This is a genomic window from Bradyrhizobium sp. AZCC 1721, assembly GCF_036924715.1.
Lineage (GTDB): Bacteria > Pseudomonadota > Alphaproteobacteria > Rhizobiales > Xanthobacteraceae > Bradyrhizobium.
On the sequence record NZ_JAZHSB010000001.1, the window covers coordinates 5,280,086 to 5,337,756 of the forward strand.

The following is a 57,671-nucleotide window of genomic DNA, read 5'->3' on the forward strand; positions in this document are numbered from 1 at the left end:
CGAACGAGGCGAGCCCGCCGACCGACATCAGGAAATGCAGGCTGGCGGCGAAGATGACGAAGATCGCGATTTCCGATCCGACGGTGAGCGCGTAGTTGCCGGCAAACAACGGCATCATGGCCGCAAAGACCAGCGCACCCAGTGACATCAACCGTTCACCCGAGGTGAGCGGCCGCCACGGCGTGACGGTCAGGCCCGGCGTGCGGCGTGCGGCAGCTTCCGGCTTGCCGAACAGGCCCCATGGTCGCACGATCAGCACCACTGCCATCACCAGGAACACCAGGATGATGGATATCTTCGGGAAGATGAGAATACCGAAGGCGTTGAGTTCGGACACCAGCACGGCAGCCACAAAGGCACCGATGATGCTGCCGAGCCCGCCGATCACCACGACCACGAACACTTCGACGATGATGCGCAGGTCCAGCGCGTGATGCACCGCATCGCGCGGAATCTGCAGCGCGCCGCCGAGGGCGGCCAAAAAGACGCCGAGCGCGAACACGCTGGTGAACAGCCATTTCTGATTGACGCCCAGCGCCGCCACCATGTCGCGGTCCTGCGTCGCCGCGCGCACCAAGACGCCCCAGCGCGTGCGCTGGAACAGAAGCCAGAGTACGCCGAGCACGATCGGGCTGAGCGCGATCAGGAACAGGTCGTAGCTCGGAATGTTCTGGCCGAAAAAATCGACCGCGCCCTTGAAGCCGGGTGCGCGACGGCCGAGCAGATCGTCCGGGCCCCAGATCATCACGACGATGTCCTGAACCATCAAGGTGAGGCCGAATGTCGCCAGCAACTGGAATAGCTCCGGCGCATGATAGATCCGCCGCAGCAGCACCATCTCGACCAGGACGCCGATGATGGCAACGATCAGCGCTGCAACGACGATGCCGCCCCAGAAGCCGAGCGCGCCGGAGAACCGCTCCGTCAGCGTGAACGCGACGTAGGCGCCGAGCATGTAGAACGCGCCATGGGCAAAGTTCACGATCCGCGTCACGCCGAAGATGATCGACAGTCCCGATGCGACCAGAAACAGCGACGCCGCGCTGGCGAGACCGGTCAGGAACTGAACGAAGTAGAAGGCCATTGGCGGTCCGGGTTAGGGCAATCGTCAGAGCGGGGGCCTTCATCCTTCGAGACGGCGCTTCGCGCCTCCTCAGGATGAGGTCATAGATCGAGAGGTCCTCTTAGACCCTCATGGTGAGGAGCGCGGCATCGCCGCGCGTCTCGAACCATGAAGGCCCCGACCTCAGCCAAGGCTCAATCCTTCGGACGCAGCTTTTCCACTTCCGCGTCGCTCGGCAGATAGTCCGCGCCCTTGCGATAGACCGAGTTCACCATCACGCCCTTGCCATCCTTCAGCGCGGTCTTGCCGACATAGGCCCCTAACGTCGACTGGTGATCGATCTTGCGGAAAGTGATCTCGCCAAACGGCGACGGCATCGACAGGCCTTCGGTCGCCGCAATCAGCTTCTCCGGATCGGTCGAGTTGGCTTTCGCAAGGATCGCGGCGGCCGCCTTGATGGTCTGGTAGCCGACGATCGAGCCGAGCCGCGGATAGTCCTTGTACTTGGCCTGATAGGCCTTCAGGAACTTGTCATGGTCCGGCGTCTTGATGTCGTACCAGGGATAGCCGGAGACGATCCAGCCCTCCGGCGTCTCATCCTTCAGGGGATCGAGATATTCCGGCTCGCCGGTGAGGAACGAGACCACCGAACGTCCCTTGAACAGGCCGCGGGTATTGCCCTCACGCACGAGCTTCACCAGGTCGGCACCGAAGGTGACGTTGAGGATCGCCTCCGGATTGGCCGCAGCCACCGCCTGCACCACCGGACCTGCATCGATCTTGCCCTGCGGCGGCCACTGCTCGTCGACCCACTGAATGTCCGGACGCTTCTCCGACATCAGCTTCTTGAACACCGCAACCGCCGACTGGCCGTATTCATAGTTCGGCGCAATCGTCGCCCAGCGCTTGGCCGGCAGCTTGGCGGCTTCTTCCACCAGCATCGCGGCCTGCATGTAGTTGGAGGGACGCAGGCGGAACGTGTAGCGGTTGCCCTTCGACCAGGTGATGGCGTCGGTCAAGGGTTCTGCCGCGAGGAAGAACACCTTCTTCTGGTTGGCGAAGTCGGAGACGGCGAGACCGATATTGGACAGGAACGTGCCGGCCAGCATCGCGACGTTCTCGCTCGACACCAGCTCGTTGGCGGCGGTCTGCGCATCCGCCGGCTTGCCGCCGTCGTCCTTGGAAATGACGACCAGCTTCTTGCCATTGATGCCGCCCGCGGCATTGATCTCTTCGACCGCGAGCTGCCAGCCCTTGCGGTAGGGCTCGGTGAAGGCCGGCAACAGTGAATAGCTGTTGATCTCGCCGATCTTGATTTCCTTGATTTCGCTCTGCGCCATGGCGCTGCCAGTCATGCCGGCGACCGCGATCGCCAATCCCGCTCCCAGCAAATGTCTCCGTCGCATCCCTACCTCCAATGTTGGTGTCATTATCTCAAGCCGTCTTCATCTCAAGCCGTCTTCGCCTTTGACTTCCGCAATCGTCAGCCCGCCGACGCGCGGCAATGGCCTGCCGCTGTCGGTGACCGCGACCGCCACCATGATCTCGTTGGCGCGGGGTGCGTCATTGATCTGCACTTCCATGCCGTCGAAATGGCTGCGCACGAAAGCAGCGTCCTTGTGACCGAGCGGAATGTCCAGCGTTGTGCCCGGGCCGCTGCGCTTTTTCGACGATGGAATCAGCGCCGCGCCCTTGCCCAATACTTTCCGCACCGGTGCGCCCATCTTGGGATGCAAGATCGCTGCCGCATGCTCTAGCTCGCCGTTTTCGCCCACGGCGGCCGCCTTGCCGTAGCTGTGAGCCTTGGCGCCCTCGATGCCGAGCGCGGCGACCGCTCTCTTCGAGAGCAATTCGCCAAGCTCCTCGCCGATTTCGATCAAGGGCGAAAGGTCTTCGACATACCGGCCTGCAAACGGATTCTCGATCACAGCGATCGCCGCGGCCCGCCGCGTCGGCGGTGCAATCTTCTGTCCCATCTCAAGATGGGTTTCCTCGACCACCATGACGATCTTGCGAATGATCGCGCTCATCTTACTCGCCTCGCTCCCGATCAAACATGCGCTGTTCTTTCTAGTGCGTTTCCATGCAACGTTGGCAAGGCACCCGCCCTGATCCCTGTTGCACCCACCACGGCCGTCTCGCCTAGTAGACGCAAGGCCGCACCTTCGATCAATCCCGCCGCAAGCAATTGTTGTGCCCGGCTTACCCCTACCCTTAGCGCATCATCGATCTCGCTTTCCCGGAGCGCGCCGACGTCGCGGGTGACGAGGCGCGCGCCGAGGTCGCTGTCGGGCTCCAATTCATTGGCCGGACAGCGGATGATGGCGGGATGACCGGGCAGGTCGACGGCGTTGGCAATGATGGTCGCCGCCGCATCGGCTTGCGATGCCGTTCGAGCCAGCACAGTAACGGCATCGGCAATCCCGAGCGAGAAACTGCGGCCATGCCGTCCACTGGTCGCGATGCCGCGTGCCGGATCATCGACTTCGATATTGATGGTTTGCATCACGCCGTGATGGTCCGGTCGGTCCATCAGCCCGACGGTGAACTGCTCGCCATAGGTCAAATGCAATGCGATGTCGCCGCCATTGTTGACGTAGGCACGATCGAGCCGCGCCGTGCCCAGCATCGCACCAAGAATCTCTTCCGCGACGCTACCCGCCACCGCCGCCATCGGCGTGATGAAGTGCTCGCCCGCAAACGGCGCGACCGCCGCATGCATGCGACGCGCAACGACACCGTTCAGCGCGCTTCGCGCCGGATCGGCGGCTTTTCGAAGTTCGATCAACTCCTCGCAGAGTTCATCGAGCAGGCCGGTGAAGCGCTGCGCGGCGGCCTCATAAGCGGCGCGCATGTTGCCCTCGCTTCCCTTCGCCTCGATGATCAGGTCGATCGGACCGTCCTGCAAATGCAGCCGCTTGCCATCAGGAAGGAGCGCGATTTGCGGGAGCCGTTTCATGCGCGCCGTCCCGGCATATTGGGCATCGGGCGGAACCCGCTGTTCTCCCGCAACGATGCCAGCGGGCGCACATGATCCATGTGACCGCCCAGCGCCGCGTAATCGGACAGCTTCAGCGTGAACTCGATCGGCGCGACCAGCGCCGGCGTCGGCACATAGCCGAACGCGCCGGCCGGCATTTGCGTGACATCGACCATGAAAGTGATGCCGCCGCCCGGCCAGACATAGACCGGCGCGCCGCCGCTGGTGACCCGCGTCAGCGCGTCCTTGACCGACCGCGTCAGCCGCACCGGATTGTCGGTGACGCCGGCGCGCAACGAACCGCCGGCACCGCCCATGAACAGCACCGTGCACAAGGCCGGTTCGCAATTTTCCTGGATGCGCTCGACCGAGAACTGGAGGTCGGGCGGCATCTGCTTTTCGATCGGCCGCAACGCCTCGTCGAGTTGGTAATAGGCGGCGTGCTCGCCGGTGGTCGAAACCATCAGCATGGTGAGCCCAGGCCGCGCCTCCTTCGGATTGAACGGTCCCAGCACTGACAGCGGATCGGAAATGTTGGTGCCGCCCCACCCCGTTCCGGGTTCGGCGACCTGGAAGTAACGGCCGGGCGTCGAGCGCCGGCCCTTCATCTTGATCCCGGTATCGGGAATATCGAGCAACTTGCCGGCCTGGTGTTCACTGAGGACGCCGGTGATGTGGTCGTCCACGACCACGACCTCATCGACCTTGCCGTGCCATTGCTTGGCGAACATGCCGATGGTCGCCGAGCCGCAGCCGACCCGCATGCGCTCTTCGGCAACACCATTGACGATCGGCGGCTGGCCGGCCTGCACCACCACCGTGGCGCCACCGTCGATCGTCAGTTCCACCGGCTTGCAATTGGAAAGGTCCATCAGCGCGTCGCAGGTAACGCGGCCCTCCTTCTTGGAACCGCCGGTCAGATGATGCACGCCGCCGAGCGAAAGCATCTGCGAGCCATATTCGCTGGTCGTCACATGGCCGATCGCCTCGCCTTCCGCGCGGACGGTCGCCGTCTCGGGACCGAGATATCGGTCGGTGTCGATCTTCACCTTGACGCCGCAGTAGCTGAAAATGCCTTCGGTCACGACCGTGACCATGTCGATGCCGTCGATTTCCGATGACACGATGAAGGGCGCCGGCTTGTAATCGGGATAGGTAGTGCCCGCTCCGATCGCGGTGACGAACACGTTGGGCTCGTGGACGAGTTTGCCGTCCCAGTCGCCACCGGCCTGAAACGGCACCAGCCGTCCACCGTGCGACACCGTTCGTTCCAGCACGATATGCGGATCGACGCGCACCAACTCGCCGTTATTGTTGGCATAGCGATCGCACGCGCCCGCCGCGCCTGGCTTGATGTAGCACATCACCGGACAGGCATCGCAGCGGATCTTGTCGCCAGTGGCAACGGTCTCGTCAGTCATGAACAAGCCTGCAGTCGGGAAGGCGCCGATCATAGCCGCTTATTCGCGGTTCCGACCATTTGTTCGTATACGAATGATGTTGCGCGCGGACTGGAACACTGTCAAGCCGCTCCCGCTGCGAAACGCCCCGCTTGCCGCATAATACCTCATTTGCCTCGCCGCCCTGTTCATAAAGCGAGCAGCGCGCTGCAGCGCGGGATCGCGCGGCTTGCACGTTTGTACACAAACGGTATCTTTCGCGAAGCATCCAGTGCGGGTTTTGCAGCGCAACGAGGACTTCGGGAGAGCATGATGCGCCTGACCGTCAACGGCAAGGTTCACGACGTTGACGCCGCGCTCGACACTGCATTGCTTTACGTGCTCCGCAACGACCTCGAACTGAACGGACCGAAATACGGCTGCGGGCTCGGCGAATGCGGCGCCTGCGCCGTACTGATCGACGGCGTCGCCGCGCGTTCCTGCGTGATCCCGATCGAGGGCTGCGCCGGGCGCGACATCGTGACGCTCGAAGGCCTCGGCACGCGCGAGCATCCCGATCCCGTGCAGCAAGCGTTTATCAGCGAACAGGCGGCGCAGTGCGGCTATTGCCTCAACGGCATGATCATCACCACCAAGGCGCTGTTGCTGCGCTCCCCTCACCCATCGGAAGACGACGTACTGGAAGCACTGCGCCATCATCTGTGCCGCTGCGGCGCGCATGTCGAAATCATGCGCGCTGCAATGCGCGCCACAGGCCGTCTCGTTGAGGCGCAGGCGCGATGACCGTCCCTGACGTGGCCGAGAATCGCAAGCGGTTGCAAGGCACGCTGTCCGTCGTGCGTCCGGCATCGCCGGTCGAGGCCGTCAAGTTCGAGACGTTCATCAAGATCACGGCAGATGGATCGGTCACCGCCTATAATGGCCACGTCGATCTCGGCACCGGCATCCGCACCGCGCTCGGGCAGATCGTTGCCGAAGAGCTCGACGTATCGTTTGCCCGCGTTGTGGTCGTGCTCGGCGACACGGCCCTCGTTCCCAATCAGGGCGCGACGATTGCGAGCGAAACAATTCAGATTACGGCCGTACCGCTGCGCAAGGCTGCCGCGCAGGCGCGGCAGTTTCTGGTCGCGCGCGCCGCCGAGCGGCTGGAGCTTTCGGCCGAGGACCTCGTCATTGAAGACGGCCTCGTCCGCGGCAAGGACAATCGCAGCGTCAGCTATGGCGAATTGATTGCGGGCGAGACCATTCGCCTTGAACTCGCCGACGACGTTCCAGTTAAGTCCGTCGACACCTACAACATCGTTGGTCGATCGTTGCCGCGCGTCGATCTTCCGGCGAAGGCGACCGGTGAACTGGTCTATGTGCACGACATGCGCGTGCCCGGCATGCTGCATGGCCGCGTCGTTCGTCCGCCCTATGCCGGCGTCGACGTCGGCGACTTCATCGGCAACAGCCTGATCGCGGTCGACGAGGATTCCGTGCGCGACATCCCTGGACTTGTCGCGGTCGTTCGCATCGGCGACTTCGTCGGCGTCGTCGCAGAGCGCGAGGAGAATGCGATCAAGGCGGCGGCGCAGCTCAAGGTGAGCTGGAAGCCGGTGCCGACGTTGCCCGACCTCAAGGACATTGAAACGGCGTTGCGAGCCAATCCATCGACGCCACGAACGCTGATCGACAAGGGTGATGTCGATGCGGCGATTGCCGGCGCCGCCAAGCCGATGCCGCGAACCTACATCTGGCCCTATCAGATGCACGCCTCGATCGGCCCGTCCTGCGCGGTTGCGGATTATCAGGAGGATGTGACGCGGGTCTGGTCCGGCACGCAGAACCCGCACCATCTGCGCACTGATCTGGCGCGGCTGATCCACCGGCGCGAAGCCGAGATCGAGGTGATCCGGCTGGAGGCTGCCGGCTGCTATGGCCGCAACTGCGCCGATGATGTTTCCGCCGACGCGGTGCTGCTGTCGCGCGCCGTCGGCCGGCCCGTCCGCGTGCAATTGACGCGCGAACAGGAGCACGCCTGGGAGCCGAAGGGCACCGCGCAATTGATGGATGTCAACGGCGGATTGAACGCCGATGGCAGCATTGCCGGCTATGATTTTGCGACGCGCTATCCATCGAACGGCGCACCGACGCTGGCCCTGCTGCTGACCGGCGCCGTCCCACATACGCCGGTGGTACTCGAGATGGGCGATCGCACCGCGATCCCGCCCTACGACTACGAGAATCTGCGCGTGGTAGCGAATGATATGCCGCCGATCGTGCGCGCCGCCTGGCTGCGCGGCGTCTCGGCGCTGCCGAACACCTTTGCGCATGAATCCTGGATCGACGAATGCGCCAGCGAGGCGGGTGTCGATCCGATCGAGTACCGTCTGCGCTATTTGAAGGATCCACGCGCGATCGATCTCGTCAACGCGGTGGCCGAACGCGCCGGCTGGAAACCGCGGCCGGTACGCAAGGAGAAGCAGGCCGAGGACGATATCGTGCGTGGGCGAGGTTTTGCCTATGCGCTCTATGTGCACAGCAAGTTTCCCGGCTATGGCGCAGCGTGGTCGGCGTGGATCGCCGACGTCGCGGTGAACAAGGCGACCGGCGATGTCAGCGTGACGCGGGTGGTGGCGGGCCAGGACTCCGGCCTGATGGTCAATCCGGACGGCGTGCGCCACCAGATCCACGGCAACGTCATCCAGTCGACCAGCCGTGCGCTGATGGAGGAAGTGTCGTTCGATCGTAGCTCCGTGACGGCGCGCGAATGGGGCGCCTACCCTATCATCAAGTTTCCCGAGGTGCCTGAGATCGACGTGCTGATGCTGCCGCGGCAGGATCAGCCGCCGCTCGGTGTCGGCGAGTCCGCCTCCGTCCCCAGCGCAGCCGCCATCGCCAATGCGATCTATGATGCGACCGGCGTGCGCTTTCGCGAGTTGCCATTCACGCCGGAACGCATCTTGCGGGGGCTGCGCGGCGAGGAGCCGGCGGCACCAGGGGCGTTGCCTGCGCCTGCATCCGCACCACAGCCTGATCTCAACCGATGGCCCAGTCCGTTCGCCGGACGACGCGGCGTGCTTGCGACTGCCGCAGCGCTGTGCGCGGCTGCAGTCGGCATCGGCGCCGCAGTGTTGCCGTGGCGAGCGATCGCGCCAATCGCGCGGCCCGATGCCTCGGTCTATTCGGCCGCGACCATCGCCCGCGGCGAGCAACTTGCCGCGCTCGGCGATTGTGCGGTGTGCCACACCGCTGCGAACGGCGTGCTCAACGCCGGCGGCCGGCCGCTGCCGACGCCGTTCGGCACGATCTATTCGACCAACATCACACCCGATGTCGGAACCGGCATCGGCGCCTGGTCCTATCCCGCCTTCGAGCGCGCAATGCGCGAGGGCATCCATCGAGATGGACGGCATCTCTATCCCGCGTTTCCCTATCCGCATTTCGCCAGGACCACTGACGCCGACATGCAGGCGCTCTACGCCTATCTGATGGCGCAGTCGCCGGTGCGAGCGGAGAGGCCGGCCAACGCGCTGGCATTCCCGTTCAACCTGCGCCGGCTGATGGCCGGATGGAATGCGCTGTTCCACACACCCGCCGTGTTCCAGCCCGATCCCGCAAAATCCGAGATATGGAATCGCGGCGCTTATCTCGTCGAGGGCCTCGGCCATTGCGGCGCCTGCCATTCGCCGCGCAACGCGCTCGGCGCGGAGAAGGCGAATGCCTATCTCGCCGGCGGATTTGCGGAGGGTTGGGAAGCACCGGCGCTGACCTCGTTGTCGCAAGCGCCGATCCCGTGGAACGAGGATGAGCTGTACGCATATTTGCGAACTGGCGAGTCGCGCCTTCACGGCGTCGCCGCGGGGCCAATGGCGCCGGTGGTGAGGGAACTCGCGGCGTTGCCTGATGCCGACATCCGCGCCATGGCGGTCTATCTCGCCTCGTTCAACGAGACCGCGATCGATCGCCCGGCGCAGCAAGCGCTTGCCGTCAGGCTCGAAGCCTCGACGGGCACGCGAACGCTTGCAGCCGCCAGCGTCGGCGCGCGTCTCTATCAGGGCGCCTGTGCCGTCTGCCATGAGGTCGGCGGCGCACCGCTGTTCGGCAGTCGGCCATCGCTGGCGCTCAACAGCAATCTGCACAGCACCGTGCCCGACAATCTGATCCAGGTCATCCTGCACGGCATCGCAAAGCCGGCCGTGACCGACCTCGGCTACATGCCGGCGTTCAAGGACAGCCTGAGCGACGGCCAAATCGCCGAACTGGTCGCTTATCTGAGGCAACAATTTGCCCCCGATAAGCCGGTCTGGAAGGATATTCCTGCTGCGATCGGCCGTATCCGGCAGGAATAGCGCGCTGAGCTGCCATGCCGCCGGCAAAACCCACTGGTTGGGCAGCCCGCGGCACGGTAAAGTTCCGCCATGGCAGTTACCGATATTGCATCCCGGACCTATAACCACGGCTGGCGGCTCGACCCGATCGTGCGCAGCCTGCTCGATACCGATTTTTACAAGCTTTTGATGCTGCAGATGATCCGGGAATTTTACCCGGAGCAGCGCGTAACCTTTTCGGTCATCAACCGCACCCGGCAGGTTCGCCTCGCCGAGATCATCGATGAGGGCGAACTGCGCGCACAGCTCGACCACGCGCGCACCATCCGCTTCACCAAGAAGGAGCTGATCTGGCTCGCCGGTAATACGTTCTACGGCAAGACCCAGATGTTCTCGCCGGACTTCATCCACTGGCTCGCCAACTTCCGCCTGCCCGAATACGAGCTGAATAAGGTCGACGGCCAGTACGAGTTGCACTTCCACGGGCCATGGACCCACACCACGATGTGGGAAATCCCGGCGCTCGCGATCATGAACGAGCTGCGCTCGCGGCAGTCGACCAAGGGTCAGGGACGCTTCGTGCTCGACGTGCTCTATGCCCGCGCCAAGGCCAAGCTGTGGTCCAAGGTCGAGCGCCTGCGCAAGCTCGAGGGCCTCCGGCTGTCGGACTTCGGCACGCGCCGGCGCCATGGCCATCTGTGGCAGCGCTGGTGCGTCGAGGCCGTCAAGGAGGGGCTCGGCCCCTCTTTCACCGGCACCTCCAACGTGCTGCTGGCGATGGACAACGATCTCGAAGCGATCGGCACCAATGCGCATGAATTGCCGATGGTCGCGGCCGCGCTCGCCAATTCCGACGAGGAGCTGCGCTGGGCGCCCTATCGCATCCTCGACCAGTGGCGACACACCTACGGCGGCAATCTCTTGATCGCCCTGCCCGATGCATTCGGCACCAAGACATTCCTGCGCGATGCACCGGACTGGGTCGCCGACTGGACCGGCTTCCGTCCCGACAGCGCGCCGCCGATCACGGCCGGCGAGGACATCATCAAGTGGTGGAAGCAGAAGGGCCGCGAGCCCAAGGAGAAGCTGCTGGTGTTCTCCGACGGCATGGATGTCGATTCGATCGAGGAGACCTATCGTCACTTCGCCGGACGCGTCCGCATCTCGTTCGGCTGGGGCACCAACCTCACCAATGATTTCGTCGGCTGCGCGCCGGACGGATCGGCCGATCTCGATCCGATCTCGCTAGTCTGCAAGGTGACGTCGGTCGATGGGCGGCCGGCGGTCAAGCTGTCGGATAATCCCGAGAAGGCCACCGGCACGCCGTCCGAGATCGAACGTTATTTGCGCGTGTTCGGCAATGCCGGACGCGTCCGCACCGCCGTGCACGTCTGAGCCATCACATACTTTCCCGCCACCACTTGATCTGACGAGCCCCGCATGCCCGCACCCAAGCCGCCTGCTTTCGAAACCCTGAGCCTGCATGCCGGCCAGCGCCCGGATCCCGCGACCGGCGCCCGCGCCGTTCCGATTTACCAGACCACCTCCTACGTATTCCAGGACTCCGACCACGCCGCGGCGCTGTTCAACCTGGAGCGCGCCGGACACATCTACACCCGTATCTCCAATCCCACGACCGCCGTTCTTGAGGAGCGGCTGGCGGCGCTGGAGGCCGGCGTCGGCGCAATCTGCACGGCAAGCGGCATGGCCGCGATGCATCTGGCGATCGCGACGATCCTCAACGCCGGCGACCACATCGTCGCCTCCTCCTCGCTCTATGGCGGCACCATCAATTTGCTGGCGCACACGCTGCCGCGCTTCGGCATCACGACGACGTTCGTCAAACCGCGCGCGCTCGATGAATTCCGCGCCGCGATCAAGCCGAATACGCGGCTGGTGATCGGCGAGACCATCGGCAATCCCGGAATGGAAGTGCTGGATATCCCGGCGGTCGCCCAGATCGCGCATGACGCCAAGATTCCGCTGCTGATCGACAACACCTTTGCGACGCCGTTCCTCAGCCGCCCGATCGAGCTCGGCGCCGACATCGTGATGAACTCCGCGACCAAATGGATCGGCGGCCACGGCATCGCCATTGGCGGCGTCATCGTCGATGGCGGCCGGTTCGACTGGCACGCGTCGGGCAAATTCCCGCAGCTCACCGAGCCCTATGCCGGCTATCACGGCATCGTTTTCGACGAACAGTTCGGCCAGGCTGCCTTCATCATGCGCGCCCGCACCGAGGGCCTGCGCGACTTCGGCGCCTGCCTGTCGCCGACCAACGCGTTTCAACTGCTGCAGGGCGTCGAGACGCTCGGCGTGCGGATGGAGCGCCACATGAGCAACACGCTTGCGGTGCTCGAAGCGCTGAGCGCCAACAAGGCGGTCGAGTGGGTGCTGCATCCGGCGCTGGAAAATCATCCCGACCATCAGCTCGCGAAGCGGCTGTTGCCGCGCGGCGCCGGATCGATCATCTCTTTCGGCATCAAGGGTGGCCGCGCGGCGGGCAAAAAATTCATCGAGTCGCTCAGGATGATCAGCCATCTCGCCAATGTCGGCGACGCCAAGACGCTGGTCATTCACCCCGCCAGCACCACGCATCAGCAGATGGATGCAGCGCAGTTGAAGGCCGCCGGGGTCGGCGAGGAGCTGGTGCGGCTGTCGATCGGAATTGAGGCCGTTTCCGACATCATCGATGATCTCGGCCAGGCGCTTCGCGCATCGCAGAAGGTTTGACCCATGCAGCTTTCCGTCAACGGTGCTGATGTCTTCGTCGCGACCGGCGGCCGTCCGTTCGATCCGTCGCTGCCCGCGGTGGTGATGCTGCACGGCGCGGGGTTCGATCATTCGACCTGGGCGCTGCACAGCCGCTGGTTCGCCCATCACGGCTACGCCGTGCTGGCGCCCGATTTGCCCGGCCATGGCCGTTCGGGAGGCAGCCCGCTGCCGACTATCGCCGATATGGCCGACTGGACTGCCGCGCTGCTCGACGCTGCGGGTGCGCCGAAGGCGAAGCTCATCGGCCATTCGATGGGCTCGCTGATCGCACTGGAGACGTCCGCGCGTCATCCCGACAAGGTGTCCGGCCTCAGCCTGATCGGCACCGCTGCTGCGATGACGGTAGGCCCCGATCTGCTCAAGGCCGCCGAGGTCAACAACCCTGATGCCATCGACATGGTCTCGATCTGGGGCCTCGGCTTCAAGGCCGAGCTCGGCGGCAGTCTTGCGCCGGGACTGTGGATGCATCAGGGCGCGCAGCGCGTGCTGCAGCAGACGCGACCGGGCGTGCTCTACAGCGATCTCAATGCCTGCAACTCCTATCAGAACGCACTCGCGGCAGCCGCGCAGGTGAAGGTGCCCGTCACCTTCATTCTCGGCGAGCGCGACATGATGACGCCAGCCAAGGGCGGCAAGGCGCTGGCGGCGGCGACGCCGAATGCGCGGATCGTCATCGTTCCCGGCGCCGGCCACATGATCATGGCCGAAGCGCCCGACGAGTTGCTGGCGGCGTTGCGGCAGTAGCAGCGAACTCCGTTTCTTCCCTCCCTTGTGGGAGAGGGTGAGCAGCATCACTGCCGCGCCACCTGTTTGCGCTCCACCGGGTGGATGTCGATCGCCCGCAATCTTCCCATGCGCAATACATCCATCACGAGCGTCCGCCCGATACGGTCGCGATCGAGGGCGCGGATCAGATCGTCGACGCCGTTGATCTCGACGCCGTCGAGCTTGATCACGACATCGCCCGGCAACAGTCCCGCCTTCGCGGCCGGGCTGTCCGGCTCGATCCGCGCCAGCAGCGCCCCCATCTTGTTGTCGACGCCGGCGACCACGGCATGCCGCCGCGGGATCGGCGCGGTCTGGCCTGCAACGCCGATATAGGCGCGGCGGACATAGCCGTGGCGGATGATCTCGGACAGCACGAACTGCGCCGTGTTGCTGGCGACCGCAAAGCAGATGCCCTGCGCGCCGTTGATGATCGCGGTGTTGATGCCGATCACTTCTGCCGCCGACGACACCAGCGGCCCGCCGGAATTGCCGGGATTCAGCGCAGCATCGGTCTGGATCACGTCCTCGATGGTCCGGCCGCTCACCGAACGGATCGAGCGGCCGAGCGCCGACACCACGCCGGCGGTTACCGTCGATTCGAAGCCGAGCGGATTGCCGATCGCGACCACGAGTTGGCCGCGACGCAGGCTCTTGGAATTGCCGAGCGAGGCATAACGCAGATCGCGCGCGCCGTCGGCCCGCAGCAAGGCCAAATCAGTGTCTGGATCGACGCCGAGCACGTGAGCGTCGGTGACGAATCCTTCGGTGTCGCGCAGCCTGATCTCCTTCGATGATCCGACCACATGGCTGTTGGTCAGCACGAGACCGTCGGGCGAGATGACGATACCGGAGCCAAGTCCGCCGCGCTCACGCACGCTGCGCACCTTCGGCCCGGTTTCGACGCGCACGACTGCGGGACCGACCCGCTCGGTCACATCGATCACGGCATTGGAATAGGCATCGAGCAAAACCCGGTCATTGTCACGGGCAGGCTCGGCGGTTCGCGACGACAGTCCGTCATCGGTGATATCTGAGGTAAAATCCAACATGGCGAGATTCCTTCGGCCTCATCAGATGGTGGCCGGGAACCGCCTGCGCAAGGTGCCCGCGCATGCAGCGCAGGGCAGGCCTGCTAGGGCGCCCTTCTGAGCTTCGCCGGTCGCGCCTTGACGGGGTCTAGCAGCGACCAGTCCCCCTCTTCCAGCACGTGGCCCTTCGGGAATGGCGCGCGAAGCTCCAGCCCGAGCGAGCGCAGCACGCGATCGTCGCGGTAGTAGCATTGCAGGACGACGCGGACGAGCGTAGCCGCCGCAACGCCGCCGGTGGCGCGGAACTCCGTCGCGATCGCATCGCGCCGCGCTGCTTCAAGCTCAGCCAGCGGCTTGCCGGCCAGACGCGCCAGATGGTCGAGCGCGGCACGCACCATCGCAGTATCGCGGCCGAGCGTCGCCAGCATGTCGGCCTGGATTGCGGGATCGTCGGCGCCGGGCACCTTGTACTCGTCGCTGGCGGGAATGATCATCGCAGCAATAGTGCGGAGATCGTCGCGTTGGGCTTTGGTCAGTTCATTGGCTGCGGACATCGCGGTCTCAATCGAAGAGGTTGGCAAGGCGTTGCTTCATCTGATCGGCAACGTAGAGCGCGATCGCCTGGATGGTCGAGGTCGGGTTCACGCCGCCTGACGTGACGAACACGCTGCCGTCGACGATGAAGAGGTTTTTCACGTCGTGCGACCGCCCCCATTCGTTGACCACCGAGCGCGCAGGATCGGTGCCCATCCGCGCGGTACCGAGCAGATGCCAGCCGCCCCAGGGAATCGGGTTGTTGATGCAGATGTCGGTGGCGCCGGCGGTTTCGAGAATTTCCCGGCCGCGCGCCAATCCATGCTCCATCATTTTCCGGCTGTTTTCGCTGATCGTGTAGTCGATCTTCGGCGCGGGAATCCCATGGCTGTCCTTCAGCACGGGATCGAGCGTGACGCGGTTGTGCTCCTCGGGCAGATCCTCGCAGATCGCAGATACCGCGAGCCGATGGCCGTTGAGCTTGCGGAACACGCGGTGATGGTCCGCGCCCCATGGCAAGATGCCCTTCTGTTCGCTCGCGACGGCTTCGAACACCGGCCCCGCGCCGCGGCCGAACTGGATGCCGTAGCCGCGCACGAAGCCGCGCGAGAGATCGGTGTCGTAAAACTCCTTGCTCCAGAGGCAAGTCGGCGGCGCGCGGTTGGAATCGGTCGGCTCCTTCACAAAACCGTAGATTTGCGCATAGGGATGGAACATCAGGTTTTTGCCGACCAGGCCGGATGAATTGGCCAGGCCATTCGGGAAGCGGCCGGAGACCGAATTCAAGAGCAGCCGCGGCGTGCCGACGCCGTTGCAGGCGATGATGACGACTTCGGCCGGCTGGAATTGCTCGACGTCATCCCTGTCGTAATAGACGACGCCCGAGGCCATGCCATGCTCGTTGGTCAGAATCTCGCGCACGCGGCAATGGGTCTTGAGCTCGACGCCGGCGCGGATCGCCTGCGGCCAATAGGTGATGTCGGTCGAGGCCTTGGCGCCTTGCGCGCAGGCCGGCGTGCAATGGCCGAGATTGATACAGCGCGCCCGGCCCTCGTAATCCGTCGTCGCGACCGTGGTGTCCGACGGCCACCAATGCCACCCGAGCTTGTTCATGGCCTTGCCGATCAGCGGGCCGGAAAGTCCGAGCGGCTGCGGCGGCATAGGCGGATGCGTCAGCGGCGACAACGGATCGCCCGACAAACCCGAGACCCCCATCATGCGGTCGTTCTCTTCGAAGAACGGTACCAGCGTGTCGTAGTCGATCGGCCAGTCGTCGGCGACGCCGTCGAGCGTTTTCGCCTTGAAATCGGACGGATGCAGCCGCGGCCAATGCGCGGTGTACATCACCGTCGAGCCGCCGACACCGTTGAAGTTCACGACCTTGATCGGCGAGTTGTCGTCGTTGATTGGATAGTCCTCGGGCCGGCCGCGCGACGTTCGGGCTGGTCGACCAGTCGCCATAAAATTTCGCCTCCCAGTCGCGCCCCGTGCTCGGATATTCCGAGGGCTTCATCCAGCCGCCCTGGTCGAGGCAGAGGATATGCATTTTGGTTTCAGCCAGGCTCCACGCCACCGCCGCGCCGGACGCGCCGGCGCCGATGATGAGGACGTCAACGGGGTCGTTCATTGCGGTCGCTTCGCTCCCTGAACTAGCGTCGCCTTGAAGGCGATCTGGGCTCCACGATAGGGGCAGATGCTGCCGGCAGTAAAGCCGAGCGAGGCCGACTTGGCGGGACAAACGCGCAACCCAGCCACGCCATGATACAGGTTTGTTTGCGGACGCGAGACGGGGTAGCTTTTTGAGCAAACCATACGCATGGAGGCGACGCCGATTCCGGACTACGACGCCATCATCATCGGCGCGGGCATGTCGGGGCTGTACCAGCTCTACCGGCTGCGCGAGCATGGGTTTCGCGTGCGCGTGTTCGAAGCCGGTACCGATGTCGGCGGCACGTGGTACTGGAACCGCTATCCCGGCGCGCGCTTCGATTCCGAGAGCTATTCCTATGGCTACTCGTTCTCGAAGGAGTTGCTGGAGGAATGGGAGTGGTCGGAGCATTTTGCGGGCCAGCCGGAGACGTTGCGCTATCTCAATTACGTCGCCGACAAGTTCGACCTGCGCCGGGATATCCAGTTCAGGAGCCGGGTGACGGCGGCTACTTACGGGGAAGATACGCGGAGCTGGACCATTACGCTGGAGGACGGCAGCCGGTTCGACGCGCGCTTCCTGATCACCGCGATCGGGCCGTTGTCGACGCCTACCCTGCCGCGGATCGAGGGCCGCGAGGATTTCAAGGGCGCCTCCTTTCATACCGCGCGGTGGCCGAAGGAGCCGGTGAACTTTGCCGGCAAGCGCGTCGCCGTGATCGGCACCGGCGCTACCGGCGTGCAGACCATCCAGACCATTGCGGGACAGGTCGGCCACCTCACCGTATTCCAGCGCACGCCGAACTGGTGCGCGCCGCTGCACAACGGCAAGATCGACGCCGAAACCCAGAAGAAGATCAAGGCCGACTATCCCGAGATCTTCGCCCGTTGCCAGGAAACCTTCGCCTGCTTCCTGCACACGCCGGACCCGCGCGGCGCGTTCGAGGTGTCGGACGAGGAGCGCGAGGCGTTTTATGAAAAGCTCTATGGCGAGCGCGGCTTCGGCATCTGGCAGGGCAATTTTCGCGATATACTGATCGACCGCAAGGCGAACGCCACGATCTCCGATTTCGTCGCGCGCAAGATCCGGCAGCGCGTGAAGAATTCGGCGGTCGCGGAAAAGCTGGTTCCGAAAAATCACGGCTTCGGTACGCGACGCTTGCCGCTCGAGACCTTCTATTACGAGGTCTACAACCAGGACAACGTCGAGCTGGTCGACATCAACGAGACGCCGATCGAGCGGATCACGCCTGAGGGCATCAGGACAAGCGAACGGGATTACGAGTTCGACATCATCATCTATGCGACCGGTTTCGATGCCATCACCGGCAGTTTCGACAAGATCGATTTTCGCGGGATTGGCGGCGCGCGACTGAAGGACAAATGGAAGCGAGGACCGGAGACCTATCTCGGCATCATGGTGCATGAATTTCCGAACATGCTGATGCTGATGGGACCACACACCGCGCTCGGCAACATCCCGCGCAGCATCGAATACAGCGTCGACTGGGTCACCGGGCTGCTCCTGTTCGCGATCAAAGAGGGGTTGACGCGGCTGGAAGCGACGCCGGATGGCGTGAAATCCTGGACCGATCACGTCAAGGCGCTCGGCGAGGGATTGCTGTCCAACGAGGTCAACTCCTGGATGACCGGCATCAATTCCAACGTCGAAGGCAAACAGAGGCGCATCGTCGCCCGCTACAGCGGCAGCGCGCCGGCTTATCGCGCGAGGTGCGACGAGGTAGCGGCCAAGGGGTATGACGAGTTGAGGCTGGGGTAGCGTCATCGTCATGCCGGCAATGCCTCCTCCCGTCATTGCGAGCGAAGCGAAGCAATCCACGTCTCGGCTCGGGGATAGATGGATTGCTTCGCTGCGCTCGCAATGACGGGGAAGTAGCGACACAACATGCCATCGTCATCCCCCCGCGCCAGGCGGGGATCCAGTACGCCGCGGCCTATCGGTTCAATCACTGCTGTCTCTGGAATACTGGATCCCCGCCTTCGCGGGGATGACGACTGAATATGAGGCGGCCTTCTCGCGACGCATTGCGTCCGAGCTTTGCTCTCAACTTCCCGCCCTCTTGTTCAGAGGGCGCAGGGAAGACCGGGTGCGCGCCGCACCCGCGGTCTCGTGTGCAAAGTGCGCAAAAGGAAACGCACACGAGCATACAGGTACAGCGGGAGCATCCCGGCCTTCCCTGCGCAATGGCTTTACGGCTTACTTCGTGCTCTTCTCGGCGAACGGCCTTTTTGCCACCGTCGCCCCGGAGAAGCTTTCGCTTCTTAAGGACTTAATGCCAGCACCGCGACATCAGAACCACACGACTTCGCCGTACGCATCCGGCACGCAACGTCTATCGCGCCATCTGCGTCCATCGCATCTCACCGCACGTTAGTGACGATGGCCAACGCCCCTCATCTGCCGTGAGACGGACGGAGTTATGCGACTGATTTGGGTGAGAACGAAAGCAGAATATTTTTGATTCCTGGGCTTGACGCGGTTTCGGAAAATCAGAAGTGATTTGCCCCATCGGGCGTCACAGATGCCGTAGGGTGGGCAAAGCGCAAGCGTGCCCGCCATCAAGCAGCGCGATCGGTGATGGAATGGTGGGCACGGCGCTATCGCGCCTTTGCCTACCCCTACGCACTACTGTCCGTCGTCCCGGCCAAGCGAAGCGCGAGCCGGGACCCATACGCCGCGGCCGTCATTGTGGCGCGCGCGGATCGACGTCCTTCAACAATGCAGCCCTGTGGTTATGGGTCCCTGCTTTCGCAGGGACGATGTACTACCACGCATCGATACACGGCCGCTTGCGACCGCTGCGCAATTCCGGCTTTGGCACCGAACGCAGGCCGGACATGATCCAGTGCCGCGTGTCGGCGGGATCGATCACTTCGTCGATCTCGAGCACCGAGGCGATCGAGACCGCCTTGCCGTTGGCGTAGAGCTCGGCGACCTTGGCCTTGTAATAGTCCTCGCGCTCGACCGGGTCTTCGATTGCTTCCATCTCCTTGCGGAAACCGAGCCGGACATAGCCTTCCAGCCCCATGCCACCGAACTCGCCGGTCGGCCAGGCCACGGTGAAGAAAGAGGCGTGGAAGCCACCGCCGATCATGGACTGCGCGCCCAGCCCATAGCCCTTGCGCAGGACGATGCCGAACATCGGCACAGTGAGGCTGGCGCCGGTCACGAACATGCGCGCGACATGGCGCACGATCGCGGTTTTCTCCGCTTCGGGTCCGACCATGAAGCCCGGCGTATCGCAGAGCGATATAATCGGAATGTCGAAGGCGTCGCAGAGCTGCATGAAGCGCGCGGCCTTGTCGCCGGCCGGCGCGTCGATCGCGCCGCCGAGATGCTTTGGGTTGTTGGCGATCAGGCCGAACGGTTTTCCCTCGATACGGATAAAGGCGGTGATCATGCCGACGCCGAAATCCCGGCGGATCTCCAGCACCGAGCCTTCGTCGGCCAAGAGATCGATGACGCTGCGGATGTCGTAGACCCGCAGCCGGTTCTCCGGAATGGACCGCCGCAGCAGGCGCTGGTCCGGCGCTTTCCAGTCGGCGACCGCGCCCTGGAAGTAGGACAGATATTTCTGCGCCGCGGATGTCGCCTCCGCTTCATCCTCGACCAGAATGTCGATGACGCCGTTCGGCGACTGGAAGGACACCGGACCTACTTCAGCAGGGTGATAGACGCCGAGCCCGCCGCCCTCGATCATCGCCGGTCCGCCCATGCCGATCGAGGCATTCTTCGTCGCGATGATGACGTCGCAACAACCGAGCATCGCGGCGTTGCCGGCAAAGCAATAGCCGGAGACGACGCCGATCACCGGCACGAGCCCCGAGAGCTTTGCGAACTGCACGAAGGACGGCCCGTCGAGGCCGGTCATGCCGAGCCTGTCCGTATCGCCGGGGCGGCCGCCGCCGCCTTCGGCATAGAACACCAGCGGCAGCCGCCATTGCTCGGCCAAGCCGAGCATGCGGTCGATCTTCTTGTGGTTCATGTGCCCTTGGGTACCGGCGAGCACGGTGTAATCGTAAGCGATCACCATGCAGCGTGCGGCGTCCGCGCCGAATTTTTCTGCGTTCACGGTGGCGACGCCGGAGATCAGGCCGTCGGCCGGCGTGTTGCGGATCAGGTCGTCGACCGTGCGGCGGCGGCGCTGCGCGGCAATGGCGAGCGAGCCATATTCGACGAAGGAGCCTTCATCGACGAGGTGCGCGATGTTCTCGCGCGCCGTGCGCTGGTTGGTCTTGCGCCGTCGTTCGACCGAGGCCGGCCGGTTCTCATCCAGTGTGATGGCATGGCGTTCGATCAACTCGGCGAGGTCGGGGCGGATGTGGTCGAGATCGATATCGTCCTCCTCGGTGGCATCATGGGCGTCGATCTCGGCAGGCTCCAGATAGAGGATCGGCTCGTCCTGCATCAGCGTCACGCCGGAGCCGGCAGCGATCTGCGTCACCCGGCCGCCCTGCGGCGCCGTGACCAGATGCTCCATCTTCATGGATTCGAGCACGGCGATCTGCTGGCCGGGGCGAACGAGGTCTCCCTCCTCGACGTCTATCGCGACGATCGTGCCTTGCAGCGGCGCTGGCACCGCGACCGAACCTGCCGGGCCGGTTGCCGATGCCGCGACCGCGATCGCGAGCGTCTCGTCATCGGAAGCGCTGCCGGATTCGACCAGTTCCGTCTCCGCCGTCGTGTTGGTTTCGCCAACCAGATCGGCGACATGCTTGTCGATAAAGCCGGTGCTGAGACGGTTCTCGACGAAATCCGGATGCGCCAAAATCGCCGCGAGGAAGGGAACGTTGGTGGCGACACCGCCGATGCGAAATTCACGCAGCGTCCGCGAGGCCTTATGCACCACGTCGGTCCAGTTGCCGCCTGGCGAATGCACGATGACCTTTGCGAGCAGCGAGTCGAAGGCGGCGCTGGTCCGGTAACCCGAATAACCGAACGTATCGACGCGCACGCCGGGGCCGGACGGCAGGTCGAACACGGCCAGCGTCCCGCCGGTCGGCCTAGTGGCGCCGGTCTCGTCCATCACCTCCATGTTGACGCGGAGCTGGATCGCAAAGCCGCGCGGCCTCGGGATATAGCCCTGCGCAAGCCCGAGCGAGCCCAGCGTCGCACCGGCCGCGACCGCAAGCTGCGACTGCACGAGATCGAGGCCGAGCACCTCCTCGGTAACGGTATGCTCCACCTGCAGCCGCGGATTGGCCTCGATAAAGGCAAACGCCTTGTCGCTGGTCCTGGCGTCGTTATCGACGAGGAATTCGAAAGTGCCGAGATTGTCGTAGTTCGCGGCGGCGGCAAGCTCCTTGGCGGCGTCGATGATGCGCGAGCGCAAGGCGTCGTTCAGCGACGGGCTTGGCGCGACCTCGATGAGCTTCTGGTTGCGGCGCTGGATCGTGCATTCGCGCTCCCACAAATGGCTGATCGCGCCGTGGTGGTCGCAGATGACCTGCACCTCGATGTGGCGGGCATTGCGAATCAGGCGCTCGACATAGACACCATCGCTGCCGAAGGCCGCCATCGCCTCGGATTGGCAGCGCGCATAGGCCTCCTCCAGCCTGCCCGCGTCGTCGACGATGCGCATGCCGCGGCCACCGCCGCCGGCGATGGCCTTGATCATGATGGCGCCGCCTGCGCCGAGCGATTCCAGGAAGGCCTTGGCCTCATCGAGGCTGGTCGGCCCGCTGGTGCCCTCGATAACAGGCACGCCGCATTTTTTTGCCAGCGCCTTGGCCTGCGCCTTGTCGCCGAACAGATCGAGCGCTTCCGGCGACGGGCCGACGAAGACGATACCTTCCTCGATGCAGCGGCGGGCCAACCCGGCATTCTCGCTGAGGAAACCATAGCCGGGATGCACGGCGTCGCATTCGGTCGCCTTGGCGGCTGCGATCACCGCCTCGATATCGAGATAGGCCCGCGCGCCGCGCCCGGGGATTTCAAGGGCGGCGTCGGCGGCGCGGACATGCAGCGATTGCGCGTCGTCGGCGGAGTAGATTGCGACCGTCGCAAGGCCAGCGTCGCCCGCGGCGCGCGCGATGCGGATGGCAATCTCGCCGCGGTTGGCAATCAGCAGCTTGTGGAAAGACATGAACGGTTCCGTCTGGACAGCAGAGCGAAATGATGCGGCGATCGGCTCACCTCGCCCCGCTTGCTTCCCATACCCCAATCAGCAGCGCGAGGCGGCTACCGGCAGTTTCTTGTTTACTCGACATGAACCGTTGCCGAGATTCTGCGCAAGTGGAATTTCGTTCCACATGACGGAATTCACACAGCTACTGAGGCGCTTAGCGCTCTACCGGCAATCGAGCTGGGCTTCGAACCAGCCCTGCAGCGACGCTGCGAGCAGCGGCCAGGCGCGTTGAAATGGCGAGAGTTGCCTTGCGTTGGCCCGGTAGATTCCGCTCAACTCCCGTTCGATTGCGGGGAGATCGACACCGGTGCAACGGCCTTCGCTAACGATCAGCCGTCCGTCCACCACGACGTCGCGCAAGAGAGACGCGTTGCCGCGGGCGAACAGGAGATCGATGGGATCGACCGGCATGATCCGGTCGCGGTCAAGCCGATCGAGATCGATGGTGACGAAATCGGCTGGCGCGCCTGATATGAGAGCGCCCGTTCCGGGCGCGCCGGTCGCCTTGCGGCCATTGGCGATCGCGAGCGCGAGGAATCCGGCAGCGGTCCAGGTTCGCTCAAAGCCGCGGCCGCCGTGCATCATCTGCACCAGCCGCATCTCGCGCAGCACGTCGTCGTCTTCGTCGAGCGCGAGACCATCGACGCCGACCGCGATGGCGCAGCCACACCGGTGCGCCGCGGCGATCGGCGCGAGACCCGAGCGCAGGTGCAAATTGGAGGAGAAGTTGGTGACGATACGCGCGCCGGAGGCTGCGATCATCTCGATCTCGTCGGGGCGGGCGTGGATGCAATGCGCCAGCGTCAGCCGCTCCGACAGGAAGCCGATGTCGCGGAGATAACGGACGACGCCATCCGGAAAATGCTGGTCAGCCCAGGCGCGCTGATAGATTGTCTCCAGGAGATGCATGTGGATGCGTCGCCCGGTGTGCGCCGAATTCTCGGCTACCGCCTCGAGCAGCGGTTTTGAGCACCATTGCACGCCCGCGGGGCCGAGCTGCACATCGACTTTTGGACCTGCGATGGCCGAGGCGATGGCATCCGTGAGTTCGATATAGGCCTTTGGCGACATCGGCGCGCGGACGAACAATTCCTCAATGGCCTTGCGATCGTCGCTTGAGAGCTGCGACAGCACCGGTTCGCTGTCGCCATAGACGACCGGGTTCTGGTCGCGTACCGCGAGCGCAAACGCGATGCGGATGCCGACATCGGACGCCGCCCGCGCAATCGCCTTTGCCTCCTCGACCAGCGGCATGGTGCCGCTTGGCCGGGTGTAGTGCACCATCATCGCCGCGCAACCCGATCGCGCCAGCGCAGACGCCGCGGTCAGATAGGGATCGACCGGCGTGCCGAGCGCAGAGCGCAGGATCCAGCTTTCCAGCGGCATGCCGAGCGCGCCGAACGAGGACGCGGTCGGCCGCGCGTGATCATGGGCGTTGACGAAGGCGGGAAGAATGAGGGAGCGCGGGCCGGTTGTGGACGGCGTCGCTGGCGAGATGGACGTGACGAGGCCGTTGTCGTGTTGAAGCACGACGTTGTCGAGCAGACCATGGTCGGTGCCGGAGAATAGGCTATGTGCCGCGATTTCCATTGTATCACCGCACTCCGTCATTGCGAGGAGCGAAGCGACGAAGCAATTCCATCCATCCCCGTGCGGCGACATGGATTGCTTCGCTTCGCTCGCAATGACGAACGGATATACCGGTTGTTAATTCGCCGTATACACCAACTCCCGCTCGGCGCGCGGCGGCAGGAATTCGCGGGAGAAAATCTCCGCAGGCGCCGGCGCGCGGGCGAGCTGGTAGCCTTCGACGATGATACCGATGGCGCGGGCCATGCGGTCGTCCTTGACATCGCCGACGCCGATCTCCTTCATCTCGGGCGACACGATCAGCTTGTCGAAGGAAAACTGCAGGCGACGCTTCTCGACCTCGGCATTGATCAGATTGTCGTAGTTCAACGCGGCCTTCATCCCGGCATTCTGGTCCTTGGCGATCGCGATAACGGCTTTGTTGACGGCGCGGACGAGGCCAGCGACGGCCTTCGGGTTGGACGCCAGCAGCTTGCGCGACACCATCATGCCGTTGGAATAGAGATCGAGGCCGTAATCGCCGAACGAAAACCACCTGTAGTCCTTGTCGGGATCCTGGCGGTTCAGCACCAGGTTGAAGTAGCTCGTGATGTTAAACACGAGCGCCGCGTCGATATCGCCCTTGATCAGCATCGGCTCCTGCAGGTTCGGCGCCATGTTGGAGATCTTGATCTTCTCGCCCTCGAGCTTGTTCTTGTTGGCAAACACCGGCAACAACCGCGTCGTCGGCGTGCCCTGCGCGCCGCCGAGCGTGCGGCCCTCAAAGTCCTTGATGGTGTTGATGCCGCTGGTCTTCTTGGTGACGATGGCGAACGGCGGCTGGTTCCAGATCATGTAGACCATCACGGGCGCGTCCTGCGGCTTGGTCGAGGCGTTCTGGATGATGGCGTTGACGTCGCCGAAGCCGGCGTCATAGGCGCCCGACATGATGCGCGTCACCGTCGCGCCGGAGCCCTCGCCCTGATCGATCACGACATTGAGGCCCTCTTCCTTGAAGAAGCCGTTGTCCTTGGCGTAGAAGAACGCGGCATCCGAGCCTTGCGTTTTCCAACCCAGCGTGAACTTGATCGTCGTCTCCTGGGCATTGGCGGCGCCGGCAAACAAGACGGCTCCCAACAGCACGGCGCTTACTCTGGCTAACATCGTATTCTCCTCGACGGGGGTTCGATGGCGGTTGGCGAAAACTTTCATGTCGCGATCATGTCGTTCTTGCGGGTGGCCCAGCCGGTGACGCGCCCCTCGATTACCGAGAAGATCACGTAGAGCGCGACGCCGAGGCCGGCGAGCACGAACAGGCCGGCGAACACCAGCGGCACATTGAAATTCGAGGACGCGGTCATCATCACGTTGCCGATGCCGCGGTTCGAGGCGACGGTCTCCGACAATACCGCGCCGACGAAGGCGTAGGAGATCGCGACCTTCAGCGAGGCAAAGAAGAACGGCATGGTGCGGGGCAAGCCGACGTTCCAGAGGATGTCGAACTTGCTGGCGCCGAGTGCTTTCAGCACGTCTTCGAGTTCGGGTTCGGTCGTCGCCAGTCCCGTCGCGATGTTGACCACGATCGGGAAGAAGCAGATCGAGAGCGCGGTCAGCACCGCCGGCACCGAACCGGAGCCGAACCACAGCACGAAGATCGGCACCACGGCGACCTTCGGAATCGAGGAAAATCCGACCAGCAGGGGATAGGCCGTATCATACGCGGTTTTCGAGACGCCGATCACCGCGCCCAATACGACGCCGAGGCCGACGCCAAGAACAAACCCGACCATCGTCGTCGCCAGCGTCTGCAGGATATGCGGCCACAGGGTGGGGAATTTCTCGACCAGCGTGACGAATACCTGCGAGGGACGCGGCAGCACCAGGTCGGACATGCCTGATATCAGGCAGAACAATTCCCAGGCGACGAAGAACAGCACGATCAGTGCCGCCGACCAGGCTTTCTGGCGATAATCGAGATCGGGCATGTCAGGCTGCTCCCTGCGCTGACGCGGTACGGGCATCCTCGATGAACGCGCGCAGTTTCTGGTTCAGCGCGACGAAATCCGGCTCGAAGGTCATGGCCACGGTGCGTGGCCGGGCGAAGTCGACGCGGCTGTCATCGAGGATGCGGCCCGGACGCGCGCTCATCACGCAGATGCGGCCGCCGAGAAAGGCAGCCTCGCGCAGATCATGCGTCACCAAGAGCACGGTCGGCTTGTGCGCGATCCAGAGGTCCTGCAGGATCGACCACAGCTCTTCCCGCGTGAACTGGTCGAGCGCGCCGAAGGGCTCGTCGAGCAGCAGCATGCGCGGCTCGTGGATCAGCGCGCGGCACAGATTGGCGCGCTGAAGCATGCCCCCGGAGAGTTGCCAGGGGTAGCGGTTGCCGAACCCCTTGAGGCCGACCTGCTCGAGCAGCGCATTGGCCTTGTCGCGGAATTCGGTCTTGCGCAGCTTGCGGAATTGCGAGCGGAACGGCTCGACGATCTTGAGCGGCAGCATGATGTTCCGCTCGATCGTCATCCAGGGCAGCATGGTCGGATTCTGGAACGCCATGCCGACGCGTAAAGCGCGCGCCGCCACCTCGCGGCCGCCGACGATGACCACGCCCGATGTCGGCTGCACCAGGCCGCTCACCAGCCGCAGGATGGTCGACTTGCCGCAGCCGGACGGCCCGACCAGCGCGACGAACTCGCCATCGGCGATCCGCAAGCTTGTCGTGGACAGGGCCGGCACCGCCCGGGCGCCGCGGCCGAAGGTGACGGAAGCCTCCGACAGTTCGATCGCTATCGGAGCTGCGGAGCCCGGAACCGGCGTGCCCTGAAATTCGGAATGTGGTTGCATGCGCATCATGGCTGGAAGTGCATGCAAACCGGATGCCAGCCAAACTTGCCTCTGAAATCAAGGGGGCTGCGATTTGCCGCCCGATCCGGCGGATTCCTTTTGTGCAATTCCGCCCTCAAAGTGCATGCAATTGAGGCGCACAATCAGGCGGCAATTGTGATAAGAGGACCCATTCGAAGCACCCGTCAGGATTCGCCGATGGCGCCCCGCCCCGCCAGCAAGACTGCTGTCCCATCCGACAAGGTCGGCGTGATCTGCCGCGCGCTGCGCCGCGCCATCATCGAGCAGGCGCTGGCGCCCGGCGCGAAATTGCCGGAAGATTCGCTCGGCGAGCGGTTTGGCGTCAGCCGCACCATTGCGCGGCATGCGCTGGGCCAATTGGCAGCGGAAGGTCTCGTCGAACTGCGCCGCAACCGGATCGCCGTGGTGGCGACGCCGAGCTGGCAGGAAGCGCGCGATGCCTTTGATATCCGGATCGAACTCGAGCGTCTGGTGGTGCGGCAACTCGCCGGCAAGCTGACCAAGAGCCAGATTGCCGAACTCAACGCCCATGTCGATGCCGAGGATCGCGCGCGCGACGGCTCGGATGCGGTGTCGATCCGCCTCGCGACGGAATTCCACATCCTGCTCGCCAACATGACGAACAGTCCGATCCTGGTGCGTTACGTCAGCGAGGTCGCCTATCGCTGCTGCCTGACGCTATCGCTCTACAGCCGCCCGCATTCGTCGGAATGCGCGATCAACGAGCACCGCGCAATCATCGCCGCGCTAGTCAAGGGCGACGAGGCCAAGGTGATGAGCCTGATGCACAGCCACCTGGATTCGGTGGCCAGCCGCGCGCTGGTAGCCCCCGCCCCGCCGCGCGGCCGCGATTTGCTGGATATTCTGGCGCCCTATGCCGAGGAAGGCGAAAGCGAGCGGGTGGTGAAGCTGCCGAAGGTGGAGCGGGCGAGGTAGGGCGACGTGTCCCGGACGCGGCGCAGCGTGAAACGCTGCTCCGCAGAGCCGGGACCCACGGCAGCAGCGGGTGGGCCCCGGATCAGCAGCGCACCACGCCGCAAGTGCGGCGCGCTGCCCAGCATCCGGGGAACGACCTCACGCCTCAATCCCCATCTGAACCAAAATCCGCTCGGCGCTGTCGTTCCAGACGCCCATCTTCACGATCAGCCCACCCCTGACCACAAAGCGATCGACATAGCGATTGCCTTCGAACGGCGTGCCGTCGAGCCATTCGCCGTAGAGCGTGCCGATGCTGTAGACGACGGTCTCTTCGGCGCCCGGGCAGACGTCGAAGCGGTCCATCTTCTTCTTGACCCAGCGATAGCGCCGCGCGTTGAAGCCGGTCGGGCCGCGGGGATGGTCGAACTCACGTCCACCGGTGAAGGTGATGATCGTGCCCGGCTTCATGTAGGCCACGGCCGCATCGGGATCCGGGATCATCGATGCCGTGAGGTAGGCTTTGACCACCTCGGCGTCGGACATTCCCTTCACTTCGGTTTTAGCGGCGACAGACATGGCGGCTTCTCCTGATGCCAGGGATACTACAGTTCAGCCCACAAACTGCATGCACATATTTTGAACAGTTCAGCCTTCCAATTGCACACAATCTGGAGCTGCCCGTCGCCCCCGCTTCCGATAGGTTGAGACCTTCTCCAGCCCGACGCCTGATGAACACCAAAACCGCCTTTGACCTGATCTTCCGCAACGCCAGGACGCGAACCTCGGCGACGCCTGTCGATATCGGCATCGCCGGCGGGCGTATCGTGGCCATCGAACCCCGGCTTGCCTGCGAAGCAGCCGAGATCGAGGTCGGCGGCAAGCTTGCCCTGCCCGGCTTCGTCGACGCCCACATCCATCTCGACAAGGCCTGCCTGCTCGGCCGCTGCGCGCACAATCATCGCAGCGTCAGCGAAGCCATCGCCGCGGTCGCCGCGATGAAGCGCGATTTCACGGTGGAAGACGTCTATGCCCGCGGCGCGCGCGTGATCGAGCGCGCCATCGTGCATGGCACCACGCGGATGCGTACCCATGTCGAAATCGATCCGCGGATCGGCTTGCGCGGTTTTGAGGCGGTGAAAGCGCTCAAGCGCGATTATGCCTGGGCGCTCGATCTTTCGATCTGCGTGTTTCCGCAGGAGGGCCTGACCAACGATCCCGGCGCCGAGGAACTGCTCATTGCGGCCCTGCGCGACGGCGGTGAGGTGATCGGCGGCTGCCCCTATATGGACACCGATCCGAACACGCATCTCGAAAAGATCTTCGACCTCGCGCAGCAATTCGATGTCGATATCGACCTGCACCTCGACTTCGATCTCGATCCGTCCTGGTGGCATCTCGACGAGGTCTGCAGGCAGACCGAGCGGCGCAATTACCATGGCCGCGTCGCGATCGGTCACGCCACCAAATTATCGGCGCTGCCGCCGGACCGGCTGAAGGCGGCAACGGCGCGGCTGGCGAAATCCGGCGTCGCCGTCACCGTGCTGCCCGCGACCGATCTCTATCTGATGGGCCGCGACGCCACGCATAACGCGCCGCGCGGGCTGACGGTGGCGCACAAGTTGGTTGAAGATGGCGTTCTCTGTTCGGTGGCGACCAACAATGTGCTCAATCCCTTCACGCCGTTCGGCGACGCCTCGCTGCTACGGATGGCGAATTTCTACGCCAATGTCGCACATGCCGGGATCAGCGATTTCGACGCCTGCCTCGATCTCGTGACCGAGCTGCCGGCACGGCTGATGAACCTGCGCGACTACGGCGTCGCGGTGGGCAATCCGGCGGACCTGATCATTCTCGATACCGACAGCGGGACAAACGCGATTGCGGAATTGCCTGATGTGCTGATGGGCTTCAAGAACGGGCGGCAGGTGTTCGAGCGGCGAAAGCCGACGCTATTTGCTCCGTAGGTTGCTGAGCCGGACCTTCGGGCGCGTCTCCGGACGATGCTTCGTATAGCCGGGCGAACCATGCAGGCCATGCCGTGCCTTATGCGCTGCCCTGCAATTGACGATCCCGCCGATCCATTGTTGTTATCAGCCAACCACAACAACAAGCCGGGGGCAGGAAATCATGAAAAAAGCCACCACCGTTAGAAGCGTCGAAACGCTCGCCTGCGACGCCGGATGGCGGAACTACCACTTCGTCAAGATCATGACCGAGGACGGCATCGTCGGCTGGAGCGAGTACGACGAGGGTTTTGGCGCGCCCGGCGTGACGGCGGCGATCGAGCGGCTCGGCGCGCGCGTCGTCGGCAAGAACGCGTTCCAGCACGAGCGGATTTACGCCGAACTGTTCGCCGCGACGCGGCCGGCCGCGGGCGGCGTGGTGGCGCTGGCGCTTGGGGCTCTCGAGAACGCGCTGCTCGACGTCAAGGCCAAGGCGCTCGGCGTGCCCTGCTACGAACTGCTCGGCGGCAAGATCCGCGACCGCATCCGCCTCTACTGGTCGCACTGCGCGACCTGGCGCATCAACCATCCCGACTGGTTCAAGCCGGCGATTACCGATCTCGATGGTGTGAAATCGATTGGCCGCGAGGTACGCGAAAAAGGCTTTACGGCGATGAAGACCAACATCTTCGTCTACACCGACAGCAAGCCGCAAGGCTGGCGGCCGGGCTTTGGTTCGCCGTTCGAACCCGAGATCAACGTCGATCGCAAAGTGCTGCGCAATCTTTGCATGCATCTGGAGGCAATCCGCGACGGCGCCGGCCCCGATGTCGATCTGCTGCTCGACCTCAACTTCAATGCCAAGACCGAGGGCTACCTCAAGATACTGCGCGCTATCAAGGACATCGATCTGTTCTGGGTGGAGATCGACACCTTCAACCCGCAGGCGCTGGGCTACATCCGCCGCCAGAGCCCGCATCCAGTGTCATCCTGCGAGACGCTCTTGGGACTGCGCGAGTTCCTGCCCTATTTCAACGAGCAGGCGATGGATGTCGCCATCGTCGACACGCCATGGAACGGGGTGTGGCAATCGATGAAGATCGCAGCAGCCGCCGAGCATTTCGAGGTCAACGTCGCCCCGCATAATTTCTACGGCCACCTCTGCACCATGCAGAACGCGCATTTTTCCGCCGCGGTGCCGAACTTGCGCATCATGGAAACCGACATCGATCGCCTGGCGTGGGACCATGAACTGTTCACGCATGTGCCTGAGATCGTCGATGGCCATCTCATCATGCCGGACCGCCCGGGCTGGGGCACCGAGCCCAACGAGGAGGGCCTGCGCGCCCATCCGCCGAAGAGCAAGGGCGGGCTGTTGAATCACGGGCAGAAGAAATAGGCGACGCGATTCTGCAGTAGCGCACACCAGGACGTGTACTCAATCGCGGCGCGCAGACCAGGCGCGTTCGATGTCCGCCATAGTGCTGACAACGACGCAAAAACGGACAGTGCTTATGGGCCGCGTTGAGCCGCGGCAAGGCGCCCAAGGCCGCGCGGCGCGGCTTAGCGAAGCCAAATGGGCCGCCGGTCTACATAAATAAAATCGAACGTTGCGGTTCAGGTGTCTTTGATGTCCCATATACCCCAACAGCGGCGCGAACTCGTCCGAGTTGCGTTAAGGCTGTATGGCGAGGAGGTCGAGGCATGAGGATAACGATCGTAGCTTTGGGAACGGCCCTGGCCCTGTATAACCTGGGCACGTTTGGTACCGCAGCGCATGCGCAGACGGCCCAAGTCGTTCGTGAACCACGGGAAAGGCCCATCATCAGGGTACCCATCGTAAGGCCAACTCCCTACTGGGATTACAATATCGTTCCACGATATCGTTATCGCCCTGAGGACGACCGGGTCGATCCGTGCGGCGGGCCCGTAGTGCCGGTGATACGCGAGGGGCCTCAAGAGGCAACGGTTCCGTTGTGGCTGGCGAACGAATTGGGTCTTGGCCGTGTGCATGGTCGAGATTGGCCGTGTAGGGGCCGAAGGCGGTAATGCACCACGCGAGCAGAAAATTTCTGCTTAGCTCCCAACGGCCGACTTCTTCGCCTTCATAGGTACATGCTCTAGCAGACTCGTCATCTAGAGGAGCGCGGAATGCGTGTCTCGAACGATGCACGGCCACCGGCCGAGCCATCGCACCTCGAGACGGCCGCTGCGCGGCCCCCTCAGGGTGGGGACAGAGTGAAATTTCCTACATTCACTTGTCGCCCAGAAACGCGCTCTCGATGACGTCGCCGATCGGCTGCCAGGAATTGCCGTCGAACTGCACCAGCCGCATCTGTTCGATCGGATGGAAGTCCGACGGCCCGGTGTTGATCGCTATTCCCGGAAATGCGACCGTGCTCTGGTAGTTCCGCAAGGATGCGGCTTGCCGCATGATGTTCTCGCGCGACAGGTCGTCGCCACATTGGATCAGTACGCGCGCTAGCGTCTCGGCCGCCGCGTAACCGAAGATGGCATTGCCATCCTCCTTGTCGCCATCAGGATAATACTTATCCATGAACGCCAGCCATTCCTTGATGGCGGGGTCATCTTTCCAGGTGGCGTCGCTGGCGTCCTTCAGGAACGAGGTGGAGATCACGCCGACGGAATTCTGCAGCCCCGCCGGCCGCAGCGCGTTCGCGATCGACGCCGCCGCATTGACCAGCACTAGCACCGGATGCCAACCCAATTCAGCCGCTCTACGGATGGCACGCGCCGAGATCGGCGGTGCGCAGTTGAGCACGAGGACGTCAGCGCCCGAGTTCTTGAGGATGTCGACCTGGGTATCGATCGACATATCAGCCTCGATGGCGATGTCAGCAACGATCATGTTGGCGGTGATGCCGAGCCCCTCCTGCAATCCCCGGAACAGATCGCGACCGAACTGATCGTTCTGCCAGAGCACGGCGATCTTCCGGCTCGGATAGGCTGCCTGGATATAATTGGCGTAGATGCGGCCTTCGGCCCGGAACGTCGGCTGCCAGCCCATCGTCCACGGAAAGCGCTTGGGATGCGCCCACTCCTCGTCGCCGGAGGCGACGAAGAGCTGTGGGATATTTCTCTCGTTGAGATAGGTTCGCGTCGCCAGGTTGGTCGGTGTGCCAAACGATCCGAACATCAGGTGCACTCGCTCCTGCTCGACCAGCTCACGGGTATGCTCGACCGCCGTTCTCGGATTTGAGCTGTCGTCGCGGGAGATGAACCTGATCTTACGCCCGTTGATGCCGCCGCGCTCGTTGATCATGTCGAAATAGGCGGCCTCCGCCCTGCCGATCGAAGCGAACGCGGCAAGCGGGCCGGTATAGGGCATGATGTTGCCGATGCGGATTTCGGTGTCGGTCACGCCGGCAGCCCGGGCCGGCTGCAGGGCGGCGACTGCCAACATTGCGACGACGCAATACAGCGCCAGTCTGGCTTTTGTTATTATTTGCATCAACATGGCCTCGAACGCCAAACTACAGGGAGTTTGTGACGCCTAACCCAGCGGCCGGAATGATAGCGCGCATGACGAGATTGTCGAAATCAAATGTTGGCCGCGTGGCCGCGTAGGGTGGGCACGGCGCTTGCGCGCCTTTGCCCACCCTACGCTCTCCGCTTCACCGGAGCGTAATATCCAGCCATCCCAGCGTATTCACCGCGACGCGGTCGCCGGTATCGACCAGAACGGTCGTGGTCTCGGCCTCGATGATGGCGGGTCCGGCCAAAGTGTGGCCGGGCTGCAGGTCATCGAGCGCGTAGACCGGGACTTCGCGCCAGCCGCCGAAGAAGGCCTGCCGCCGGCTGCGTGGCGAACAGGTGCTGGATGCTGCGCTCTCCCGCGCGCCCTCGTCCTGCCGCTGGACTTCACCGACCGCTGCCACGCGCGCGTTGACGAACACGACTTCCTGGCCGCGCGAGGCGTAGGTGTACAATTCCTCGTGCCTGACGTGAAAGCGGTCCTCGATCTGCTCGACGAGATCGGCGGCATTCCAGTCAAGACCGTCGAGCGAGACGTCGATCTCAAAGATCTGCTCGCCGTAGCGCATTTCGGCGGAGCGCTCGATTGCGATCGGCCCATCGAACCATGAGCGCAGCCGGCCGGCGGCCTGCTGTTCCAGTCCGGCAAACAGCCCGCGCACTTCGTCGGCCGAGATGCGCGCGCCGGCGCCATAATGCGTGCGGCTAACTTCATACCGGAGATCGCTGGTCAGCATGCCCCAGGCCGACAGCACGGACGCCACCGTCGGCACGATGATGCGCTTGATCTCGAGCTCGCGCGCGACCTCCGCCGCGTGCAGGCCCGCCGCGCCGCCGAAGCTCAACAGCGCAAATTTTCGCGGATCGACGCCGCGGCGCAGCGTCATCAGGCGGATGCCGTCGGCCATGTTCAAATTGATCATGCGGTAGATGCCGGCGGCGGCCTCGATGCGCGACAGCGCCATCGTTTCAGCGATGCGGTCGACGGCCGCCTCCGACGCTGCGCGGTCGAGCGGGCGCTTGCCGCCCATGAACGCTGCGGCGTCGAGATAGCCGAGCACGACATTGGCGTCGGTGACGGTGGCAGCCTCGCCGCCATTGCCGTAACAGGCCGGGCCAGGTACCGAGCCCGCGCTTTCGGGCCCGACCCGCAGGGTGCGGCTGGCATCGACGCTCGCGATCGAGCCGCCGCCCGCGGCGATGCTGGCGATATCGAGGCTGCGCAGCGCGATGCGCTGGCCGGCCAGCATGCCGTCGGCGGAGAGCGAGACCTGTCCCCCAGAAATCAGCGAGATATCGGTGGAGGTGCCGCCCATGTCGAACGGCACCAGATCGGGAATGCCGACCAAGTCGGAACAGCGCCGTCCGCCGGACATGCCGCCCGCGGGGCCTGACAGCACCGTGCCCGCGGCAAGGCGCGAAGCTTCCTCGACCGGCGCCATGCCGCCATGCGACAGCACCACGAAGAGACTGCCCTTGAAGCCGGCTTCGCCGAGCCGCGCTTCGAGGTTGGTCAGATAGCGCCGCACGATCGGCTCGACGTAGGCGTTCACGATCGTGGTCGAGACGCGCTCATATTCCTTGATCTGCGGCAGCACGTCGCTGGAGCGCGAGATGCTGATGCCGGGCAGCGCCTGCTTCAGCCGCTCGACGGCGGCGAGTTCGTGAACCGGGTTGAGATAGGAATGCAGAAAGCACACCGCGACCGAGCTCGCGCCCGATTGCCTGATGCCGGCAATGGCATCGTCGAGCGACTTTGGGTCGAGCGGAACAAGGACACTGCCGTCGGCCTTGAGCCGCTCCTTGACACCGAAACGCAAATCACGCGGCACCAGCGGCGCCGGCGGCGGTGAGCGCAAATCGTAGCGATCCGGTTTCAGCCCCTCGCGCATTTCGATGACGTCGCGATGGCCTTCGGTGGTGATCAGCGCGACTTTGGCGCCTTTGCGCTCCAGCAGCGCATTGGTCGCGACCGTCGTGCCGTGCACGAGGCGATCGGTCGCCGCGAGCATGTCCGCGCGCGTGACGTTGAGCCGTCGCGCCAATTCTTCCAGCCCTGCCATCACGCCGATCGACTGATCCGCCGGAGTAGATGGCGATTTTGCAAATACGGTTCGTCCGGTCTCGTCCGTGGCCACTAGATCGGTGTAGGTCCCGCCGACGTCAACGCCTATCCTGAACATCATGAGGACGCCCGCTCCGTCGGGACTTCGGTGAAGCCCTGCTCGCGGTCGCGCCGCCGCGCATCCGCCGATCGTTTCGCGGGCGGCCCCCAGCCTCCGCCGCCGGAGGAACGGATTTCGAGGCAATCGCCGGGGCGCAGCTCGATACCGACTTCCTTGGTGCGCAGCACGCGCGGCTCGCGCCCCTCGGAGAGTAGACGATAATGGTGCGGCTTGCCGTCCTCACCGCCGAGCATGCCGCACGGACCGTGTCGCGCGCCGTCGCCGGCGGTATTGCCCTTCGCTGGCTTTTCCGTCTCCAGCACCAGATCGAGCGACACGCCGAGGCCGCCACGATGCTGTCCGTCGCCGCCGGAGCCGGGGCGGAATTCATGGTTACGGAAATGCAGCGGAAAGCGCACTTCGGCCACCTCCAGGCTGCCGAACTTCAGCCCGCCGACCGAGTGCCATTCGCCGATCGACGACCAACCGTCGCCGCCCGACGACGCGCCGCCGCCGGGCCGCGCCTGGAACAGGTGCCAGATGAAATTCTTGCCTGTGCGCGGGTCCTCACCCTGGATCGCGATGCGAAAGCGCCGGCTCCAGCCCGCCATTGCGCGCTCCGGGCAGGACGCCGACAGGGCTTTCACGATGGCCTCGACGATTTCATTGGACGGATGACTGGTGCACAGCGTCACCGGCCGGCCCGGATCGGCCCACACCACCGTGCCCTGTTTCGCAATTACCTTCAGCGGCCGCAGCGCGCCGGTGTTCTTGGGGATTTCCGCATCGATCAGATAGGCAAACGCCATCGCCACCGCGGCCTGCATGTTGGCGTGCGAGGAGTTCACAAAGCTGGTCGATTGCGGATCGGAGTCGGTGAGATCGACTTCGACGTCGCTGCCGTTCTTGGTGACCTTGGCGGCTATGCGGATATCGGTACGGCCATGGCCGTCGTCGTCGAGAAACGCCTCGCCGTAAAACACGCCGTCCTTCCAGGTCGAGACCACCGCGCGGGTCTGCTGCTCGGTCGCGTCGAGGATGGCTTCCACCGCGGCTTCGACCACCGGCGCGCCGAACTCGGCGAACAGTCGCGACAACCGCCGCTCGCCGAGATGCGCCGCGCCGAGCATCGCCGCGAGGTCGCCGCGGAACTCTCTGGGGTTGCGAATGTTCAGCGCCAGCAGGTCAAGCAGATCGTCGCGGAGCTTGCCCGCTTCATAGAGCTTGATTGGCGGAACGCGCAGCCCTTCCTGATAGATCTCGGTCGCGGCGGGGTTATAAGCGCCGTGGGTGGCGCCGCCGATGTCGCTCTGGTGTGCGCGCACGATGGTCCAGAGCAGCCGCCGCTCGCCGTCGAACACCGGCACGAAGGCGGTCAAATCAGGCAGATGGCTGCCGCCATAATAGGGATCGTTGAGCAGGATGACATCGCCCCACTTCACATCCTTGAACCGCTCTTCGACCGCGAGCGTCGCCCAGGGCAGCGCGCCGACATGCACAGGTAAGTGATCAGCCTGCGCGATCAGTCGTGCGCTGGTGTCGCAGATCGCCAGCGAGAAATCGCGGCTGGAATTGAGGATCTGCGAATAGGAGGTGCGAAGCATCGCCTCGCCCATCTCCTTCACGATCGAACTGAGGCGATGCTGGACGACGGAACGCGTGATGGGATCGATCTTGGCGGACATTCGGTGCCGTTATTACTTGCCGTTCGATGGGTTTCCCTTCGCTCTACCATCCTACGTGTACATCAAAAACACAATCACCCCGACTATCAAGGCCGCGGCCATGAATAGCAGCACTGCGGGAAGGCCGAAGATCGTTGCCACTACGCCGGTTGTCGATTGCATCAGTGCGGCGCCGAGGAAGAATGCGAGGTTGATCGCAGAGAGCGCCTTGCCGGCGTTCTGCGCGCCCGCCATTTGCCGCGTCATGCCGAAGAGCAGCGGCTGCGTCGATATCGCGATGCCCATCATGACAAATAGCGCGCCATCGATCTGCGCCGGCACGGCCTTTACGCCGAGCAACTCGGACAGTGGATAGTTGGGCGCGCCGGCCGCTGCCAGGGCTAGCAGCAACGCCGCAAGGGAAAGCGTCGCGGCCAGCACTTCGCGGCGATGGCCGATGGTGCGATCGAGAATGCCCATCAACAAGGGGCCTACGATCAGCGCCAGCGTGAACAGGCCAAGCACGTTGCCGGCCTCGATGCGGCCGAGCGCCTTGACTTCCATCAACCACGGGCCGCCCCACAAGCCCCGCATCACCAGCGAGGCCGCGAGCGAAACCAGCGCCAGCGCGATCAGGCCGCGCAGTGGTCGCGACAGGCCGATGCGCAGGACATCGGCCATCTGCGACAGCGGCGAGGACGGATCGGCATGCGCGGCCGGCTGTTTCGGAACCAGCAGAAATACGGCCAGCGCAACGGCAGCGCCGAAACCGGCAGAGATCCAAAACCCCGCGCGCCAGCCAAAATGTTCGACGACGAAGGCCAGCGGGCTCGACGACAGCAGCATGCCGATATTGCCGATCGAGAGAATGATGCCGGACCAAAGGCCGAAGCGTGCCGCCGACATCTGCTTCGCCGCCAGCGTCATCGGGCACATCAGCATGCCCGAGGTGGCGACCCCGAGCAGAAATTGGCCGAACAGAAAGCCCTCCGGCCCGGTGGCCAGACCCGACGCCAGCGCGCCGACGATGGTTCCCGCCAGCAGACCGAGCGACACCGGCCGCACGCCAAACCGATCCATCGCTGCGCCGACCGGAATCTGCGAAGCGGCAAAGGCAAAATGATAGATCGAGGTCAGGCTGGCCAGCGTCTGCGAGGGCGTTTTGAAATCGGCCGCCATCACGTCGAGGCTGATGGCCGGAATGGTTCGCAGCAGAGTCGACAGCATGTGACCGCAGGCCAGCGCCAGCAGCGCAAAAATCAGGGCGCGGAAACTGACATCCGCACCGTCGGCCTTGCCGTCGTCCATGAGCCGTCTCGCCCCAAAACCGTTTCGGGGCGAGGTAGCACCAATATGTTGAGAACGCGAATCCGCCGCTCGCAGCGATCAGGTCCTGTGGAACACCAGCGTTCGCAGTTCGATGCTCTCGCGTGGCGGCGCATCGGCCGGCGTGGTCGGATCGATGAAGGCGGTATGCGGCCCGAACCGCGTGCGGCCATCGGTTGCGGAATCGTAGCACTTCAACAGCAACGCCTCGTCGGTCCGCATTTCCGGAATGTAGTACCAGCGATGGTTCGGATTGTATTTTACCGAATAGGTTTCGCCGCTGCGGTTCGGATAGATCAGGTCGGAAGCGACAAGATCGCCCGGCTCCACCGACTGGCCGTCGCACATCGCAAGCGGCGTATCGCGCAACGGACCCCGGATCGGCCGCCAGACGTTGATGACCTGCACCCGTCCCCTCAGAAGCTCGTCGGCCTCATTCGGCAGATGTTCGCGCACGCGGTTGGCGCCTGATTTATCGGTCTGGTCGACATGGACGCGTGTGGCCGGCTGGCGTGGGCCAGCCCCCCTGATATCGGCGGCGCCCTCCACGCGCTTGCGTACGGTGTGGTCGAAGATGAAGACGCGGTCGGCCTTGAGCGTCGCCTTCAGGAAGGCTTCCACGGCGGGATAGTAGACGTTCCTCACTTCCTTATCGTCGTAGAAATTCCTGACGATGGTGGGATGGCGGACCAGCGCAAAACCTTCGCGGTCGAGCGAAAGGTTTGCCGCGATCAGGCGCGCGTCGAAGATCGGAACGTTGTGCGGTTCGGGCAGCGCGGTGGATTTGGCTTCGCCCGGCGGCGGATCGAAAGCGTAGGTGCGGGGCTTTCCCGGCGTCGGCGCGAGATAGTTCAGCTCGGCGGTGACGAAGGGAAGCGATTCGAGTTTTGCTTGCTGCAGGCCCATGGTGGTCTCCTGGACTCCATTGTTGTTCTGCTTGATCTTGGCGCGGCCGCCGAACCCCACAAGGCGCGCTCGAAAATAGCAACATTGCCGTTCCCGGTGGCGGCAAACGGGGAAAATCCTTTTCGAAAGTGCCGGCCAACCCGCATGGTATTCCGCCCCTCACGCGTTCGTCATCGCGCAAGAGCGCGCGTTGACGCTGCGATGAGGCACGGCAACAATGTGGTTCACTCGACCCGTTCCAGCTCAACGCACAGGCAGAACCACATGCAAGTCACGATGAAGGACAGAGTCGCCGTCGTCACCGGCGGCAGCAAGGGCATTGGCCTCGCCGTCGCGCGGCGATTTGCCGCCTCCGGCGCCAAAGTGGCGATCCTCGCGCGCGGCGCAGCCGACCTGACGGCGGCGCGAAAGCTGCTTGCGAAGGACGGACTGGAGGTCCGCGATTACGTCTGCGACGTCTCGAAGGCGGAAGACATCGGCAATGCGCATGAAAGGATTGTCGCCGACCTCGGCCCGGTCGACATCCTCATCAACAATGCAGGCACCGCGCGGACAATGGCGTTCGAGAACATCTCCGACGAGGCCTGGCAGGAAGACCTCGATCTCAAACTATTCGCTGCGATCCGCTTCAGCCGGCTGGTCTGGCCGGGCATGAAGGCGCGCAAATGGGGCCGCATCATCAACGTGCTCAACACCTACGCCAAGGCGCCGGCGGCCTCCTCGGCGCCAACCTCGGTCTCACGGGCGGCCGGCATGGCGCTGACCAAGGTGATGGCGAGCGAAGGCGGCGAGCACAACATCCTGGTGAACGCCATGCTGGTCGGCCTGATCATGAGCGATCAATGGGTCAAGCGCCACGCCGCGCAGGCACCCGAAATGGATTTCGAGGTGTTTGCCAAGAATCTCGCCAAGGGCACGCCTTTGGGGCGCATCGGCACAGCGGAGGAATTCGCCAATTTGGCCTGTTTCCTCGCTTCCGATCAGGGCTCGTTCATCACCGGCACCGCCATCAATGTCGATGGCGGGCGGTCGCCGGTGGTGTAAGAGCGAGCTGCGCTGCCGCATCTTCTCCCTCGCCCCACTCTTGCGGGGAGAGGGTTGGGGTGAGGGGCTGTTTCGGCAAATTCGAAAGATCGGAGTACGCGGAGAGCGCGCCCCTCACCCGCCGCGTAAGCGCGGCGACCTCTCCCCGCAAGAGCGGGGCGAGGTAAACAAAACAAAAAGGCCCCCGTCGCCAGGGGCCTTTTCGCTTTTTCTTAAACCGCGTCCTTGGCGGCCTTGACCGGACGGGCCCGGACGATCTTGCGAGCCGGCTTGGCCTTGAACATCATTTCCTCGCCCGTGAAGGGGTTGGTGCCCTTCCGAGCCTTGGTCGCCGGCTTCTTCACCACGACGAATTTCGCGAAGCCGGGAACGAGGAACACTCCGTTCTTCTTCAGCTCCTTGTGGCCGACGTCAACGAGCGTGTCCATCACGTTCTTGACCTCTTTCTTCGAAACTTCGGTGGTGGTCGCGATCTTCTCGATGAGCTGCGACTTAGACATTTGGGTGGCCATGGTTGCTCCATTGATTCTGGCACAGGCGACGATATGTCGGAAACCGCCTAAAAAACAGGGTTTCCGACATTCTGCACAACTATCTCGCTAGTCGAGTTGCAGTGATTCGTCCAATTTTTCCGGGGTTTTTGGCATCGGAAACCGTCCGGAGCCCTATTTTTATGGGGAATCAGCGCACCCCGGGCCCCCCTTTCCGGACAATCTGACCCTGCCCTCGGGTCTTTGCCCCTACCGGGGCGAGCCCTGATTTGCCTTCTGACAGGACAAAATGCGCAGATTGATCGGCCAGTAAGCACGTTGTTTGGTCGGGCGGATCCTTCCGCCGGCGACCGCTATCCGCACGAATTCTCCGGCGGCCAGCGCCAGCGTATCGGACTTGCGCGGGCGCTGGCGCTGAAGCCGGACGTGCTGGTGGCGGACGAGCCGGTGTCGGCGCTAGACGTTTCCGTGCAGGCGCAGGTGTTAACGCTGCTCGCCGAATTGCGGGCGCGGCTCGGGCTTTCGATCGTCTTCATTACGCATGATTTGCGCGTGGCGGCGCAAATCTGCGACCTCGTCGCGGTGATGAAGGATGGTGAGGTGGTGGAGCACGGACACGCGGCGGAGGTGTTCGGAAATCCGCAGCATCCGTATGCGCGCGCTGCTCGACTCGATCCCCGGCGGGGAGTTTGCGCGGGAGCACGCGACGGCGGCGGTGTAGTTGCTCCCTCCCGCCCTTTCGCGGGGGAGAGGGAGAAGATCACGCCATCTCCCTGGCATCTCGCCGGCGGTAGACCAGCAGCATCAGCGGCGCCAGTTTTCGCAAAATGCCGTGGGCGACGATCGGCACTGGCTTGGTGAACGGAAGTGCCAGTTCGTTCTCCGGCACGCCGCGGACGGCCTTTGCGAGCTCGTTGCCAAGCGGAATCGTCAGCGCCACGGCGCGGCCGTTGCAACCGGTCCAGCCGAACGCATTGGGCCCGAGCTTGTGAATGCGCGGCAGGAAATCCGTGGTCATGCCGACATAACCGTTCCAGACATAATCGAACGAGACCTCGCCGATCTGCGGCCACAGCCGCTGCAGGCGTTCGGTGACGCGCGCCTTGATCCGCTCCACCTTGTTGCCGGGGCCAATCACCGCGCCGCCGGTGACCAGGCGGTTTCGCGCGTCGTAGCGCGCGAAATAGAGTTCGCCATGGGTGTCCGACATCGCCTGTCGCCCCGGGATGATGGTCTTTCGGACGTTGTCCGACAACGGCTGCGTCGCCATCTGCCACGACAGCACCGGCATCACCTCGCGCGTAATCTCTGGCACCAGCGATCTGGAGAACTCGCCGCTATAGGCATTGCTCGCCACGACCAGCGCACGGCCGGAAATCTCGCCCTTCTCGGTTTTGACGACCCAGCGGTCGCCCCGTCGCTCAAAACTTTCCGCCGGCGAGCGCGCGTAAATGTGCGCGCCGAGGCCGAGCACGGTGCGCGCGAGGCCACGGGCCAGCGCCAGCGGATTGATGTGGCCGCCGGTTTTGTTCCAGAAGCCACCGAACCATGCATCGGAGCCGAGCATTTCGCGTGTCTGCTCGCGCGACAGCAACTCAACGGGCGCGCCGAACTTCAACCACTGCCGCACCCGCCGTTCCGCGATCTTGATGCGGCCGGGCGAATGCACGGGCTGAACCCAGCCGGCCTGTTCCCCCTCGGCGTCGATCCTGTAGCGCCTTGTCACGTCGAAGAGATGAGAAGCGCTGTCGCGCAACATGCCGACGAAACGTTCGCCGGCCGCACCGTGCCTGGCGATGATATCTTCCGGATCGGGCCGCGACAGCGTCGGGATCACCTGGCCATTGTTGCGGCCCGATGCACCCCAGCCCGGCTCCGCGGCTTCGACAATCGCGACATCGACGCCCGCTTCGCGCAGATGCAGCGCGGTGGAAAGTCCGGTGAAGCCTCCGCCGATCACGATCACATCGGCCTGCCGCGAGCCGATCAGTTCCGGCAAATCAGGCCCCGATGGCGTCACGGCCGCCCACAATGAATCGGGCCAGCGGACGTTGCTCGTGTTCATCATGATCCTTTCTTGCAGGCAACTGATCGTTCTGATTAGCTTAGACCGCTAACGAGCCTCAGGGAACAAAAGAGTGGCACTCAAAAACATCATCGGAATCGATCACGCCGTGGTCATGGTGAAAGATCTCGACAAAGCCGCCGAAAACTACAAGCGGCTCGGCTTCACCGTGTCGCCGCGCGGCACCCACAGCGCGCATATGGGATCGGGCAACTACACCATCATGTTCGACCCCGACTACATGGAATTGCTCGGCGTGCTGACGCCGACAGAACATAATGCTCCGGCGCGGACATATCTGGAAAAGAACGGCGAAGGCATCGAGCGCATCGCGTTCACGGCGGTGGATTCCGCCGAAGGCGCGGAAGAAATTCGCGCGCGCGGCTATCCGCCGATTGGACCGACCGATTTCGAACGTCCCGTGACGATGCCGGATGGCACGGTATCCGCGGCCAAGTTTCGCATCTTCCAATGGCCGACGGCGGAAGCGCCGGGCGGCGTGCGCATGTTTGCCTGCCAGCACAAGACGCGCGAGACGGTTTGGATTCCCGAATTGATGAAGCACGCCAATGGCGCCAAGCGCCTGAAGCAGGTGCTGATCGTCACGCCGGAGCCGGCGGATGACGCCGCGCAACTTGCGAGCATGATCGATCGTGAGGCACTGGTCGAACCAGACGGCGTCATTGCGGTCCCCTCAGGCGGCGACCGCGCCGACTTCATATTCCTGACAAAGACCCAGCTCGGCACACGCTACCCTGGCGTTCCGCTGACGGGGCTGCCCGAGCGCGGCGGCGCGGGGCTGGTGATCGCGGCCGATCTCGCGGCGGCGGAACAGGCGCTCGGCGCTGTCGGCGTGAAGAGTGCTGATGGCGTTGTGGTGCCGCCGGCAGAGGGCAACGGCACGATGCTGGTGTTCGTTAAGGGGTAAGTCGGAGTGCTCGCGTCCCGGACGCGACGCAGCGTTCTCCCGGCGATGCGAAGCATCGTCCGGTACGCTGCTTCGCAGAGCCGGGACCCAGCCGCGGCGTGGACCTCGGCTCTGCAGCGCACCGCCGGAGTCGCGCGAAGCGCGATCCCGAACGCGATGCGCTGCCGCGGAACGCGACGGCCGATTACTCCGCGGGCGCTGCCGCAGGTAGCTCCGGATGTGCGCTGTAATCCACGCTCGGACTCGTCTTCGCCAGCGCAAACAGTCCCGCCGCCATCGCGGCATAGGCCAGCGCCACGCCCGGCGTGACACCGAGACCGCCGCCGATGCCGACGGCTTCGCCGTGCATGAAACCGAAATACGTCATGGCCGCGCCGGCGAGTGCAAAGGCTGACGCCTTCATGAAGTCGCGTTCGATCACGAACACGCCAATTGCGCCCAGCACGAGGCCGGCGAGGATCGAGCCGCCGCCCATCACTTCCAGCCCGTGATAGAGCACGCCTTGCTGCGATAGCGATGCAAGGGCTGCTGATTTGACCGCGCCGACTTTGTCGGCCGCAAGACCGCCGACGGCTTGCGCCGCAGCCATGCTCGCACCGAGCATGGTGTCGATCTGCAGTTTCGCCCACGCCGCGAGATGGGGGGTCAGCGCCAGCACGATGGCGGGAGCGTGCTTGAGCGGCGTGGTCTGGAACGCCTGCGCGCCGATCAGCATGCCGATATAGAGCAGGATCGGCGAGATCGCGACCACAGGCACGAGCGCCAGCAGCACCGAGATGATGCCGAACCACGACAGCAGCACCACCATGACGCCGGTCGCGGCCGAATAGCCGATCCGCCCGCCCATCGCTTTCCAGCCGGGATGGCCGATATAAACAGCGTTGATGAAGGGATTACCCATCAGGCAACCGATCAGGCTGACGACGCCGTCGGCAGTCAGCACCCGCGTGGTCGGATATTCGTCGCCGGCGGCTTCCGCGCTTTCGACATTGTCCATGGCTTCGACGAGGTCGTAGATGCCGAACGGGATCGCGGTCACCAGGATGATGCCGAGGAATTCGAAGCCGGAGAAGACGTGGCCGAAGGCCGGCAGCGGTACCGAGAAGCCGAAATTGGCAAAGGCATCACTGAGGCCCTTCAGGCTCAACCCGCCGAGCCCGAGGCCGAACAGGTTCGAGCCCCACGCGATCAGCATGCCGGCGGCAATGGCGACAAGGCCTGCCGGAATCCCCTTCGGATATTTCACGCCACCGAACCAGCTCACCAGGATGATGGCGAAGCAGATCAGGCCGATCTGCGGCGTCATGTACATTTCCAGCGCCGGGCGCATCGAGATGAAGGTGACCGAGACGCCGGCGAGCGTGCCGAGCAGCGCCGCGCGCGGGGTGATTTTCCGGATGTAGGGCGCGATAAAACCGCCGATCATCAGAATAAAACTCTGGAAGAACACCCAGACCAGGCCGGCCGACCAGCCCTTCACGGGGTCACCGGTCTTGAGCGTGATCGGCAGCATGATCACGAAGGTGACGATGAACATGTGCGGTACGCTGACGCCGGACGGCAGCGCGCAGACGTCGTTGCGGCCGGTCTTCTGCGCCAGTTTGTAGGCGAGATATGCGTAATAGAACGTCGAGAGGCACATCATGAGGCCGAGCGCCGGCAGGATGCGGCCGAACACGATATTGTCCGGCATCTTCAGCACGAAGCGCAGCAAGCCGGTCAGCACCAGCATGTTGACGAGGATGTTGGTGCCGAAGCCGAACAGCGCGTTCCAGTCGCCCGGCGTCCACAGCGCCGGCTTGAAAGTGGATGTACCTGATGTCCCCGTTGCGCTCGTGCTCATCGCAATCCCCCTGCTGCTGCCGTTGTTGGAATCTCCGGTGAAAGTGCGTCCAGCACCGCAGCTGAATCCGAGACCCAGCCGAAGATGCCGCCCTGCGCCTTGATCATCTTCAGGCCCATCTCGTGGAATTCGGGAAAATAGGAGGCGCAGCCATCTGCCAGCACCACGCAGCGATAGCCGCGGTCGTTGGCTTCGCGCACCGTGGTGTTGACGCAGACCTCAGTGGTGACGCCGCATACCAAAAGGTTCTCGATGCCGTAGCGCTGCAAGACGTCACCGAGCTCGGTGGCGTAGAAGGCGCCCTTGCCCGGCTTGTCGATCACGATTTCGCTGTCGAGCGGATAGAGTTCGGGAATGATGTCGTGGCCGGGTTCGCCGCGAATGAGAATGCGTCCCATCGGGCCGGGATCGCCGATGCGCAAGGACGGCGCGCCGCGCTCGACCTTGGCCAGCGGCGCGTCGGAAAGGTCGGGCAGATGGCCCTCGCGGGTGTGAATGACCAGCATGCCGGCCGCGCGCGCCGCTTCCAGCACGGCGGCGATCGGCTTCACCGCGCGCGCGAGCTGGCTGACGTCGTTGCCGAGCGTTTCGCCGAAGCCGCCGGGCTCGAGAAAATCGCGCTGCATGTCGATGATGAGAAGCGCGGTCGCTGCCCAGTCGAGCTCGATCGGCTCCGGCTCCGCTGCGAGCTTACTTGAGTTCGCCATGACGTACGCGCCCCGAACGAGAGAACCCCTCGGGAGAAATCAAGCAAGGCGCGTGCCATTGTGTACAATGGCGACCGGCGGCCGACAGCGACAAAATTGATCGTTGTTTCAATTCGTTGATTGTCGATGCTGAGGCGGTGCGCTTTCCGTCCAACGCATTCTGGACGGGCATCTGCTCACTATCTAAGCAAACCGCAATTGCGCGTGCTGAACGACAACTTGTCTGTCCTGGCGCCGGGCATCGCCTCGCTATGCAGAGGCCACCTCAAGAGATTGCGAATTCCAGCTCAGCAGCGGCGTCCCGAATGCTCTGCTCCAGACCGTCAGAAAACGCGGAAACCAGGAGTGAGCGACTGCGCTCTGATAGGCCCATGTGCGATATTTCTGACCTTCTTCGGATAGAAGCTCCTGATAGCCGCCGTGCGTTTCGGTCGCGCGACGGATGTCCCTCAATATATCGCGGGCGCAGGACCGGTACTTGTCGGTGCCGGAAAATTCATCGTACTCCAGCATGCGATCGGCGAATTCGACGTTAAACGTCGGCCAGCAGGAACGCCCCTGGTAGGCCGGAGCCGCAATCTTGTGGATCACCTTGTTCTGCGGGTTATCCGTGGACACCAGGAAGTGTGATGTATCCGGGATTCGAAACCGCGGTTCGCCAAGGATCAGATCCGTCGTGGCTGCGAATAGCGCGCGTTCGCTTACCTCCGCTCAGATCCCAAAATCCCTGGTGCACATTGACGAAGTCCAGGGCAACGGAAGACGCCCCCGGTTCGCTCGGGGAATCCAGGGAATGCGTGATATAGCCATGCTTGCCGAACAGCCCGAGCAACTGCTTTTTATATAGTGAAAGCGTGCGTCCGAGCAGCCCTTCCAGCTCGATCTGGTCGATCACCCCCAACCGTATTCCGCGCACAAAGGTCGCGTAGACGCATGCATTGGTGACGAACCGCCGGCGCTCGGCGCGGGTATCCGTCGCCGCGGAACGGGGTGCCGTTACGTCGCACAGCAAAGCTGTGAGGCCGTTGTCGTCGAACGGCTGCAACGAGCCGGCAAGTTGAAATATCGCTTTCTCCAGGTCCTTCCGATACTGGCCAAGCAACAAGCGGCCGGCATGCGCGCCTTGCGCCATCGCCAAATACGAAGATGTCCTTTGGTCCGCGCGCATAATCTGCTCCAGACCCGCGAGAATGCCCAGCAGCGTATCCGACGGCAGCGAGAAGTAATTGACGCCGATGTAACGATCGTTGCCTGCGGGAACGATGGTCGTCGTGACGACATCGGAGCGAACGGCCTCCAACATCAGCCGGACGCTTTTGTCCAGCAAGCGAACCCTGCGGACGGCATCCTCGGAATCCAGGATGGTCTCGGGATCGAGTACGTCTGGATAAAACCAGGCAAAGTCCCGGGGATAATAGGCGGATGCGTGCGGCGCCCCTGTGACCAGAAAGTCCTCCGTCGGAGAAAAGGCACTGTTGACCGAGTGCGCGTACAGCTCCTCGATCCCGGCCGATGGGCGATACCTTCTCAGGAAGCGATCACCGAGAAAATTGACGGCCTGAATACCGTTGGCGACACAGGAGGCAAACGGACCCTGATAAAACCGGTATTCGCGATGTGATGAAAATGAAATATGACGATGCATAGGCTTGGATCAACGAGGTCTCGTGGTTTCGACTATCACGTGTTGTTACTCATGACATCGTCGATTCGTCTTTCTGTCAGATGAATTATGATGTCACCTGCTTGTCACAAATGGACGTGGCAGCGGTGCTCAGAACGTAAGGCGACTTAGGCGAGCGGCGGATTACGCTGCGTTAATCCGTCCTAGGTTCCCTCGGCCGGAAATTCTCGATCAGCCGCAGCAATACGCGCGCCCCCGCATCTGCGTCGGCAAGTTCGACATGCTCGGCCGGGTTATGGCTGATGCCACCGCGGCAGCGCACGAACAGCATGGCGACATCTGATATATCGATCATTGCCATGCCGTCATGCCCCGCCCCGCTCGGCAGTTCGAACACGCCATAGCCTTCGGCAGCAACCGCTTCCGCGACCTGCGCTTTCAGCCAGGGCGCACAGGGCACGGTGCGGTTCTCATGGGTGACGTCGATCTGCAGCGACAGTTCACGGCGCCTTGCGATTGCCTCGATCTGCTGCACGATCTCGGCGACGGCGTGCCTGCGGTGCGGATCGGCCGGCGCGCGGATGTCGAGCGTGAAGGAGACCTGCCCCGGAATGACGTTGGTGGCGCCTGGCAGCGCGGTGATGACGCCGACGGTGCCGACCAGACCGGCGCCATCGGCCTTGCAGAATTGCTCGACCGCGACGATGCATTCGGCAGCGCCCGCCAGCGCGTCGCGCCGCAGCGCCATCGGCACCGTCCCGGCATGGCCGGCCATGCCGGAGAGATTTGCGGCGAGCCGCGTGGCGCCCGCGATCGCCGTCACCACGCCGACAGGAATGTTTTGCTGTTCCAGCACCGGCCCCTGCTCGATGTGCAGCTCGACATAGGCATGCAGCTCGCGGCGGGTGCGCGCCGCCGCACCGATCTGGCCGGGGTCGAGGCCGAATTGCACCATGGCCCCGCGCATCGAGACGCCGTCACGGTCGCGCGCGTCGAGCACGCTTGCGTCGAAGGTTCCCGCGACCGCCCGGCTGCCGAGCAGCGTCGAGGCAAACCGCACGCCCTCCTCGTCGGCGAAACCGACGATCTCGACCGCGAACGGCAGCCGCACGCCGCGCCGGTTCAGATCGGCGACGCAGGCGATCGCGGTGATGACCCCGAGCGGCCCATCCCATTTGCCGGCATCGCGCACGGTATCGTAGTGCGAGCCCAGCATCAGGCAGGGCAGTCCCGGGCGGTCGCCCTCGTAACGGCCGCAGACATTGCCGATGGCGTCGAGATGCGCTTCCATGCCGGCATCCCGCATCCAAGACAGAATGAGATCGGCTGCCGTGCGATGCTCAGGCGAGAGGAAGATCCTCGCCAGATGCTGCGGCGTCTCGGAAATCATTCCGAGCTGATTGATACGGCTTACGATTTCATCGCCGAGCCGGGATCCTGCCGTCCCGCCACTGGCCGTCTGTGTCTCGTTCATGCTGTTCCAGTGAAGCGCGCCGCGAGCGGAGCCTTCCGACATTGTGGGGGTGCCTTTTACCCCCTTCCCACTGTGCACTCAATCTGGCCATGGGGCTCGTCGGTCGGCAGGAAAACGTCGTTATTGTTATCCAACCCGAAAGCCGACAGGTTCATCGGGATGAAGTGCATGTTGGGGCAGGCCATGCTGATTTCCGAGATCTCGGGCACCGCCGCCAGCGCCGCCTCGCCCATCCGGTACAGGCTGTCCTGAACGCTCATGCTGTAGGTCGTGCTGAACACTTCGAGCACGGTATCCGTAATCTTCGCATTCGCCGCCGGATAGTTCGACGGCTTGCCCGACCATTTCCAGGACGCGACCATGCTGGTCGCGCACATCCGGTCGGCGGTCTCCGGCAACGTGGTGTAGCGATCCCGCGGATAGTTCTCCCAGCCGGACTGCGTCGACTTCATGAAGGAGAACCCGTCGATGCCGGATTCCAGTGTCGACGGCCCGCCCCGCGCGGCCGCGACCTCGACAAACGGCCTGCCGTTATTGTCGAGCACAAAGCTGTGGGGATGCGGCTTGCCGCCAAAACTCAGGCGGCGCCATTTGGTCTCATGCGCGGTGATGGCAACCGAGGCAATCTGCGGATAGGTGTCGAGATATCGCTTCGCCAGCACCTGGCAGAATTCCTCGGTGCAAAGGCCAGCATTCTCGCGTGCAACGACATTGACGATGTTCTTGATGGTGTCGGTCGCCACCGATGTGGAATTGTCGGCATGGGTATAGGCACGGGCAAAGTCGCCTTCCATCATTGCCTTGATGCTGAGCTGGCTGACCTCATGGCGATCACCGTCCCGATGAATACGCATGACCCGGACGCGGCCCTTTCCGTATCGGTTCTTGATCAACGGCATGCAAAGGGCCTCCCGTTCAGGTGGAGAATTTGCGGCGATTTCGATCGCCCGGTAAGCTCGGATATTGAGCAACCTTCGTGCCACAGAGCAAGGCTTTAGGGACAAGGCTTTAGGGAACAGCTTCTGGCACGAGCCTTGTATCGGTTAAGACGGGCCGAGCGGCCCGCATCAGGGGGAGTCCGAACATGAGCAGCGAAGTCCATCCAGTCGACCAAGTTCTGCCGACGCCGCGCCTGCTGGCGCTCGGCCTGCAGCACGTGCTGGTGATGTATGCCGGCGCGGTTGCCGTGCCGCTGATCATCGGCCGAGCACTGAAGCTGCCGCCGGAAGACGTTGCCTTCCTGATCAGCGCGGATCTGTTCGCCTGCGGGATCGCCACCCTGGTGCAATGCATCGGCTTTCCCGGCGTCGGTATCCGACTGCCGGTCATGATGGGCGTCACCTTTGCTTCCGTCAGCCCGATGCTGGCGATGGCCGCCGCGCCCGACATCGGGTTGCTCGGCATTTATGGCTCGGTGATCGCAGCCGGAATTTTCGCCACACTTGCTGCGCCGTTCATCAGCCGGCTGTTGCCGCTGTTTCCCCCCGTCGTCACCGGGACCATCATCCTGGTGATCGGCATTTCGCTGATGCGGGTCGGCATCAACTGGGCCGGTGGCGGCCTGCCGACCTTGACCAAGATCGTCGATGGCGTGCCGGGCGCGTTCCCCAATCCCGGCTACGGCCAGTTACAAGGCCTCGGCATTGCATTGTTCGTGCTGCTCGTCATCCTCGGCCTGATCAAATGGGGCTCCGGTTTCGTCGCCAATGTCGCAGTGCTGCTCGGCATCGTCGCTGGCGCGATCCTCGGCGCCCTGCTCGGCGTCATGCATTTCGAAAAAGTTGCCGCGGCGCCATGGGCTGCGATCGTGCTGCCGCTGCATTTCGGGCTGCCGAAATTTCAGCTCGTCCCAATCATCACCATGTGCATCGTGATGATTGTGGTGATGATCGAATCGCTCGGCATGTTCCTCGCACTTGCCGAAATCACCGGCAAGACTGTCGACCGCGATGCGCTGACCCGCGGGCTACGTGCCGATGGCGTCGGCACGTTCCTGGGTGGACTGTTCAACACCTTTCCCTACACGTCGTTCTCGCAGAACGTCGGGCTGGTCGGCGTCACTGGGGTGCGCTCGCGCTGGGTGACCATCGCCGGCGGCGGCATTCTGCTGCTGCTGGGGCTGGTGCCAAAGATGGCGGCGCTGGTCGAGGCGGTGCCGCTGGTGGTGCTCGGCGGCGCCGGGCTCGTGATGTTCGGCATGGTGGCGGCCACCGGCGCGCGCATCCTTACCGCGGTCGATTTCAAGAACAACCGCCATAATCTGTTCGTGGTGGCTATCTCGGTCGGGTTCGGCATGATCCCGCTGGTCTCGCCGAATTTCTTCAAGAACCTGCCGCACGACCTGCACCCACTGCTGGAGTCCGGCATCCTGCTCAGCGCGCTGGTCGCGGTGACGCTGAATGCATTCTTCAACGGCGTCGGCGGCAAGTCCGCAGCGGAAGCGGATGCCGCAGCGGCGGCGGCAACGGCGACGCATTAGTGAGGTAAACTGTAGGGTGGGCACTAGCTCCCGCGGTAGGTCGCATAGCTCCACGGCGTCACGAGCAGCGGCACGTGGAGATGGCCTTCGGGATCGCTCACCGAGAAGTGCAAGGGAATTCGATCGAGAAACGGCGGATCGGAGGTCGGCACATTGCGGCCGGCAAAATAGTCACCGACGCGGAACATGAGTTCATAGCGGCCGAGCGGCACTGGCCGGCCGCCGATTAATGGCTGATCGGTGCGGCCGTCGCTGTTGGTCACGGCGCGCGTCACGACGCGGCTCTGCCCTAAATCGGACAGTTCGGTGAGCTCGATCGATATCCCCGCCGCGGGCCTGCCGCAGTGCGTATCCAGCACATGGGTCGACAGGCGGCCATGCACCGGCAGCCGATCCCCGGAAGCCACAAGCTGGTCGAGGCGCAGCGCCGCAATCCGGCAAATTTCAGCAATTGACGTCCGCATCTCGGCTTTCGCGTCGTTCGGCAGACGGCGCTTGAAATCGCGAAGAATGGAATCGCGGGTATGGCGGCGGACGCAAACGATGTAGGGAAAGCCGAATTTGGCGCGGTAGGCGCTGTTGGCGCGCTCGAAGGCTTCATATTCGGCATCCGACAGCCGATCGAGGCCGACGCTGTCCTGTTCGGCGGAAGATTCCGCGGTGAGGCCAGTGGCGCGCTGGGTTTTGTTGGCGAGATCGGGATGCGCCCGGATCAACGTCATCAGCGCTTCGTCCGCCGCGCGGTCGACCGCAGCCGTCATTGCCGCAAACAGCGCGCCGATGCCTGCGAACGGCCGCCGCACGGCCGCCGCTTCGGCCACCCACGGTGAATGCTCGAAAATATTGGCGAGCGCGGCGACGAAATCATCCTTGCTGCAATGATTTAGATCGGAAAGCTTCAACATCGATGTCAGCCTATCCGATATCGAAAGCATCGTCGGCAAGATGCGACAGATTGGCGTGCCAGTGCTGCGCGATCTGCAGCCGCGTCGGCACCCAGACGCGCTCGTGGCTTCCGATGTAGTCGAGAAACCGCATCAGCGCCGCCGCGCGGCCGGGGCGGCCGACGACCCGGCAATGCAGGCCGACCGACATCATCTTCGGCGCGCGCTCACCTTCCGCATAAAGAACGTCAAAACCGTCCTTGAGGTAGGTGAAGAATTCATCGCCGCCGCCAAACCCCTGCGCGTTGACAAAGCGCATGTCGTTGGCGTCGAGCGTATAGGGGATGACCAGATGCGGCTTTGAGCCGCGCGACTTGATCCAGTACGGCAGGTCGTCGGCATAGGAGTCGCTGAGATAAAGCAGGCCGCCGGCCTCCATCAGCAGCCTCAAGGTGTTGATCGAGGAGCGCCCGGTGTACCAGCCGAGCGGGCGGGCGCCGGTCGCCTCGGTGTGGACGCGGATTGCGGCTGCGATCTCGGTGCGCTCCTCGTTCTCCGACATGTCCTTGTGCTCGATCCATCGCAGGCTGTGGCTGGCGATGTCCCAGCCGGCCTCCTTCATGGCAGCAACCACGTCGGGATTTCGCTGCAACGCCTTCGCAACGCCGAACACGGTGACCGGCAAATTGCGCTCGGTGAAAGCCCGCCACAGCCGCCAGAAGCCGGCGCGCGAGCCATACTCGAACATCGATTCGATGTTGGCGTGGCGCTGTCCGGGCCAGGGCTGCGCACCCAGCACGTCGGACAAAAAAGCCTCGGAAGCGCGATCGCCGTCGAGAACGTTGTTCTCGCCGCCTTCCTCGAAATTGACCACGAACTGCACCGCAACCCGCGCGTTGCCGGGCCACTTCGGATCGGGCGGGTTGCGCCCGTAGCCGCGAAAGTCGCGCGGATAGGTCGGCGCCGCCATGATCAGACTTCCTCGAAGCGGATCTTCTGCGCGCCCTTCCACAGCACGGCCTTGCCGAACGCGGTCAGGTTCTCCAACCCCGAAGTCAGGGTGATGAAGTGGTTGCCGGCGAGCTGGCCCATCTTGCTCGCAAAGTGCACGCCGCCATAGGCCAGCAGGATTTCGGTCTCGCTGATGCCGCCGGGATAAAGAATGATCTGGCCGGGCGCGGGATAGCTGGTGTGGTTCTCGTAGGAGACGCCGAAATCGAGATCGCCAAGCGGCATCCAGACACCCTCGCCGCTCCAGCGGACGTGGATCGCCTGGCTCTCGAACGGCATCGCCTTGCGAAAGGCGGCGACCGTCTTCGGCGCCAGTTGCTCCTCGAAGCGTGCCTGGAAAGTAAATTCGCCGGCACGGACAATCAGTTGGCTCATCGATCTCTTCTTCTGGATATAGGTGAGGACGTGGTTCAGCCGTATCCATTACAGCCCGAACAAGCGGACGCAAGGCCGATTCCGCCTTGCGGGAGGTTTCAGCGAGCGCCTTGGGTCCACCCTGCGCCTACCCTTGCGCCTACCTTAATTGTGAGCGCAGCAATTCACTGAATGCTCCCGGATTGATTGGGAACTCGGTTTCCACTCGGCCTTATTCACGCTTCGCCGCGCCAGAATGCGGTCTGCAGGGGCAATTGGTGTTTGATCATCGCGACGCCATCGACCACCTTCAGGCCGCGCGCGGCGCAGGCTTGCATGAACTCGGTCCGGCGGGCGGCAATGATATCGAATACGGCGCAATCATCCGGCAGCCTCGCGGGATTCATCGGCAGGGCGTCCGTCCCGCGAAGCCCAAGCGAGGTGGCGTTGACCAAGAGGCCAGCGTCATCGAATCTTTCGTCTAGGCGGATCTCAAGATCGGGGAAGCGGCTGCGGAGTTTTTGGGCGAGGATTTCGACCGGCCCTGGCGCTTCGTTCAGGATTTGCAGCCGCCTCACGCCTGCGGCAGCCAGCGCGTGACAGATCGCGCGGCCGGCTCCCCCCGCCCCGATCACGACGCAGCGGCGGTCGGGATCGAATATCCCCTCCTCGCGCGCCGCATTCAGGAAACCGCCGCCATCGAAGGATTCGCCGACCAGCCGACCACCAGCCTCGATCCGGATCGTGTTGACGACGCCTTCGAACTCTGCGGCCGGCCCGACCGCATCGCACAGCTCGAACGCAGCCGGCTTGTGCGGCATCGTGAGATTGAAGCCGGCGACGCTCGGCGATTTCACGAGCGTGCGGATCGCCTCGGAGAGATGTTCCGGCGCGATGTCGAGCGGCACCATGTGCCAGTCCAGCCCATTGCCCTGGAAGTAAGGCGTGTAGTGGCGGGGCGCGCCGACATGGCCGGCCGGGTGGGCAAAGATGAATACAAATCGTGAAACACCGGTCGGAAGCCGCATCGCTCTCATCCTTTCACGGCGCCCGCCGTCAGCCCGCTGACCAGATAGCGGCGCACGGCGAGCGAGAAAATCAGGACCGGCGCCATCACCAGCGAGCCGCCCGCGGCGATCTTGCCCCACTCCCATCCCTCGTAGTTCATGAAGTTGACCACGGCGACCGGCGCGGTGCGCGCGTTGGTCCGCGTCAGGATCAGCGCAAAGAAGAAGTCGTTCCAGGCGTAGAGGAAGCACAGGATCGCGGTGGCGGCGATGCCGGGCGCGACCATCGGCAGCACGATCTGGAGGAAGACGACCCGGGTCGACGCGCCGTCGACCAGCGCCGCCTCTTCCAGCGACGACGGTACGGTTTCAAAAAACGGCTGCATCATCCAGATCACCAGCGGCAGGTTGAAACTGGTGTAGACCAGCACCAGACCGGTGACGGTGTCGAGCAGCCCGATCCAGCGATAGAACAGAAAGAACGGAATCGTGAATGCGATCGGCGGCGCCATCCGCGTTACCAGGATGGCGAAGCTCAGCGCGTGCTTTCCCCGCCCCGCCCATCGCGACAACGCGTAGGCCGCGGGCACCCCGAGAACGAGCGCCAGCGCCGTGGAGAATGACGCGCTCATCAGGCTGTTGACAAAGGAGGCCGCGAACGCGCCTTGCCAGAGCGACGCATAATTTTGCAGCGTCGGCGTGAAGATCAAGGGCGGCGGAAACTGCAGGATCAGGTCGTTGGACTTGAAGCTCATCTGCAGGAGCCAGAGGAACGGCGACAGCAGCATGATGAGCGTCACGCCGATCGCAACGAGCCGGCGCGGGCTGGCCGAACGGCGGACCGGGCCACTCATGCCCCCACTCATGCCATGGCCTCGCGGCGGCGGCCCATCCACACCACACCGAGGCTGACCGCGACGACGAGCAGCAGCATCACGATCGTGACCGAACTGGAATAGCCGATTTCGTTGAAGTCGAATGCGAGCAGATAGGCATAATAGTTGGTCACCTCGGTGACGCTGCCCGGCCCGCCGCCGGTCAAGAGGAACACCAGCGGAAATGCCTTGACGCTGTCGATCAGGCGAAACATGCCCGAGATGACCAGGATCGGCGTGATGAAGGGCAGCGTGATGTAGAAGAATATCTGCAGCCGGTTGGCGCCGTCGACCAGCGCGGCTTCGGAAAATTCCTCCGGAATGGTCTGCAGCGCGGCCAATACCATCAGGAAGGTGAAGGGCATCCATTCCCAGGTGTCGGCGATGATGATAGCGGTCAGCGCGAAATCGACGCTCGAAGTCAGCGACGGCATGGTCACGTTAAGCAGGCCTGCGGCGTAATAAAGCGGGCTGATGTCGGGCGTGTAAATCAGCTTCCAGATGATCGCCACGACGATCGGCGGCAGCACCATCGGAATCAGGAACAGGGTGCGGGCGAATTCCACGACGCGCGACTGCGTGTGCAGCAATAGCGCCAACAGCATGCCGAGCAGGACCTGCAACAGCACGCCCCAGAACGACAGCTTGGCCTGCACCCATAGCGAATTGACGAAGCGCGGATCGCCGGGGAGCAGGAGATAGTTCCGCAAGGGCGAAGAGAAATCGGTCGACGATCCCGGATTGACCAGTTGGAACGGCGTCAGGCTGGTCACGACAAGATAGATCGCAGGCAAGCCTGCGATCACGAACAACACGATCAGGCTCGGCGCCAGCGCGATGGCGTTGAAGCGGCGGCGCTCGGCGTCGACCAGTCCTTCTCCGCTCAAAGCGCGGTCCCTGCGCGGCGGAGATTGGCGACCGCCTGCTCCTGCGCTGCGTTCATCGCAGCCTGGGCTGCGAGCTGCCCGGTAGCCACCTGCTCGAACGCCTTGTTGAGGACATCGCCAACGATCGGGAACTCCTTCACCGTGCGATAGGCCATGTAGTTCTCGCCTTTGGCCGGCAGCCCCAGCACTTCGAGATAGAGCGCGCCAAGGTCCTGGCCGTTGACCGTGTTCAGCTTGCGGTACTCCTCGCTCTCGATCACGGATCTGCGGCAGACCGAGGAATGGCCGTGCTCCTTGACCAGCCGCATCGAGATTTCGGGGCTGAGCGCCCATTTGATGAATTCCCACGCCGCTTTCTTGTTCTTGGCGTTCTTGGGAATGCCGAGGCCCTGGCTGTTGGCGGCCGGGTAGTCGTGCACAGGCCCGGCGGGCATCCTGACGACGCGGGAGGTGTCTTTCACCTTGCTGTCGTTCGAGAGCAGGATCG

43 protein-coding genes and 3 pseudogenes (2 of these 46 running past the window's edge) are annotated in these 57,671 nt (G+C 63.7%); 13 read left to right on the plus strand and 33 right to left on the minus strand.

Translation table 11 applies throughout. From position 1 onward, the window contains the following. The 5 genes from V1273_RS25530 to V1273_RS25550 form a co-directional block, all read right to left on the minus strand. Positions 1-1,084 carry the 5' portion of an ABC transporter permease gene (locus V1273_RS25530; protein WP_334411290.1) on the minus strand. 806 nt of this gene lie to the left of the window's left edge, so only the first 1,084 of its 1,890 coding nucleotides appear in the window; its start codon is at positions 1,082-1,084; its stop codon lies beyond the left edge, outside the window. Between the two features lie 173 nt (positions 1,085-1,257). Further along, complete coding sequence (locus V1273_RS25535) at positions 1,258-2,469, minus strand: ABC transporter substrate-binding protein (protein ID WP_334411292.1); 1,212 nt, start codon at positions 2,467-2,469, stop codon at positions 1,258-1,260. 39 nt (positions 2,470-2,508) lie between these two features. Next, entirely contained in the window at positions 2,509-3,093 is a 585-nt protein-coding gene (locus tag V1273_RS25540; RefSeq protein WP_334411293.1) for an amino acid synthesis family protein, read from the minus strand. Between the two features lie 20 nt (positions 3,094-3,113). Continuing rightward, positions 3,114-4,022, minus strand: coding sequence for a UPF0280 family protein (locus tag V1273_RS25545; protein WP_334411294.1), 909 nt, complete (start codon positions 4,020-4,022; stop codon positions 3,114-3,116). After that, the gene (locus tag V1273_RS25550; RefSeq protein WP_334411295.1) at positions 4,019-5,464 is read right to left on the minus strand and encodes a 6-hydroxynicotinate reductase; all 1,446 of its coding nucleotides are present in this window, start codon (positions 5,462-5,464) and stop codon (positions 4,019-4,021) included. Before V1273_RS25550 ends, V1273_RS25545 begins: the two co-directional genes overlap by 4 nt. 291 nt (positions 5,465-5,755) lie before the next feature. Between V1273_RS25550 and V1273_RS25555 the strand changes: the two genes are divergently transcribed. From V1273_RS25555 to V1273_RS25575, 5 genes are all read left to right on the plus strand, one after another. Further along, positions 5,756-6,226 carry a (2Fe-2S)-binding protein gene (locus V1273_RS25555; RefSeq protein ID WP_334411296.1) on the plus strand — a complete coding sequence of 157 codons (471 nt, stop codon included), beginning with the start codon at positions 5,756-5,758 and terminating at the stop codon, positions 6,224-6,226. Next, complete coding sequence (locus V1273_RS25560) at positions 6,223-9,777, plus strand: molybdopterin cofactor-binding domain-containing protein (RefSeq protein WP_334411298.1); 3,555 nt, start codon at positions 6,223-6,225, stop codon at positions 9,775-9,777. Before V1273_RS25555 ends, V1273_RS25560 begins: the two co-directional genes overlap by 4 nt. A 69-nt stretch (positions 9,778-9,846) precedes the next feature. Further along, the gene (pncB, locus tag V1273_RS25565; RefSeq protein WP_334381192.1) at positions 9,847-11,151 is read left to right on the plus strand and encodes a nicotinate phosphoribosyltransferase; all 1,305 of its coding nucleotides are present in this window, start codon (positions 9,847-9,849) and stop codon (positions 11,149-11,151) included. A 45-nt stretch (positions 11,152-11,196) separates the two neighbouring features. Next, positions 11,197-12,492, plus strand: a complete 1,296-nt coding sequence (locus V1273_RS25570; RefSeq protein WP_334411299.1) for an O-acetylhomoserine aminocarboxypropyltransferase — start codon at positions 11,197-11,199, stop codon at positions 12,490-12,492. Positions 12,493-12,495: 3 nt separating this feature from the next. After that, positions 12,496-13,278: an alpha/beta fold hydrolase gene (locus V1273_RS25575; RefSeq protein WP_334364017.1), complete on the plus strand. Its 783-nt coding sequence runs from the start codon at positions 12,496-12,498 to the stop codon at positions 13,276-13,278. A gap of 47 nt (positions 13,279-13,325) precedes the next feature. On the opposite strand, the gene V1273_RS25580 is transcribed toward V1273_RS25575, so the two are convergent. From V1273_RS25580 to V1273_RS25590, 3 genes and pseudogenes are all read right to left on the minus strand, one after another. After that, positions 13,326-14,351, minus strand: a complete 1,026-nt coding sequence (locus tag V1273_RS25580; protein ID WP_334411300.1) for a S1C family serine protease — start codon at positions 14,349-14,351, stop codon at positions 13,326-13,328. Between the two features lie 83 nt (positions 14,352-14,434). Then, positions 14,435-14,884, minus strand: coding sequence for a hypothetical protein (locus tag V1273_RS25585; protein ID WP_334411301.1), 450 nt, complete (start codon positions 14,882-14,884; stop codon positions 14,435-14,437). 7 nt (positions 14,885-14,891) lie between these two features. Next, a pseudogene (locus tag V1273_RS25590) lies at positions 14,892-16,491 on the minus strand (GMC family oxidoreductase). Positions 16,492-16,680: 189 nt separating this feature from the next. Here V1273_RS25590 and V1273_RS25595 point away from each other — a divergent pair. Then, positions 16,681-18,291 carry a flavin-containing monooxygenase gene (locus tag V1273_RS25595; protein ID WP_334411302.1) on the plus strand — a complete coding sequence of 537 codons (1,611 nt, stop codon included), beginning with the start codon at positions 16,681-16,683 and terminating at the stop codon, positions 18,289-18,291. A gap of 1,006 nt (positions 18,292-19,297) precedes the next feature. Here V1273_RS25595 and V1273_RS25600 read toward each other — a convergent pair. From V1273_RS25600 to V1273_RS25620, 5 genes are all read right to left on the minus strand, one after another. Beyond that, positions 19,298-22,618 carry a carboxyl transferase domain-containing protein gene (locus V1273_RS25600; protein ID WP_334411304.1) on the minus strand — a complete coding sequence of 1,107 codons (3,321 nt, stop codon included), beginning with the start codon at positions 22,616-22,618 and terminating at the stop codon, positions 19,298-19,300. 204 nt (positions 22,619-22,822) lie between these two features. Continuing rightward, entirely contained in the window at positions 22,823-24,250 is a 1,428-nt protein-coding gene (locus V1273_RS25605) for an amidohydrolase family protein (protein ID WP_334411305.1), read from the minus strand. 117 nt (positions 24,251-24,367) lie between these two features. Next, entirely contained in the window at positions 24,368-25,393 is a 1,026-nt protein-coding gene (locus V1273_RS25610) for an ABC transporter substrate-binding protein (RefSeq protein ID WP_334364025.1), read from the minus strand. A gap of 44 nt (positions 25,394-25,437) precedes the next feature. Next, on the minus strand, positions 25,438-26,214 hold the full coding sequence (locus V1273_RS25615; protein ID WP_334381182.1) for an ABC transporter permease: 777 nt from the start codon (positions 26,212-26,214) through the stop codon (positions 25,438-25,440). Position 26,215: 1 nt separating this feature from the next. Continuing rightward, positions 26,216-27,079: an ABC transporter ATP-binding protein gene (locus V1273_RS25620; protein ID WP_442893765.1), complete on the minus strand. Its 864-nt coding sequence runs from the start codon at positions 27,077-27,079 to the stop codon at positions 26,216-26,218. A 192-nt stretch (positions 27,080-27,271) separates the two neighbouring features. Between V1273_RS25620 and V1273_RS25625 the strand changes: the two genes are divergently transcribed. Next, entirely contained in the window at positions 27,272-28,030 is a 759-nt protein-coding gene (locus V1273_RS25625) for a GntR family transcriptional regulator (protein WP_334411306.1), read from the plus strand. Between the two features lie 138 nt (positions 28,031-28,168). Here V1273_RS25625 and V1273_RS25630 read toward each other — a convergent pair whose 3' ends face one another. Beyond that, the gene (locus V1273_RS25630; RefSeq protein WP_334411307.1) at positions 28,169-28,588 is read right to left on the minus strand and encodes a nuclear transport factor 2 family protein; all 420 of its coding nucleotides are present in this window, start codon (positions 28,586-28,588) and stop codon (positions 28,169-28,171) included. Positions 28,589-28,740: 152 nt separating this feature from the next. Between V1273_RS25630 and V1273_RS25635 the strand changes: the two genes are divergently transcribed. Both V1273_RS25635 and V1273_RS25640 read left to right on the plus strand, forming a co-directional pair. Next, the gene (locus V1273_RS25635; RefSeq protein WP_334381179.1) at positions 28,741-29,976 is read left to right on the plus strand and encodes an amidohydrolase family protein; all 1,236 of its coding nucleotides are present in this window, start codon (positions 28,741-28,743) and stop codon (positions 29,974-29,976) included. Between the two features lie 163 nt (positions 29,977-30,139). Beyond that, positions 30,140-31,354 (plus strand): mandelate racemase/muconate lactonizing enzyme family protein, encoded by a 1,215-nt coding sequence (locus V1273_RS25640; protein ID WP_334411309.1) that lies wholly within the window; start codon positions 30,140-30,142, stop codon positions 31,352-31,354. Between the two features lie 855 nt (positions 31,355-32,209). Here V1273_RS25640 and V1273_RS25645 read toward each other — a convergent pair. The 5 genes from V1273_RS25645 to V1273_RS25665 all read right to left on the minus strand — a co-directional run bounded on the left by V1273_RS25645 (position 32,210) and on the right by V1273_RS25665 (position 39,511). Then, the gene (locus V1273_RS25645) at positions 32,210-33,427 is read right to left on the minus strand and encodes an ABC transporter substrate-binding protein (RefSeq protein WP_334411310.1); all 1,218 of its coding nucleotides are present in this window, start codon (positions 33,425-33,427) and stop codon (positions 32,210-32,212) included. Positions 33,428-33,590: 163 nt separating this feature from the next. Beyond that, positions 33,591-35,636: a hydantoinase/oxoprolinase family protein gene (locus V1273_RS25650; RefSeq protein ID WP_334411311.1), complete on the minus strand. Its 2,046-nt coding sequence runs from the start codon at positions 35,634-35,636 to the stop codon at positions 33,591-33,593. Further along, on the minus strand, positions 35,633-37,300 hold the full coding sequence (locus tag V1273_RS25655) for a hydantoinase B/oxoprolinase family protein (protein ID WP_334364034.1): 1,668 nt from the start codon (positions 37,298-37,300) through the stop codon (positions 35,633-35,635). Before V1273_RS25655 ends, V1273_RS25650 begins: the two co-directional genes overlap by 4 nt. A gap of 51 nt (positions 37,301-37,351) precedes the next feature. Beyond that, the gene (locus V1273_RS25660; RefSeq protein WP_334411312.1) at positions 37,352-38,587 is read right to left on the minus strand and encodes an MFS transporter; all 1,236 of its coding nucleotides are present in this window, start codon (positions 38,585-38,587) and stop codon (positions 37,352-37,354) included. Between the two features lie 78 nt (positions 38,588-38,665). Next, the gene (locus tag V1273_RS25665) at positions 38,666-39,511 is read right to left on the minus strand and encodes a CmcJ/NvfI family oxidoreductase (protein ID WP_334411313.1); all 846 of its coding nucleotides are present in this window, start codon (positions 39,509-39,511) and stop codon (positions 38,666-38,668) included. Between the two features lie 276 nt (positions 39,512-39,787). Between V1273_RS25665 and V1273_RS25670 the strand changes: the two genes are divergently transcribed. Continuing rightward, a complete protein-coding gene (locus V1273_RS25670) occupies positions 39,788-40,555 on the plus strand; it encodes an SDR family oxidoreductase (protein ID WP_334411314.1) in 768 nt (255 codons plus the stop codon). 212 nt (positions 40,556-40,767) lie between these two features. Here the strand turns inward: V1273_RS25670 and V1273_RS25675 are convergent, their stop codons facing one another. Next, a complete protein-coding gene (locus tag V1273_RS25675; protein WP_057851696.1) occupies positions 40,768-41,067 on the minus strand; it encodes an HU family DNA-binding protein in 300 nt (99 codons plus the stop codon). Positions 41,068-41,379: 312 nt separating this feature from the next. On the opposite strand from V1273_RS25675, the pseudogene V1273_RS25680 reads away from it, so the two are divergent. Beyond that, a pseudogene (locus tag V1273_RS25680) lies at positions 41,380-41,767 on the plus strand (ATP-binding cassette domain-containing protein); the annotation flags it as partial. 39 nt (positions 41,768-41,806) lie between these two features. Here V1273_RS25680 and V1273_RS25685 read toward each other — a convergent pair. After that, positions 41,807-43,111 (minus strand): NAD(P)/FAD-dependent oxidoreductase, encoded by a 1,305-nt coding sequence (locus V1273_RS25685; RefSeq protein ID WP_334412265.1) that lies wholly within the window; start codon positions 43,109-43,111, stop codon positions 41,807-41,809. A gap of 73 nt (positions 43,112-43,184) precedes the next feature. Between V1273_RS25685 and V1273_RS25690 the strand changes: the two genes are divergently transcribed. After that, positions 43,185-44,039, plus strand: a complete 855-nt coding sequence (locus V1273_RS25690) for a VOC family protein (RefSeq protein ID WP_334364038.1) — start codon at positions 43,185-43,187, stop codon at positions 44,037-44,039. 184 nt (positions 44,040-44,223) lie between these two features. On the opposite strand, the gene V1273_RS25695 is transcribed toward V1273_RS25690, so the two are convergent. The 5 genes and pseudogenes from V1273_RS25695 to pucL form a co-directional block, all read right to left on the minus strand. Further along, a complete protein-coding gene (locus V1273_RS25695) occupies positions 44,224-45,882 on the minus strand; it encodes a regulator (protein ID WP_334411315.1) in 1,659 nt (552 codons plus the stop codon). Then, positions 45,879-46,589 carry a cysteine hydrolase family protein gene (locus V1273_RS25700; protein WP_334411316.1) on the minus strand — a complete coding sequence of 237 codons (711 nt, stop codon included), beginning with the start codon at positions 46,587-46,589 and terminating at the stop codon, positions 45,879-45,881. Before V1273_RS25700 ends, V1273_RS25695 begins: the two co-directional genes overlap by 4 nt. Positions 46,590-46,838: 249 nt before the next feature. Next, positions 46,839-48,234 (minus strand): annotated as a pseudogene (locus tag V1273_RS25705) (hypothetical protein). A 172-nt stretch (positions 48,235-48,406) separates the two neighbouring features. Further along, complete coding sequence (locus V1273_RS25710) at positions 48,407-49,687, minus strand: allantoate amidohydrolase (RefSeq protein WP_334411317.1); 1,281 nt, start codon at positions 49,685-49,687, stop codon at positions 48,407-48,409. 56 nt (positions 49,688-49,743) lie between these two features. Next, a complete protein-coding gene (gene pucL / locus V1273_RS25715; RefSeq protein WP_334364043.1) occupies positions 49,744-50,586 on the minus strand; it encodes a factor-independent urate hydroxylase in 843 nt (280 codons plus the stop codon). 185 nt (positions 50,587-50,771) lie between these two features. Between pucL and V1273_RS25720 the strand changes: the two genes are divergently transcribed. Further along, positions 50,772-52,166, plus strand: coding sequence for a nucleobase:cation symporter-2 family protein (locus V1273_RS25720; protein WP_334411318.1), 1,395 nt, complete (start codon positions 50,772-50,774; stop codon positions 52,164-52,166). Positions 52,167-52,189: 23 nt separating this feature from the next. Here the strand turns inward: V1273_RS25720 and uraD are convergent, their stop codons facing one another. The 7 genes from uraD to V1273_RS25755 form a co-directional block, all read right to left on the minus strand. Beyond that, positions 52,190-53,071, minus strand: a complete 882-nt coding sequence (uraD, locus tag V1273_RS25725; RefSeq protein WP_334411319.1) for a 2-oxo-4-hydroxy-4-carboxy-5-ureidoimidazoline decarboxylase — start codon at positions 53,069-53,071, stop codon at positions 52,190-52,192. A gap of 10 nt (positions 53,072-53,081) precedes the next feature. Then, positions 53,082-54,020 (minus strand): allantoinase PuuE, encoded by a 939-nt coding sequence (gene puuE, locus V1273_RS25730; RefSeq protein WP_334411320.1) that lies wholly within the window; start codon positions 54,018-54,020, stop codon positions 53,082-53,084. Positions 54,021-54,022: 2 nt separating this feature from the next. Then, entirely contained in the window at positions 54,023-54,436 is a 414-nt protein-coding gene (locus tag V1273_RS25735) for a DUF3830 family protein (RefSeq protein ID WP_057851712.1), read from the minus strand. A 215-nt stretch (positions 54,437-54,651) separates the two neighbouring features. Then, complete coding sequence (locus V1273_RS25740; protein WP_334411321.1) at positions 54,652-55,443, minus strand: shikimate dehydrogenase family protein; 792 nt, start codon at positions 55,441-55,443, stop codon at positions 54,652-54,654. Positions 55,444-55,448: 5 nt separating this feature from the next. Then, positions 55,449-56,276, minus strand: coding sequence for a carbohydrate ABC transporter permease (locus V1273_RS25745; RefSeq protein WP_334411322.1), 828 nt, complete (start codon positions 56,274-56,276; stop codon positions 55,449-55,451). 8 nt (positions 56,277-56,284) lie between these two features. Further along, positions 56,285-57,184 (minus strand): carbohydrate ABC transporter permease, encoded by a 900-nt coding sequence (locus V1273_RS25750; protein WP_334411323.1) that lies wholly within the window; start codon positions 57,182-57,184, stop codon positions 56,285-56,287. Continuing rightward, a protein-coding gene (locus tag V1273_RS25755; RefSeq protein WP_334411325.1) for an ABC transporter substrate-binding protein crosses the window boundary here: on the minus strand, positions 57,181-57,671 show its 3' portion. 874 nt of this gene lie beyond the right edge of the window; the window shows 491 of its 1,365 coding nt (coding positions 875-1,365); its start codon lies beyond the right edge, outside the window — the gene reads right to left on this strand; the stop codon is at positions 57,181-57,183. Before V1273_RS25755 ends, V1273_RS25750 begins: the two co-directional genes overlap by 4 nt.

Bases quoted from the DNA above. Each gene is read 5' to 3' on its own strand.
- V1273_RS25535 (WP_334411292.1), bottom strand. From the start codon at position 2,469: ATGCGACGGAGACATTTGCTGGGAGCGGGATTGGCGATCGCGGTCGCC.
- V1273_RS25540 (WP_334411293.1), bottom strand. From the start codon at position 3,093: ATGAGCGCGATCATTCGCAAGATCGTCATGGTGGTCGAGGAAACCCAT.
- V1273_RS25545 (WP_334411294.1), bottom strand. From the start codon at position 4,022: ATGAAACGGCTCCCGCAAATCGCGCTCCTTCCTGATGGCAAGCGGCTG.
- V1273_RS25550 (WP_334411295.1), bottom strand. From the start codon at position 5,464: ATGACTGACGAGACCGTTGCCACTGGCGACAAGATCCGCTGCGATGCC.
- V1273_RS25555 (WP_334411296.1), top strand. From the start codon at position 5,756: ATGCGCCTGACCGTCAACGGCAAGGTTCACGACGTTGACGCCGCGCTC.
- V1273_RS25560 (WP_334411298.1), top strand. From the start codon at position 6,223: ATGACCGTCCCTGACGTGGCCGAGAATCGCAAGCGGTTGCAAGGCACG.
- pncB (WP_334381192.1), top strand. From the start codon at position 9,847: ATGGCAGTTACCGATATTGCATCCCGGACCTATAACCACGGCTGGCGG.
- V1273_RS25570 (WP_334411299.1), top strand. From the start codon at position 11,197: ATGCCCGCACCCAAGCCGCCTGCTTTCGAAACCCTGAGCCTGCATGCC.
- V1273_RS25575 (WP_334364017.1), top strand. From the start codon at position 12,496: ATGCAGCTTTCCGTCAACGGTGCTGATGTCTTCGTCGCGACCGGCGGC.
- V1273_RS25580 (WP_334411300.1), bottom strand. From the start codon at position 14,351: ATGTTGGATTTTACCTCAGATATCACCGATGACGGACTGTCGTCGCGA.
- V1273_RS25585 (WP_334411301.1), bottom strand. From the start codon at position 14,884: ATGTCCGCAGCCAATGAACTGACCAAAGCCCAACGCGACGATCTCCGC.
- V1273_RS25595 (WP_334411302.1), top strand. From the start codon at position 16,681: ATGGAGGCGACGCCGATTCCGGACTACGACGCCATCATCATCGGCGCG.
- V1273_RS25600 (WP_334411304.1), bottom strand. From the start codon at position 22,618: ATGTCTTTCCACAAGCTGCTGATTGCCAACCGCGGCGAGATTGCCATC.
- V1273_RS25605 (WP_334411305.1), bottom strand. From the start codon at position 24,250: ATGGAAATCGCGGCACATAGCCTATTCTCCGGCACCGACCATGGTCTG.
- V1273_RS25610 (WP_334364025.1), bottom strand. From the start codon at position 25,393: ATGTTAGCCAGAGTAAGCGCCGTGCTGTTGGGAGCCGTCTTGTTTGCC.
- V1273_RS25615 (WP_334381182.1), bottom strand. From the start codon at position 26,214: ATGCCCGATCTCGATTATCGCCAGAAAGCCTGGTCGGCGGCACTGATC.
- V1273_RS25620 (WP_442893765.1), bottom strand. From the start codon at position 27,079: ATGCGCATGCAACCACATTCCGAATTTCAGGGCACGCCGGTTCCGGGC.
- V1273_RS25625 (WP_334411306.1), top strand. From the start codon at position 27,272: ATGGCGCCCCGCCCCGCCAGCAAGACTGCTGTCCCATCCGACAAGGTC.
- V1273_RS25630 (WP_334411307.1), bottom strand. From the start codon at position 28,588: ATGTCTGTCGCCGCTAAAACCGAAGTGAAGGGAATGTCCGACGCCGAG.
- V1273_RS25635 (WP_334381179.1), top strand. From the start codon at position 28,741: ATGAACACCAAAACCGCCTTTGACCTGATCTTCCGCAACGCCAGGACG.
- V1273_RS25640 (WP_334411309.1), top strand. From the start codon at position 30,140: ATGAAAAAAGCCACCACCGTTAGAAGCGTCGAAACGCTCGCCTGCGAC.
- V1273_RS25645 (WP_334411310.1), bottom strand. From the start codon at position 33,427: ATGCAAATAATAACAAAAGCCAGACTGGCGCTGTATTGCGTCGTCGCA.
- V1273_RS25650 (WP_334411311.1), bottom strand. From the start codon at position 35,636: ATGATGTTCAGGATAGGCGTTGACGTCGGCGGGACCTACACCGATCTA.
- V1273_RS25655 (WP_334364034.1), bottom strand. From the start codon at position 37,300: ATGTCCGCCAAGATCGATCCCATCACGCGTTCCGTCGTCCAGCATCGC.
- V1273_RS25660 (WP_334411312.1), bottom strand. From the start codon at position 38,587: ATGGACGACGGCAAGGCCGACGGTGCGGATGTCAGTTTCCGCGCCCTG.
- V1273_RS25665 (WP_334411313.1), bottom strand. From the start codon at position 39,511: ATGGGCCTGCAGCAAGCAAAACTCGAATCGCTTCCCTTCGTCACCGCC.
- V1273_RS25670 (WP_334411314.1), top strand. From the start codon at position 39,788: ATGAAGGACAGAGTCGCCGTCGTCACCGGCGGCAGCAAGGGCATTGGC.
- V1273_RS25675 (WP_057851696.1), bottom strand. From the start codon at position 41,067: ATGGCCACCCAAATGTCTAAGTCGCAGCTCATCGAGAAGATCGCGACC.
- V1273_RS25685 (WP_334412265.1), bottom strand. From the start codon at position 43,111: ATGAACACGAGCAACGTCCGCTGGCCCGATTCATTGTGGGCGGCCGTG.
- V1273_RS25695 (WP_334411315.1), bottom strand. From the start codon at position 45,882: ATGAGCACGAGCGCAACGGGGACATCAGGTACATCCACTTTCAAGCCG.
- V1273_RS25700 (WP_334411316.1), bottom strand. From the start codon at position 46,589: ATGGCGAACTCAAGTAAGCTCGCAGCGGAGCCGGAGCCGATCGAGCTC.
- V1273_RS25710 (WP_334411317.1), bottom strand. From the start codon at position 49,687: ATGAACGAGACACAGACGGCCAGTGGCGGGACGGCAGGATCCCGGCTC.
- pucL (WP_334364043.1), bottom strand. From the start codon at position 50,586: ATGCCGTTGATCAAGAACCGATACGGAAAGGGCCGCGTCCGGGTCATG.
- V1273_RS25720 (WP_334411318.1), top strand. From the start codon at position 50,772: ATGAGCAGCGAAGTCCATCCAGTCGACCAAGTTCTGCCGACGCCGCGC.
- uraD (WP_334411319.1), bottom strand. From the start codon at position 53,071: ATGTTGAAGCTTTCCGATCTAAATCATTGCAGCAAGGATGATTTCGTC.
- puuE (WP_334411320.1), bottom strand. From the start codon at position 54,020: ATGGCGGCGCCGACCTATCCGCGCGACTTTCGCGGCTACGGGCGCAAC.
- V1273_RS25735 (WP_057851712.1), bottom strand. From the start codon at position 54,436: ATGAGCCAACTGATTGTCCGTGCCGGCGAATTTACTTTCCAGGCACGC.
- V1273_RS25740 (WP_334411321.1), bottom strand. From the start codon at position 55,443: ATGCGGCTTCCGACCGGTGTTTCACGATTTGTATTCATCTTTGCCCAC.
- V1273_RS25745 (WP_334411322.1), bottom strand. From the start codon at position 56,276: ATGAGTGGCCCGGTCCGCCGTTCGGCCAGCCCGCGCCGGCTCGTTGCG.